The following is a 57,671-nucleotide window of genomic DNA, read 5'->3' as shown; positions in this document are numbered from 1 at the left end:
CATTCGCCGTTTTATGTACTACTACCAAATTCGTGGAGCGGGAAACGAGACTCGAACTCGCGACCTATACCTTGGCAAGGTATCGCTCTACCAGCTGAGCTATTCCCGCGTCGTTAAGACAGGCGCCATTATAGCGACTTTCAGAATGTCGTCAAGACCAATCGACACTCAATTTGCTACTTTATTAAAATTTTATTTCCCTTTTAATTTTGGCCATGCAGCCTTTAGATAATAAGCCATTGAAAGCAATGTTAAAAATGCCGCCAGCACAATTAAAGCATGTCCAAACAGTTGAGTTGGAAAAATACCTAAGCTGCCCAAGTCAATTTCATCCCAATATAATAAGAACAGAATCGCGAGCATTTGTGCGGCAGTTTTTACTTTTCCTATCATCGCAACGCCTACGCTACTGCGTTGCCCCTCGCCTGCCATCCATTCACGAAGTGCGCTAACCGCTATTTCACGGCCGATAATAATCAAGGAAACAATTGCACCGACCCGACCAAATTCAACTAGCACAATCAACGCAGCGGCCACCATGAGCTTATCGGCAACAGGATCTAAAAAAGCACCAAACGATGAGGTTTGATTCCAGCGTCGTGCCAAGTATCCATCGAGCCAATCGGTAAATGAAGCAATCGCGAATATCACGGTAATAAAGATATTGACCGAATGTGAAGGCATTTCACTTAGTTTGTGGAGATTTTCTGGCCAATAGAATGCCCCTACAAACACAGGGATCAGCAAAATACGTAACCATGTCAGCATGGTAGGAATATTAAATTGCATTTAGCATTCCCTTTTTGGGTACTGCATACCAATAAGATTACCGTACATTAGTGCAACTCTCCGTAAATTTTTTCTGCCAAGCTCTGGCTAATGCCTTCAACTTGGGCGATTTCGTCAATACTAGCACCCTTTACACCATCTAATCCACCAAAGCGCGTGAGTAGCGCCTTACGACGTTTTGCGCCTATGCCTTCAATATCCTCCAAGCTGGAATGTAGCCGCGCCTTGGCACGTTTGGCTCTATGCCCCGTAATGGCGAATCTATGCGCCTCATCGCGTATTTGCTGGAGCAAATGTAAGCCTTTGTTGTCTTTTTCTAAGTTAAGCATCTCGCCTGTGTCTGAAAAAATCATGGTTTCTAACCCAGGCCTACGCTCTTCACCTTTAGCGATACCGACCAGTAAAATATCTTCCAGCCCCACCTCTGCCATAACTTCAACAGCAACGCCCAATTGCCCTTTACCGCCATCAATAAAGATTAAGTCAGGGCGCACGCCCTCACCTGCCGCTACTTTTTTATAGCGACGCGTTAACACATCTCGCATTGCTGCATAATCATCCCCGGGGGTGATGCCTGTGACGTTGTATCGCCGATATTCGCTATTTTGCATATCTCCACGGTCAAACACCACGCAACTACCTACGGTAGCCTCACCCATCGTGTGGCTAATATCAAAACATTCAATGCGCTCGGTATTATCGGGTAAATGTAGCGCTTCACGTAAAGCCAGCAATTTAGCGGTTTGGTTCGCTGAAGTCGCAGCACGCTGACCCAGCGCCAGTTCGGCATTGGTTTGCGCCATCTTCAGCCAAACGCGTTTGTCACCAATTGGATTGGTATTGATTTTTACTTTGCGTCCAGCTTGTTCACTCAACACTTCCTCGAGTAAACTCGTTTCAATTTTCACGCCTACCACAATCAGCGGCGGCGTATTTTGCGCGACATAATGCTGCGCAAGAAACGCCTCCATACTCGTTTCCAATGTTTCGCCGTCCGTGTTCTTAGGCATATAGCTTCTATCGCCCAAATGCCGACCGCCTCGAATCATCACTAAGTTAATGCAATGCTGGCCTTGCAATTCGGCGCAAGCAATCACATCTGCGTCTGAAACATTAAAGTCACTGACAAATTGCTTGGCTTGCACTTGCCGCAGGGCTTGCATGCGATCGCGAAACACTACAGCCATTTCATATTGCTGATTGGCTGCGGCTGTGTTCATCCTCGCGCCAAGCGCATCAATCACCTCATTGGTCTTGCCCTGCAAAAACATTGCGGCTTGATGCACGTCATTATTGTAATCTTCGGTAGAAATCAAACCCACGCAAGGTGCGGTACAACGCTCGATTTGGTGCTGTAAACAGGGTCGACTACGGTTAGCAAACACTGTGTTTTCACAAGTACGCAGCTTAAATACCTTTTGCAAAAGTTGAATACTTTCGCGCACCGCTACCGAGTTAGGAAAAGGGCCAAAGTATTGATTGCCTTTACGCTGAGCACCTCGATGAAACGCCAAACGGGCTACGTCATCGCCAGTCAATACTATATAAGGATAAGATTTATCGTCGCGAAACACGACGTTGTAACGCGGCATTAACCCTTTAATCAGATTATTTTCCAGCAACAAAGCCTCAGCTTCATTGTGAGTGACCGTTGTTTCAATTTTAACAATATGACTCACCATCATGCGCGTGCGCGGACTAGCTAAGTTTTTATTGAAATACGACGAAACCCGCTTTTTGAGGTCTTTGGCTTTACCCACGTAAATTACTTCATCCATGCTGTTTATCATGCGATAAACACCTGGTAGATTAGGAAGGTTCTTTAATATGGGTTTAGGGTCGAACATGGGCTTATATAGCTAGAGCTTGTTATTCCAACTTAGCTTCAGCGATGCGCAACAACCTAGCCTCTTCGGCTTTCTTTGTGTCTTCGATTTCACGCATCACACTTTTTAAATCAACCGCTTTAGTGCTTTGCCTGAAGCGCCCTGTGAGTGGCGTTTCCAGCGTTAAATCACCATGTGCATAAAGCGCCCAAATCTCTTTGCCGTATTGCGTAGTCAAGAGTTCAGGTGCAAAACGGCCAAAGTAATCACTTAAGTTTCTAACATCGCGCTCTAGCATTTCACTTGCGTTATTGTTACCTACGGCATCCACCGCCTGCGGTAAATCAATAATCACGGGGCCATCTGCACTCATTAAAATATTAAACTCTGACAAATCGCCATGCACGATTCCCGCACAAAGCATGCGCACCACTTCTTTAATTAAAGCAGCGTGGTGAATACGAGCGTCTTCTGCAGTAAAAGTTACATCGTTTAAACGTGGCGCGGCGTTACCATTGGCATCGGTCACCAACTCCATTAACAACACACCTTCGTAGAAGTTATACGGCTCTGGCACTCGTACGCCTGCGTTAGCAAGCCGATACAATGCATCCACCTCTGCACTTTGCCAAGCGGCCTCTTGTGATTCGCGACCGAACTTTGAACCTTTAGCCATCGCACGACTTTGGCGGCTATTTTTAGTTTTACGGCCTTCGGTATAGTCTACGCTCTGACGAAAGCTACGCTTATTCGCCTCTTTATATACCTTAGCGCAGCGCACATCATCGCCACAACGCACAACATATACCGTTGCTTCTTTACCGCTCATGAGTTGACGGACAACATCATCAATCAAGCCATCTTCTAGGAGAGGCTCTAGTCTTTGGGGAGTTTTCATAGGAATGTTCTCATGGCGCTATTCTAACACTTCGCACTTATTCGCATGGCTGTTACTCACTAAGCAACTTCCCGCCTATCGCCCAATCCTCATAAGCGACTTCTTCAAAAGTGATATAGGTATATGACTTTGGCTTGTGCGCAACACGCTCTAGAGTTTCGGTAAACTCTTTTGCGATTTGCGCTTTTTGTTCTTTAGTCACAGAACCAGCTAATTTGATATTCACGTATGGCATTTTGAATCTCCTTTAGTATGGGTAATGATAGGCTTGCTTAATGGTCATGCTGACCTAGGCTTGGTGCAACTTGACCTGGTTTTAAATGCAGTGTTTTCCAAATGTCGCGGATTAGATTCAGCGTAAAGACAAATAATAATACAGAGATTAGTAAAGATAAAATCGGGTCAATCGGCATCCAACCGGTTAAGTAAATCACCAGACCCGCCGCAACTGCAGCCAAGGAACCTAATAAATCCCCGATTACATGCAAGAATGCCGCCCGATTATTTAAGGTTTCTGCATGATGGGCTACTTGGTGATGTAATTGTTTAGCCACCACAATATTTACAATTAAACCTAAAGTAGCAATGATAGTGAGCCCTAATCCTTGCACATGATGCGGCTCCTTAAAGCGCGCAATCGCTTCTACCACCACAAATATAATCACAACTAATAAAGAAATAGCATTAAAAATTGAAACGCCTAGTTCTACATAAGTCACCCCTGAATGGTGACGCGCAATATTGGGCTTTTTAGACATGGTTCCAGCCATCCAAGCCAGCCCAAGCGCTGCAACATCGGTGAACATATGCCCAGCATCACTTAATAAAGCGAGTGATCCTGTGTACCAGCTACCAATGGCTTCCACAATTGCGAAAGTGAAAATCAATAAAAATGGAATCAAATAATGGTCATGATCCTCATGATCATCGTGATGATGGTCAGAATCATTAAGGGGGAATTGAGGTGGATTTGTCATAGTTGAAATGCTAACCGAAAAGTCGTTTTATTTAGCATTTTTATGGCTAAAAATTTATTGCTAGGTTTGAGAAAGCTATAATGTGGTTATTCCATATTTTTAGTTAGACTTTATGCTGAGTTACCGACACGCCTTTCATGCAGGCAACCATGCCGATGTGCTTAAACACTATGTGCTAGGTTTAGTGCTTGATTATATGAATCAAAAAGATAAGCCCTATTATTACATCGATACCCACGCTGGAGCTGGCTTGTATAGCCTAAGTGATGGTTATGCAACGCAGAATGCAGAGTTCGAGCAAGGGATTGCTAAACTGATATCAGCGGACAATCTACCCAAACCACTAGCCGATTTTGTTGCACAGATTAAGCGTTTTAATACAAATTCTCTTGAGTTTTACCCTGGCTCACCTATGGTGGCACAAGACTATTTGCGTGCAGATGACAAAATGCGTCTGTTTGAGCTACATCCTAGCGACTACAAACTACTTATCGAAAACTTTAGTGGCCAAGGCAAGCAAGTTAAAATTGAAATGCTAAATGGCTTTGCTGGCATCAAAGCCTGCTTACCTCCGCCATCACGCCGCGCTGTGGCGTTAATAGATCCGCCTTATGAAGACAAGCAAGATTACCTGCACGTGGTAAACATGATTAAAGATAGCGTGACGCGTTTTGCGACTGGCACTTATATAATTTGGTACCCCATTTTGCAACGCCCAGAACCTGTTGAAATGATCGAGGATTTAATAGATTTAGGTTTACCTAATTGGCTAAATGTTGAAATGACTATTCATGAGCCTTCGGCAGAAGGATTTGGTATGCATGGCAGCGGTTTGTTTATTGTGAATCCGCCTTGGACATTACCGAAAATATTAGATGAAACTATGCCGGCTTTAACCGAACTATTAGCTCTGGATAGAACCGCAAGTTACGCCATAGATAGTCAAATAGTCTAAATAAAGTTAGCGCTTCAACCTGTTACAATAACAATCTGCACTCAAAATTAAAGGCTTTACACACATGCAAGAGCACAAAACCCCTTCATCTATCGAATATAAACAAAAAAATTTAATGACCAACATTTTATTTGGTAGTCGCTGGTTGCAACTCCCACTTTACTTAGGCTTGATTGTTGCACAGGCCGTTTATGTTTACTTTTTCGGACTTGAACTAGTCCATTTAGTCGGTAAGGCCGCTCACCTTATTGAAGCAGACATCATGTTGATTGTATTGGGTTTAATTGATGTGGTGATGATTTCCAACTTACTAATCATGGTGATTGTTGGTGGCTACGAAACATTTGTTTCACGACTTAATCTAGCCGGCCACCCCGATGAGCCAGATTGGTTATCTCATGTAAATGCCAATTTACTTAAAGTTAAATTAGCCACGGCTATCATTGGCATTTCATCGATTCATCTGCTAAAAACATTTATCAATGCAGAAAATTTAAGCAACAAAGTTTTAATAGCGCAAACTGTCATTCACATGACGTTTGTATTTTCTGCCATTGCGATTGCTTATATTGATAAATTAATGCGTGTAGAAAATAAGCATTAATAAATTTACTTCTAATAAACTTGTACGTACGGCGTTGAAGTTGATGATTCAGCTTTAACGCTAAATTCTTGCACAGCTACAGTTTTATCGTTTTCTGTTACTACGTTAACTCTCCACTCACCTGCTTGCAAATCGGTTTTATAAGTATAGCCACGATAGCCATTGTAACGGCCACCAGATAAGTTAAATCCAACACGTGATGTCGTTAGCCAACCTTTTTTCTTATCATGGAATTGCCACACATGATACAAGCGCGTTTTCAATCCATTGGGTGCAAAAATAGAAGAGAAACAATACACCCGCTGGCTAGGTGCAACATATAAATCATTACTAGCATTGCGCCAAAATACCCACCAGCTGGCTGGTTGCTGGCTTAATTGATAATTACCATCGACCTTATGAATGGAATAACCGACCGCAATATCGCGCTTCACTAGCGGCACAGGCGGAATCATATCAAACGCATAAGCGAGCATTAATAAAGCTGCAATTACCCCTACTGGCCAAATGCTACCATCATGAGTAGGCGTTTTTTTGTAGAGTAAATAAGCTGCACCTGCACCTAACAATGTACTTGAATAAAACCACACCGCATGAATGCTCCCCATTAAATAGGGCAAAGCAAAATTAAATAACAACATGGAGCAAAACCCAAACAGCGCCCAACTAAGCGTGAATCGTTTATATTTGTCTTCTAGATATTCGTTAGCTACCAACATAATGCCTAAAATTATAGACATTGCCCAAGCCAGCCAGTGATTTGAACTTTTGAAGTACAAAATGAATAAAGAGCTCAATAAATTGCCAAATAAAAATTGCAATAAAAAGTAAGGTAAATTCTCCCAATACAAACGCTTATGAATTTTTGCAGCCCATGGAGACAATTTAGAAGCATCCGCCAAGATGTATCTTGGACTGCCTATAGTAAACAGAATGGCGGCAGCAATACCTAAATATATAAAAAAAGTAATTAAATCTGAGTAGGCAACATTGCGACCTATGGTGAGCTCATCCCATAAGAATCCGCCAAAAAAGAAGATTACAGGAAAGAAATCACCTAGCTTTAATACATGGTGATACAAGCGTGTTTGTTTAATTTTTGCGAATATCATCTTGCTAACTTTTAGAAAAACAACATTAAGTTTGGGAGTATCTTCTGATCAATCGTATCGTTATTCAATAAGACTACATAGAATATAGCCAATCACAATGCCAATGATTAGCGCAATGGTCACTGCGCGATAGGTTAATACATCTTTGGAATAACCTCGCTTAATGGCAACATAGGAAACTAAATAGCCGATGGCGTTCAACAGCCAAATGACACCAATCGATAATACTTTTACAATGATTGGACCAATAATGGGTATCAGCCCAATTAAGCCGACAACCCAAGCAAACACGTGAGAAATAGTCGCAAACATCACCACACCCGTGGTCACTGCTTCAGCGTGCCAGCCGAAATGCCATGCAGCAAAAACCACAATGGAAAGTACTATGGATAACGGTAGCATCCACTTCCAAGCGCCGCGCTTTGCTGGCTGCGTGATTTCTTTAGGATCAAATATATGAAGATTATCTGGTTTTTGTTTTGATTTCATAAATAGATAATATCAGTAAAATTTAACTTCTAGCGCTTTTGTGCCTATTCGATTGAGTCGTGCTGATGCTTCAAGTTCATAAAAAAACCTCATTACCGCGCAAACGGCAATGAGGTTAAATAAGCACTTATGCGCTATTGTTAATTGGTTAACTAAACCACTTCAGCAATTGATATCACCTTTTTACCAGAACTTAAGGTATCTAAAGCAGCTTTATACTCAGTCATTTGGTCGAAATTTAGATATTTATAAATTTCAGCCGTATTAGCAAGTTTGTTACCCACTGTTTCCAAGTACTCAGCATGCGTTGGCATGCGGCCAAGTTTAGCGCAAACTGCCGCTAATTCAGCTGAACCTAAGTAAACACGCGCATCTTTACCCATACGGTTATCAAAGTTACGTGTGCTGGTTGAGAACACTGTCGCTTTATCTGCCACGCGTGCTTGGTTACCCATGCACAATGAACAACCTGGAATCTCAGTACGCGCACCCACTACACCAAAAGTTGAATAAACGCCTTCATCACGCAATTGTGCTTCGTCCATACGGGTTGGCGGCGCAATCCAAAGCCTTGTTGGAATACCGCCCGAGCCTTCTAATACTTTAGCCGCAGCACGATAATGGCCAATATTGGTCATACAGCTACCAATAAAAACTTCGTCAATTTTGTCACCCTCTACAGCTGACAATGTCTTGATGTCATCAGGGTCGTTAGGGCAAGCCACGAGTGGCTCTTTAATGGTGTTTAAATCAATTTCAATCACATGCGCATATTCCGCATCCGTATCTGGTTTGAGTAACTCTGGTTTTGCTAACCACGCTTGCATGCTCTCAATGCGGCGTTGTAATGTGCGTGCATCTTCGTAGCCATTTTCAATCATGTTTTGCATCAACACGATGTTTGATCTTAAAAACTCAATCACAGGTGCTTCATTTAAAAGCACAGTACAACCATTGGCCGAACGTTCAGCTGAGGCATCAGCAAGTTCAAACGCTTGCTCCACTTTTAAATCTGGCAAGCCTTCAATTTCTAACACACGGCCGTTAAACACGTTCTTTTTGCCTGATTTACCAACGGTTAAAGTACCTTCTTGAATTGCTGCATAAGGAATCGCATTGACTAAGTCGCGCAGGGTAATACCAGGTTGCATGGTGCCTTTAAAGCGCACCAGTACTGATTCAGGCATATCCAATGGCATTGCGCCTGTTGCCGCGGCAAAAGCGACTAAACCAGAGCCCGCGGGGAATGAAATACCGATTGGAAAACGCGTATGAGAGTCTCCGCCTGTACCAACGGTATCAGGCAACACTAAGCGGTTTAACCATGAGTGAATCACGCCATCGCCCGGGCGTAATGAAACGCCGCCACGGCTAGACATAAACTCAGGCAAGCTGTGTTGTAATTTAATATCGACTGGTTTTGGGTAAGCGGCTGTGTGGCAGAAACTTTGCATAACTAAATCGGCACTGAAACCCAAACATGCCAACTCTTTTAATTCATCGCGTGTCATACCGCCAGTAGTATCTTGCGAACCAACCGTTGTGGCTTTTGGCTCACAATAAGTATTCGGGCGAACCCCTGTGCCTTCTGGCAAACCACAAGCACGACCGACCATTTTTTGTGCAAGCGTAAAGCCTTTGGTTGAGGCAACCGCTGGAGTCGCTTTAATAAACGCCGTTGTATCTGGCAAGCCTAATGACTTACGTGCATTTGAGGTTAAACCGCGACCAATAATCAACGGAATACGGCCACCAGCGCGCACTTCGTCTGGCATAGTGACTGGGTTGAGTTCAAAAGTAGAAAGCACCTCGCCCGCTTCATTTAGCACTTTGCCTTCATAAGGCTTAATCACAATCACATCGCCCATATTCAGTTTTGATACATCACATTGAATTGGTAGTGCGCCTGAATCTTCCGCTGTGTTAAAGAAAATCGGTGCAATTTTAGCGCCCAAAATCACGCCGCCAGTGCGTTTGTTTGGGATGTTAGGAATATCATTACCCATAAACCATTGCACTGAGTTAATGGCAGATTTACGTGATGAACCTGTACCCACCACATCGCCAACATAAGCGAGCGGCAAACCTTTTTGTTTTAAGGTATCGATTAGTTTAAGGCCATCAGGCATTTTATTTATAAGCATGGCTTTGGCATGCAAAGGAATATCTGGGCGACTCCACGCATCTTGCGCTGGGCTTAAGTCATCGGTGTTGGTTTCGCCATCCACTTTGAAAACGACCATTTTGATTTCATTTGCAAGGACTGACGCATTGGTAAACCATTCGGCATTCGCCCAGCTTTCTATCAACTTTTTAGCATGCGCGTTACCAGCTTTCATTAATACATCTACATCGTGAAATGCGTCGAACATCAAAATTGTACTGCTTAATGCAGTTACTGCATTTGCCGCCATCGGAGTTTCAAGCAAGCTCACTAAGGCTTGCACGTTATAACCGCCAAGCATGGTGCCAAGTAATTCCACCGCTTTTTCAGGTGAAATTACGGGTGACTTAGCGATGCCTTTAGCAACATCTGCTAAAAAAGCTGCTTTAACATAAGCCGCTTGGTCAACCCCTGCTGGCGTACGATTAGCTATTAAATCAAGTAATGTTTCAGCGTCACCAGCTGGTGGGGCTTTAAGTAGCTCAACCACTTGCGCAACTTGCTCAGCTGACAACGGTAATGGTGGAAGTTGAATAGCGCTGCGTTCAGCAACATGGGCTTGATAGGCTTTTAACATAGTGGCTCTTTTAATAAATAGTGACTGTTTAAAAATGCTTTTTTGAAACTGTTGTCGTTGAGCTTGTTATTTCTCAACCAAGATTAAATTATAAACTAAGCTAAATTATGAAAAATTTCACATTTGTAAATTTTTAGATTTAAGTCAATTTCTTTTAGTTAAATAGTTTGTCGTCTGGCGGCAGCGTGCAACTTTTACCTTGGCTACGTAATTGCCATCTATCCAGAATCTCTTTTTCATATTCAGATCCGTTTTTAAGTGCTAAAAACGCGCGTACTTCAGTGACATCGGCAAAGCCGTTTTTATCAGTATCCATCGCAACTACATTGTCTTCTACTGTTGGGCCAGCATATCGACCATCACTATCGGTTAAATAGCCCAGTACATCATCTGCATTGGCGATGGCTACATTCAAAAACAAGCCTAGCAAAACAGTACTTCGTAACAAAAGTTTTAGCATTTTATCTGCGCTCTCTGAGTATATATCGTCAATTTTGACAGAGTTTAACGCAAATAGTGCTTTACACATGTGACTTAAGGCACAGAGTGAATTTCTATCGTTTTATGCTGCGCAATCTTTTCTTTCCATTCAGCAGGGCCAGTGGTGTGTACTGAATTACCTTGGCTATCCACGGCCACGGTCACAGGCATATCTTGCACCGTGAACTCATAAATCGCTTCCATACCCAAATCTTCAAACGCCAACACTTCAGCTTTTTTAATGGCTTTACTCACTAAATAAGCCGCGCCGCCTACAGCAGTTAAATAAACTGATTTGTGTTTTGCAATCGACGCTATCGTTTCATCACCACGCTCAGCTTTACCAACCATGCCCAGCAAACCAACGTCACTTAACATCATTTCTGTAAAGCTATCCATACGTGTTGCTGTAGTGGGGCCTGCAGGACCCACCGCTTCATCTCGTACTGCATCAACTGGGCCGACGTAATAAATAAAACGGTTTTTAAAATCTACTGGCAATTTCTCACCTTTTGCCAACATGGTTGCAATACGCTTATGAGCGGCATCGCGACCTGTGAGCAATTTTCCGTTTAATAATAAAGTTTGGCCTGGTTTCCAAGTCTGAATATTGGCTTGCGTAATCTCGTCTAAATTCACTCTTAATGACGCTTCACTTGGTGCCCAATGTACATTCGGCCAATCACTTAAGTTAGGCGCTTCTAGCTCTGCCGCACCACTACCATCCAGCTCAAAATGCACATGGCGTGTAGCCGCGCAGTTGGGAATAATCGCTACTGGCAAACTGGCCGCATGCGTTGGGTAATCTAAAATCTTCACATCCAACACTGTTGCCAAGCCACCTAAACCTTGCGCACCTATGCCTAAGTTATTCACTTTTTCAAAAATCTCTAAGCGCAATTCTTCAATTCTATTTTTAGCACCACTAGCTTTAAGTTCGTGCATATCAATCGGCGCCATCAAAGACTCTTTTGCCAACAACATGGCTTTTTCTGCACTACCACCGATACCGATGCCTAACATGCCCGGCGGACACCAACCCGCACCCATTTGGGGCACGACTTCCAAAATCCAATCAACGATACTGTCGTTCGGGTTAAGCATTGCCAACTTAGCTTTGTTCTCAGAACCTCCGCCTTTTGCTGCAATTTGCACATCAACTTTATCACCAGCAACCAATGAAACATGCACCACAGCTGGCGTATTATCCTTAGTATTAGGGCGCTTTCCAGCAGGTTCACTCACAATAGAAGCGCGCAATTTATTCTCTGGAAGCAAGTAAGCACGGCGCACGCCTTCATTCACCATTTGCTCAACATCAAGCACGGCATCCCATTGCACATTCATGCCTACTTTAACGAAAGCAACAACAATGCCAGTATCTTGGCAAAGCGGACGCTTACCTTCTGCACACATACGCGAGTTAGTTAAAATCTGCGCAATAGCATCTTTAGCGGCAGGTGATTGCTCTGCCTCATAAGCACGACCTAATGCCTGAATATAATCAACAGGATGGTAGTAAGAAATATATTGCAGGGCATCGGCGATGCTTTGAATAAAGTCTTCTTGGCGTATCGTTGTCATTTTGTCTACTATCACTATCTAGCTGATTTTGCGTAAGCAATTTTGTTGTTAATATCTTTACGCAAAATTTTACCATTTTTAGTACGTGGAAAATCCTTGGTTAAGTAAACCGTTTTTGGTGCTTTATATGCGGCTAAATGCTGTTTACCAAAAGCCATTAACTCATCCGCAGTAACTTCTGAATTTGGTTGCAAAATCACATAAGTTACGACTAATAGTTTGTCTTTCTCAAGCTCTTCACCCACTGCTGCACAATCTGCCACGGCAGGGTGTGATTTATACACGCGCTCAATTTCATAGGGTGACACACGGTAGCCAAAGCTCTTAATAATGTCGTCTTTACGGCCTAAGAACCAGATATAGCCATCTTCATCATAACGGGCATAGTCACCTGAGAAGAACCAACCGTCGTGCTTATATTTTGCTGTTTCTTCGTCTAGATTCCAATAACGCAAGAATAAACCTGGGTCGCTATCTGGCACGCTAATCATGCCCTCTTCGCCTTGCGGAACCTCTTCTAAGGTTTCAGGATTAAGCAACTTAATGGCATGACCAGGTTGCGGAAAACCTGCAGAACCAGCACGTATCGGACGGAATATACTTTGGCTTAAATAGTACGAAAACTCACTCATGCCAACCGCTTCATAAATATCTGCACCAAAACGCTCGCGCCATTGTTGCAATACTTCATCTGACAGATGCTCACCCGCGCTCATGCAGTGGCGCAAGCTTGGCACATCAGTTTGCTTAGCTGTAGATTTTTGGATGATTTGGCGATAAATCGTTGGCACGCCCACAAAAATCGTCGCTGAATGTTTTGCAATTAAGCGTGTCCATAAATCAGCGTCATTTTTGCCTTCATGCACAATGACGGTTTTGCCTAAATAGAGCGGATCCATCAAGCCTGAACCTAAGACATAAGTCCAATTAAACTTGCCTGAGTGCATGATTCGATCTTGCGAATTTGCATCGAAATTGAACCAATACTTAGAGGCTGGTTCACGACCAATCAAGGCACGGTGTGCATGTAGCACGCCTTTAGGGTAGCCTGTCGTGCCTGAGGTATAAACCAAATAAGCAGGGTCATCTGCGGCCGTTAAATGCGCTGGCTCAGAGGTTTGAATTGCAGAAAGTTGTGCGTCTAAATCGCAAACATTTAGGCTTGCATGCGTTATTATTTCGCCAATGCCTGATAACAATACGTGTTTTAAATTAGGCAACCCTGTTAAATGGTCTTGCAATGATGGCCACGCCGCTTTATCTGTCACCAGCACCGTAGCTGTTGAATCTTTTGCTAAATAAGCGACCTCTTCAGCAGTTAGCAAGGTTGAGGTTGGCACTGAAATCGCACCACGCTTCATCGCGCCTAAAAATGCAGTCGGATAATCCAAGCTATTCGGTAAGCGTATCAGCACGCGCTCACCCGCCTCCACTTTCAAATTTCTAAGTAACTGAGCAAATTGATCGGTGCGTTTGGCTAATTGCTCAAAGGTGATTTGTGAAGTACCTTGAGCGTCATCCTCTACAATCATCGCAATCAATGAGGCCGCTGGCGTATTCAAGTGCTTATCAGTACATGCCGCGCCAATATTGAAGTGTGTTGGAACGCTCCATTTCCATTCTGCAGATGGTTCAAATTTGGTAAATTGTTCTAGTTTTTGCATTATTCGACTCTCTTTAAATTCGATATGTATAATTAATCTAGTGCAATGGAACTAAAATTTACAGCAACACACCATACGGCCAGTTTTGACGTATCACTTGAGCAGGCAACAACTCAAGCACTTGCAGCGCAAAATCCATATCACCTGGGTTAAGCGCCCGCAAGGCATGCGCTCTGAGCAATGTCTGCAATGCTTTACCAAACATTGGCGGATCTAACATTTCACCTTCAAACTTAATTGCTCCGCCATGTAAAGCATCTGCCTCAATTGCCGCTTTTAAGATGCGCACTTTTTGATTCACTTCAGTGGGTGAGGGCGTATAAGCCGTTTTACATAAATGAATGTGGCCTGGGTGAATCACCTGTTTACCAGTTAAACCCATAGCAGCCTCTTGGCAAGCGTGTTTATAAACAATGCGTGACTCATAATCGCCATGTAAATCCAACCAGCGGCGCACATCATGCGGCTCGACGAATTTTTCAGGCATGATATTCGCACCAATGAGTGTTTCAACACCACCAATCACGCCCTTACCCGCGATACGAGCCTCAAACATAAGTTGATTCATATAGAACTGCAATTCTTCAATCCAGTGTTCTGGTGTGATGTGTATACCCATCGCTTTTGAAAAATCATGAATACCAAATACCACATGTTTCACTGTGCTGTATTGCATTAACTCTGGGGCGATTTTCAACGACTTTGGATGCTCGATAATTGGCTGAATCGTAATATTCGGATTTAACTCGAGTAACAAGCTAGATAAGTCGCGCACTTCGGCAGCACCATAGGCTTCGCCGGCTTTGGCAAGCATTACCACGTCAATGCAATCAGACATGTCGCTAACGAGTTGCATGTCTAACTCATATTCATCGGTTCGGAATGAGTTTGATCGAATGGCAATAGTGACACTTGGGTTAACTTTGCGTAGCTCAGGCAACTCTTGGCGCAGTAAATCGCGACTCATTTCTTTTTGACGACAGCCATCTTCCAAATCAAAAATCAAAGTATGTGCATTAGTGTGATGCGCATGTTTTTTCATACGCGCTGCAGCTTGCGTGACATCTTCGTAAATGCCCTGCGCTGGCGAATACTTAACAGGTGGATAGTAAAGCTGTATGCCAGGCCAATTCTCACCCAGCATATTGCTGTTGGTATAACACTTGATTTTTCCAGGACTATTCATGTTAAGTCTTCCAATAATTTCAATTATTTTTAAATAGTATTTTTAAACAGTACTTTTACTCTATGCTCTTAATGAGCACTCAGTTTATTGATAACGGATTGCATCGCTTCTGCATCGATTTGCTTAGCCTTAAACGCTACAACCTCTGCAATCTTAATTCTTGAGGTCACCACATCTAAAAACTCGTTATCAGGTAAATCTAGCAAACTATCAAACGCCAATAATTCGGCCTCAGTGAGCATTGCAAGATGCTTCTCAGAAAAACGCTGCAATACAATATCTAGCTCCAGCAAGCCTCGACGACAACGCCAGCTTAGGCGACGGACTTCTTCATCAGTCATATTTCGCTTACCTATTTGTTTATCAGTCTGAAGCTCATCTAAAAACATCGCCATATCCCCTTAATTAGCTAAACGGACTTAATTTCAATGTGTTTTTTTGCTTTGTTTTTATGCTCACGAGCCTGCTCAAACTTCAGATCTTTGATTTTCGCAATGGCAGCATTTGGGTTAAGTTTCTTAGGGCAAACTTCCACACAGTTCATAATGTTGTGGCAACGGTACAAACGCTCAGGCTCTTCTAAGTTTTCTAAACGCTCATCTAACGCCTGATCGCGGCTATCTACCATAAAGCGATAGGCTTGCATTAAACCTGCTGGGCCGACAAATTCATCTGGGTTCCACCAAAAAGAGGGGCAAGAAGTAGTGCATGCGCCACACAAAATACATTCATACAAACCATCAAGCTTGGCGCGGTCTTCAGGCGACTGTAAACGCTCAGTTTCAGGAACAGGGTCGTTGTTTACCAAATAAGGCTTAACCGAATTATAGTTCTCGAAAAACTGCGTCATATCTACAACTAAGTCGCGAATCACAGGCAAACCCGGCATGGGGCGAAGCACCACAGGCTCTTCTAAATCAGACAGTTTAGTAATACAAGCCAAGCCATTTTTACCGTTGATATTCATGCTGTCAGAACCACAAACACCTTCGCGGCATGATTTACGCAGGCTCAAACTATCGTCCAAATCTTTGATGCGTAACAATGCATCCAACAACATTTGGTCGCTGTCTTCCAGCACTACATCGTAATCTTGCATGTAAGGTTTTTTGTCTACGTCAGGGTTGAATCTATAAATTGAGAATTTCATGTTGTCGTCTCTAATTTGTAATTAATTCTGTGATGCGTTTAATAAACACGCGCTTTAGGCTCAAAGCTTTCTACTGTTTGCGGTTTTAGGCGCACTGGTTTGTATGCCAAGCGATTGCCTTCACGATAGTAGAGTGAGTGAGTGAGCCAATTTTTATCATCGCGCTCGCTAAAATCTTCCCGTGCATGTGCACCGCGGCTCTCCGTTCTTGCTTCAGCAGCATGCATGGTGGCTAAAGCGACTTCCACCAAGTTATCCAGTTCTAATGCCTCAACTCTTGCGGTGTTAAATACTTGGCTTTTGTCTTTAATCACAGTGTTTTTAGCGCGTTCAGCGATTTGGTCGATTTGCCCTACACCCTCTTGCAACAAATCAGGGAAACGGAACACGCCACAATGCGTTTGCATGGTTTCACGCAATGCCGCACCCACATCTTTTACGCTTTCACCTTGTGTTTGAGTGTCTAAGCGATTTAATCTGGCTAAAGTCTTATCGAAGGCATCTGCTGGTAATGGTTTGTGACCAGAATGTATTAAGTTATCTTTTCGGACTTCCTCAACCATTTTGTCGCCTGCGGCACGACCAAATACGACCAAATCTAACAGCGAGTTTGAACCTAAACGATTCGCGCCATGTACTGAAACACAAGCACACTCGCCTACTGCATATAAGCCATTCACTACCGATTGACCACCGTTGCCATCTGGCACCACTACTTGACCTTGTAGATTGGTAGGAATGCCGCCCATCATATAGTGCGCTGTTGGCACGATAGGAATTGGGTCATAAACTGGGTCAACATTGGCAAAAGTTTTAGCAATTTCGCGGATACCTGGCAATTTGTCATTAATTAACGCTTCACCTAAATGATCTAATTTTAGGAACACAGCATCTTTATTTTTTCCTACGCCGCGGCCTTCTTTAATTTCAGTAGCCGTTGCTCGCGAAACCACATCGCGGCTTGCTAAGTCTTTTGCATGCGGTGCATAGCGCTCCATAAAACGCTCGCCCTCACTATTCACCAAATAGCCACCTTCACCACGTACACCTTCGGTAATCAGCACACCTGCATTTAACACGCCCGTCGGGTGAAACTGCCAAAATTCCATATCTTGCAGGGGAATATTGGCGCGTGCTGCCATACCTAAGCCATCACCAGTATTAATGAATGCATTGGTACTGGCTTTAAATATGCGGCCTGCGCCGCCCGTTGCCAGCATAGTGGCTTTAGCGCGTAGACAATGCACCTCTCCAGTTTCAATATCTAGCGCTAAAACACCCAATACATCACCATCTGCATCTTTTAATAAATCGAGTGCTAACCACTCCACAAAAAACTGGGTATTCGATTGAATATTGCGTTGGTAAAGCGTGTGTAACATGGCGTGGCCAGTTCTATCAGCCACCGCGCAGGTGCGTGAAATGGCACTTTCGCCAAAGTTTTGCGTCATGCCGCCAAAAGGGCGCTGGAATATTTTGCCATTTTCTAAACGGTCAAACGGCATGCCAAAATGCTCTAGCTCGTAAATCGCCGCAGCGGCGTTTTTACACATAAACTCAATCGCATCTTGGTCGCCCAAATAGTCTGACCCTTTAATGGTGTCATACATATGCCATAACCATTTGTCATCCGCCACGTTACCTAGCGCCGCAGCAATGCCGCCCTGCGCCGCTACTGTATGCGAACGCGTTGGAAACACTTTAGACAATACAGCTACTTTTAAGCCAGACTGTGCTAATTGCAGTGAAGCGCGCAAACCTGCTCCGCCACCACCTACGACTAACGCATCAAATATTTGAGTTTGTAACGCCATAACCAATTAACCTTCAATAAATTTTAAATAATGACTATTCCATTGGCTGAGTTAATTAACACAAGGTCAATTAACCCAGTAGCAACCAAGTTGCCCAAACCAAATAAACCCATAATGACACCACTAAAAGTTTATCTAACACGTCGCGTACACTTGGGTTTGGTACGTAATCTTTAAATACATCACGAATGCCTAGCCATGCATGAATACACAAGCTAATCCAAAATAATAAAGTAGCGATACGCCACCACAGTGGCTGAAAAAAATCGACCCAAGCCTCATAACTATTTGGCTGCACGATCAAAAATCTAGCCACCGCAAAAACACTGTAAACCGCCATCACTAGCGCACTGAGTCTTTGAGTTAACCAAGCACGCATGCCTGGATATCGTTTAGTTAAAAGTTCAATGAGCATAAATTGTTACATCCATATTTTTACAGCTAATACTAGGGTAGCAAGCACCCCTAGCACGAGTACAACCTTACTGGTATAACGCGCTTTCATCAGCGTAGTCATCCAATGCACATCCATTGCAAGGTGGCGAATTCCCGCAAAAAAGTGATGAAAAAATGCCCATGCCAAGCCAAGAAGCATTAATTTGATAAAGGGCGAATGCAAAATCGCAATCACCGTTTCATAGTGCTGAGCAGAACTAAGCGAAAACTGTAACAACAACAAAATAACAGGCAAAATTAAAAACAATACGCAACCTGTTGCTCTATGCAATATCGACACCAATGCATTGATTGGTAGGCGAATCGTGAATAAATTCAGGTTTTTTGGTCGGCTCAATTGACCAGGCCTTAACTTTGTTTTTTGACTATCTTTTTGCATTATCAAATACCTTATTTAGCCAATCGTGCTAATTTATCTTGTTGTAAGCGAGCAGCATCAGCCACTGCACCAGATACTCTTGATAGCAAGCGTTTATCGAATGGTTTCGGAATGATGTAATCTTTACCAAAACTTAAGCTCTTCAAGTTATAAGCCGCCAATACATCTTCTGGTACGGGCTCTCTCGCTAACGCGGCTAAAGCATGCGCAGCAGCGATTTGCATTTCATCGGTAATTTGCTTAGCTTTGGCATCTAATGCGCCGCGGAATAAATACGGAAAGCACAAGGCGTTATTCACTTGATTTGGAAAGTCTGAACGGCCAGTTGCCATTAAAATGTCATCACGAACTGCGTGCGCTAAGCTTGGTAAAATTTCAGGATCCGGATTTGCCAAGGCAAACACCACTGGTTTTGGCGCCATTAGTTTAAGTAGTTCTGGTGATAAAGCATTCGCCGCTGAAACGCCAATAAAAACATCCGCATTTGGCATCACATCAGCCAATGTTTTTGCATCACTTGGCGCAACTGCTAAATGACGATTATTGTCATGTAAATCTGAGCGTGAAGTATCCAAAACGCCTGATTTATCCACCATCGTAATATTGGTTGCACCCATTAATTTAAGTAAGCGCGCACAAGAACAACCTGCAGCACCTGCACCTAAAAACACAATTTTTGCCGTTGGTAATGTTTTGCCTTGTAGCTCCAATGCATTCGACAATGCTGCAGCCACAATCACCGCCGTACCATGTTGGTCATCATGAAAAACCGGAATATCTAAACGTGCGCGCAGTTCCTTTTCTATGCGAAAGCAGTGCGGCGCTGCAATGTCCTCTAAATTAATACCACCAAAAGTTGGGGCGATATTCACTACCGTTTCGATAAATGCCTCGATAGTTGGCGCGTTGACCTCAATGTCGAAGACGTCAATACCAGCAAAGTGTTTAAATAAAACGGCTTTACCCTCCATCACGGGCTTACTTGCCAATGGCCCCATATTCCCCAAACCCAATACCGCAGTGCCGTCAGTAATCACCGCAACCAAGTTACCCTTATTGGTGTATTTATAAGCTAATGCAGGATCACGGTTGATTTCGCGCACAGGCACAGCCACACCTGGCGTGTAAGTCAAAGATAAATCATCTTGTGTAACACAGGGTTTAGATGACACCACAGAAAGTTTGCCTGGCTTAGGAAACTCGTGATAATCAAGTGCGCGTTTTTTTAGATCGTCCATTTTTCTCAATACCTTTTCAGGGTTTAGTTTTTAGTATGCAATTATTTTCTTAACACTACACTCTCTGTACTCGCGTGCTTTTCAAAATTGATTTTGGCAAGGCGGACGAGCGAAGACAGTGCTAATGTACGGCGAGCGAAGTTCAACACAGCGAAAATCAATTTTGAAAAGCACAAAAGCATTATTCGAGCTCATTCATGTAGTGATGATTATCTGTGACGCAAAGTCCCAAACGCCATTCCATAGGCTTATCGCCGTAAGTAAATGAAACGCGTTCTATACTTAAGATTGGTTCACCTTCTTTTAAACCCAATGCCTTAGCCACCTCGCCTCTAGCGCCCACTGCTTTCAGGCGTTCCTCAGCTCGCACCATACGCACGCCAAATTCTGACTCGTACATGCTATACATCGAGCCGTTATTTTCTTCTACGCGCGTTCCATTCAAACCTTTAAATGGCGCGGCTGGCACTACGATATGATCAAATATCAACGGCCTGCCCGAAAAGGTAAGTAAGCGCTTTATTTCTATAGTTGATGCGCCTGCCTTTAGGTCTAGCACTTGCCCCATGCGCACATCCGCCTTGCCTTTGGTACATGAAATAAATTCATTTTGCAGCAACTCTTTTTGCCCATCTTGCGAAGTTAGCCTTAAAAAACGTAACTTCATGCCTTCTGCACTATGCGTAGCTACAAACGTGCCCTTACCTTGACGGCGAATGAGAATATTTTCGGTAGCAAGTGCGTCTATAGCTTTTCTTACCGTGCCTTGGCTCACCTTATAACGACCAGCCAATTCAATCTCACTTGGAATCATGTCGCCTGGGCGCCACTCACCACCGATTAAGCTTTGCGTCAGCAATACTTTAATCTGATCATATAAAGGCTTATAGCTTGGCGAATTGTATTGTTTATCTATCATGGTCTTGGCATCTCACTTTTGAATCTCACTAACAGCTGAACAAGAGGTTGAGCTGACTATATTTATGAATGCTTTATTTAGTCGCTTTTTAACGTTGAATTCCATTAACGATATTTATAGCACGAGTATTTACAATAGTCTAGCATTTTATATCTTATATAAGACATAAGATATATATTGACATTTTTTATTTTCTCTCTATATAATCAGCCTAGGTTTAAAACAATTAAAACTAAAGGTAACAAAATGGCTCAATATTTTCGCCCTAGGCGCTCTATGCTTTATGTACCAGGTTGCAATACGCACTATCTTGAGCGTGCGCGCACGTTACATGCCGACTCCGTCATACTAGATTTGGGCGACCCGATATTAGTTGAGTGCAAAGTAGAGTCGCGTGAAAATGTGGTGCGTTATGTGAATGAAGGTGGCTATGGCTCACGTGAAGTTGTTGTGCGGGTTAACGACCTCACTTCTGAATGGGGTCCTGACGATATTAAAGCCATTGCAAAAACCAAAATTGATGCCGTTTTATTTCCAAACATTGAATCTCGCGAGGATGTACTCACCGCGCTTTCTTTACTTGATGCTGCTGGCGGCAGTCACTTACCGATTATGGTGATGATAGAAAGCCCCATTGCGGTTTTGAACGCAAAAGAAATTGCTGCGGCTTCTGACCGCATCGTATGTATTGTGATGGCAACTTCTGATTTAATTTCCCAATTACACGCACGCGTTACCCATGAGCGCTCTGCAATTTTAACTTCGCTTTCTTTGGTCATTTTAGCTGCGCGCGCTTATGGTCACGCAGTGGTAGACGGCATTACAAGTGATTTCAAAAATATGCACTCTTTTGAATACGCATGCCGCTTGGGGCGTGATATGGGTTTTGATGGCAAATCATTAGTACACCCTGCGCAATTAGCCTACAGCAATGATGCTTACACGCCGCAATCCTCAGAAGTGACGCATGCGCGTGAGATCATCGCCGCGTTAAAACAAGCAAACGAGCAAGGTAAAGGCACGGTTGTGGTTAACGACAAGCTTGTTGAACGTCATCACGTGAGAGCGGCTGAGCGATTATTAAAACTCAGCGAAATGATTAAGACTTTGGAAGAAAGCTATGTCTAAAACCGAAACTACCATCAAAACAGGCAAAATCAATGCAGGTAACTTCTTTGAGGACTTTCACCTCAATCAAGTAATTCATCACGCCACGCCACGCACTATTGCAGAAGGCGAAATGGCTTTATACATTGCGTTAACAGGCGCACGCCAAGTGTTGCACTCGGCAGATACCGTTGCTCAATCATTAGGCTATAACGCCAGACCTGTAGATGACTTACTAGCTTTTCATATCGCGTTTGGTAAAACCGTGCCTGATATTTCCGTCAATGCAATCGCAAACTTAGGCTATGCAGACGTGCGCTTTTTGCAGCCTGTGCATATCGGCGACACATTGAGCACCAGCTCAACAGTGATTGGCTTAAAACAAAATTCCAACGGCAAATCTGGCGTGGTTTATGTACGTTCGGTTTCTATCAACCAATTACAGCAACCCGTACTTTCATGGGTGCGCTGGGTGATGGTACACAAAAACAATCTGGATGCGCCAGCACCAGAAACCGTAGTTCCAGATTTACCCAACCACGTGCCAGCAGATGAATTAAGCGTGCCAAACTTTCTAGATGCTAGAAAATTCAATACAGCGGTCACTGGCGGACAATATTTATGGGATGACTATGCCGTAGGTGAGCGCATTAACCACCCAGCGGGCATGACCATTAGCGACACCGATCACACGCTGGCCACAAAGCTTTATCAAAATAATGCCCGCTTGCATTTTGATGATGTGATGATGAAAAAAACTGCATTTGGCAGACGATTAATGTACGGCGGCCACATCATTTCCCTTTGCCGCGCATTATCAAATGATGGCTTAGAAAATGCGCTTTGCATCGTAGCGATTAACGGCGGCACACATTGCAACCCCTCGTTTGGTGACGACACCATCTACACATGGACTGAAGTGCTAGATAAATGGGATGTGCCAAATCGCAGCGATGTAGGCGCATTAAGATTACGCATGATAGGCATAAAAAATATGCCTGCGGATGCGCTAGAAAGCACCCATATCAGTAAAGATGGCAAACAGAACTACCACCCGAACGTAGTATTAGATTTAGATTACACCGTGCTGATGCCACGCAAATCAAATTAACAAAACGTAGAACATTTTCAAAGACTTAGGAAAAGACAATGGCGACCACACAACAACTAGTTCACCCTAAAGACGCATTATTTGGCGGCGAAAAATCATTTCCAATCATTCCGTCTTGCGAGCATTTTGCTGGAAGCGAAAAGTTAATTCTTAAAGCATTATCGATGCAAGACACGATTGGCCCTGTTTTCGATATTACTTGCGATTGCGAAGATGGCGCACAGGCAGGTCAAGAACGTGAACATGCAGAAATGATTGTGCGCGTTTTAACAAGCGAAGCCAATCAACACAAAATGGCTGGCGCACGTATTCACGATTACACCAATAGCTACTGGAAGCAAGATGTAGATATTTTGGTCGCTGGTGCTGGCAAAGTTTTAAGCTATATCACCATTCCAAAATGTACAACTTACGCACAGGCCAGCGAAATGATCGCCTACATTCAGAAAATCGCCACATTTAATGGCATTGAACGTGTGATTCCAGTGCATATTCTAATAGAAACACATGGCGCGTTAAAAGCCGTGCATGAAATCGCGACATTGCCATGGGTTCAAGTGTTGGACTTTGGCTTAATGGATTTTGTAAGTGGTCACCATGGCGCAATTCCAGCATCAGCCATGCGCAGCCCAGGTCAGTTTGATCATCGATTACTTGCACGTGCAAAAGCAGAGTTAGTTGCAGCAGCACTTGCCAATGGCGTAGTGCCAGCTCACAACGTGACTTTAGATCTTAAAAATGTAGAAACCACTCGTTCAGATGCATCACGTGCGCGCAACGAATTTGGATTTTTACGTATGTGGAGCATTTACCCAACGCAAATCGAAGCGATTGTGGATGCCATGAAGCCGAATTTCGACGAAGTGCAAGATGGCGCAAATATTCTACTTGCTGCTCAAAAAGCTGATTGGGGCCCAATTCAGTATGATGGCGAGCTCCATGATAGAGCGACTTATCGTTATTTCTGGGAGATTTTGCAAAAAGCAAAATTAACCAAAGTTGCAATTCCTGCTGAGGCAACTGAAGCCTTTTTCAGTTAATTTTTAAATTTAAAATACTCTTTTAAATAAACACATTTAGGTAATTAATATGACACAAGCAGCCACAGCAGGGGCACGATTTCGTGCCGCCCTAAGCGCAGAAAAACCATTACAAATCATTGGTGCGATCAATGCTTATCACGCCATGCTCGCCACCCAAAGCGGCTTTAAAGCCATTTACTTATCAGGTGGCGGCGTTGCTGCAGGTTCACTTGGTTTGCCAGATTTAGGTATTTCTACTTTAGAGGACGTGCTGATTGACGTGCGCCGTATTACTGATGCCGTCGATACGCCGTTATTGGTAGATATTGACACAGGCTGGGGTGGCGCTTTTAACATTGCTCGCAGTGTAAAAAGTATTGCTAAAGCTGGTGCAGCGGCAGTGCATATTGAAGACCAAGTATCAGCAAAACGCTGCGGACATCGCCCAAACAAAGCCATTGTTAGCTTAGAAGAAATGGTTGACCGCGTAAAAGCGGCCGTTGATGCAAAACCATACGATGATTTTGTCATCATGGCACGTACCGATGCGCTCGCCGTTGAAGGCTTGCAATCCGCCATAGACCGCGCTTGCGCCTGTGCTGAGGCTGGTGCAGACATGATTTTCCCTGAAGCGATTACTGAACTTGCCATGTATAAACAATTTGCAGCTGCTGTCAAAGTGCCAGTGTTAGCCAATATCACCGAATTTGGTAGCACGCCATTGTTTACTGTGGATGAGTTACGCACAGCGGATGTGAGCATGGTGCTCTACCCCCTTTCAGCCTTCCGTGCCATGAATCAAGCGGCACTTAATGTTTACCAAGCAGTAAAAAATGATGGTACGCAAAAAAATGTAATCGGCATCATGCAAACACGCATGGACCTTTATGACCACTTGGGTTACCACACTTTTGAGCAAAAGTTAGACGCTCTATTCAATCAAAATAAAGCTTAAGGGAGAAAAGTAACATGAACGCAACTATTCAAGTCACAAGTCAAACCACCACCCAAGCTAGCGGTGCAGAACCTCCTAAAAAGAAAAAAGGCGTAGCGTTGGCTGGCATTTCTGCCGGTACCACTGCAGTTTGTACGGTTGGTCATACTGGCAATGATTTACATTATCGCGGTTACGATATTACTGAACTGGCTAAACAAGCGACTTTTGAAGAAGTTGCATATTTACTGATTCATGGCGAACTGCCGAATAAAGCGCAATTAGCAACCTATCACGCCAAACTTAAAAATTTACGCGACATCCCTGCTGCGCTCAAAACCGTGCTGGAACAAATTCCAAAAAATACTCACCCCATGGATGTAATGCGTACAGGTTGTGCGATGTTAGGCACATTGCAACCAGAAGCTGCTGATCGTAATACCAAGGCTGCACAAGATTTAGGTGACCGGCTGATTTCATGCTTTGGCTCCATTTTGTTGTATTGGTATCACTATAGCCACAATGGCAAACGTGTGAATTTAGAAACTGACGATAACAGCATTGCCGCACACTTTTTACATGTATTGCACGGCAAAGCACCAAGTCAATTACACATTGATGCAATGAACACTTCGCTAGTGTTATATGCAGAGCATGAGTTCAACGCCTCAACTTTCACCGCACGGGTAATCGCTGGCACCTTGTCTGACATGTATTCATGTATCACTGGTGCAATTGGCGCCTTACGTGGCGCTAAACACGGCGGTGCGAATGAAGCTGCCATGGAAATTATCGAGCGCTACAAAAATGCTGACGAAGCAGAAGCAGATATTTTAGAGCGCATGGCGCGTAAAGAAATCATCATCGGTTTTGGTCATCCTGTTTACACAATTGCAGATCCACGAAACGAGTCAATCAAGGCAGTTGGCCGCAAGTTATGCGAAGATGCAGGCAATATGACGCTTTTTGAAATTTCAGCCCGTATTGAAGAAGTAATGTGGCGCGAGAAAAAAATGTTCCCTAATTTGGACTGGTACAGCGCATCTAGTTACCACATGATGGGCATTCCAACTGGCATGTTCACCCCTATTTTTGTGATCTCACGTACCACTGGCTGGGTGGCGCATGTGATTGAACAGCGTATTGATAACAAAATCATTCGTCCAAATGCTGAATATAACGGGCCAGATAATAGAGCCTTTGTCAGTTTGAAAGATCGATAAACCCAACTCACCACAGAGACACTGCGTTTAGAAGAAATTTGCTCGTCATTCCGTGCTTGAAACGGAATCCAGCGGCTTTTTTAAGTCGCTAGATTCCGACTTCCGCTGGAAACACTCAGAGCGAAAAAATCTCAGCTAACGCCATGCCGCCGCAGTTAAAATTTTTTACTATAATTAAGGAAAAAAATGTCAGCCCATATCTCTAACGTACGCCCCGCTCCAGACCAAGTGATTGTCGATATCGCCAATTATGTGGCTGATTACGAAATCAAATCCGACGAAGCATTCGACACCGCACGCAATTGTTTGATGGATACATTAGGTTGCGGCTTTGAAGCTTTAGATTACCCAGCTTGTACTAAATTACTAGGCCCAGTCATCGCTGGTACGGTTGTGCCAAACGGTGCAAAAGTACCTGGCACTTCTTTTCAGCTAGACCCAATTTTAGCCGCCTTCAATATCGGCGCAATGATACGTTGGTTAGACTTTAACGACACATGGTTAGCCGCAGAATGGGGTCATCCATCAGATAACTTAGGCGGCATTTTAGCAACGGCTGATTACATTTCACGTAAGAATGTAGCCGAAGGCAAAGCTGCACTGACCATTAAAGACGTGCTGACAGCGATGATTAAGGCACATGAAATTCAAGGCGTATTAGCGCTAGAAAACAGCTTTAACCGTGTGGGTTTAGACCACGTGATTTTAGTAAAAATCGCTTCAACTGCGGTGGTAACAAAATTACTAGGCGGCAATAAAGAAGACATCATCAACGCAGTTTCTAACGCATTTGTCGATGGTCAAAGCTTACGCACTTATCGTCATTCACCAAACACTGGTTCACGTAAATCATGGGCAGCGGGTGATGCAACCTCTCGTGCGGTGAGGCTTGCATGGATGACTATGCAAGGTGAAATGGGCTATCCATCGGCACTTACAGCCAAAACTTGGGGCTTCTATGACGTACTATTTAAAGGCAATGCCTTTAAATTCCAACGTGGTTACGGCTCGTATGTGATGGAACAAGTATTGTTCAAAATCTCATTCCCAGCTGAATTCCATGCGCAAACCGCTGTGGAGTGTGCAATTCAATTACACGCACAAGTAGGCAGAGAAATTCAATCATTAGAACAAATCGCACAAATTGATAAAATCGTGATTACAACGCACGAATCAGCCATTCGTATTATCGATAAAACAGGCCCGTTAGATAACCCAGCAGATCGCGACCACTGCATTCAATATATGTCTGCCATTGGATTGTTAAAAGGCAACTTAACCGCACAGGATTACGAAAATGCCGCCGCAGCAGACCCTCGCATCGACGCACTTCGCGCAAAAATGGTATGCGTAGAAAAAGCAGAATATACGGCTGACTACCTAAATCCAGAAAAACGCTCAATCGCCAACGCGATTCAAGTGTTCTTTAAAGACCACACAAGCTCAGACAACATCGCAGTGGAATACCCGATCGGCCATCGCCGCCGTCGCGGTCAAGGCATCCCAGAACTCGTGAAAAAATTCCAAGTGAACTTAGCACGCCGTTTTGACGCTAAAAAACAAGCGGATATTTTAGCGTTATGTTTAGATCAAACTAAGCTAGAAAACACGCCAGTGAATGTGTTTGTGGATATGTTAGTGGCTTAAATTCGTAAAACAAAGCATTTACGTAGCATATTTACTTTCTAAAGAACGGCCTGTTAACCTTATCATTTTGGGGTTGCAGGTCGTTTTCTTATATTGACAACTCACGAATGAAGGCTTTATTAATAAACCAAGGGTATGGTTAAAAATAAAAACTTTTGGCTCACCTTCGACTAAGGTAAAATATCACTTTATTCAATTGCTGTTTCTGAAAGCTCGAACGATGTCACTTACTACGCTGAATGCACTCTCTCCTCTTGATGGTCGCTATCAAACTAAATTAGATGCTTTACGTCCTTACTTTAGCGAATATGCGCTAATTAAACACCGTGCTTGGGTAGAAGTAGAATGGCTAAAAGCGTTATCTTCGGCTAAAGATTTACTAGAGATTGCACCATTTAGTGCAGAAGCTATTAAAGAGTTAGATGATGCGATTGCTAATTTTAGCGAAGTCGATGCATCACAAGTTAAGGCGATTGAAGCGCGTACCAACCATGACGTGAAAGCGCTGGAGTATTGGCTAAAAGAGAAATTTGACGGCAATCTTGAAATTAAAAAAGCCAGCGAGTTTATTCACTTTGCTTGTACATCAGAAGACATCAATAACTTATCCCACGGTTTAATGTTAAAAAGCGCACGCGATGCTGTGATGTTGCCATTTTTGGCGAGCTTAATAGCCAGACTCAGTGAGTTATCACATCAATTGGCAGACCAACCAATGCTTTCACGCACGCATGGTCAAACGGCATCTCCGACCACTATGGGCAAAGAATTGGCTAACGTGGTGTATCGCTTGCAACGTCAGCAAAAACAGCTTGAGACGAATGAAATTTTAGGCAAAATCAATGGCGCTGTAGGTAACTTCAATGCGCATCTTTCTGCCTACCCAAATTTTGATTGGGAAAGTTTTGCGAAGAACTTTGTAGAGAGTTTAGGCTTAACTTATAACCCAATGACCATTCAGATTGAGCCACATGACTATATGGCTGAATTGTACGATTGCCTTAGCCGCATCAACACGATTTTGATTGATATTAACCGCGATATTTGGGGTTATATTTCAGTTGGCTACTTTAAACAAAAGGTAAAAGCGGGCGAAATCGGTTCATCAACCATGCCACATAAAGTGAACCCAATTGACTTTGAGAACTCAGAAGGTAACTTAGGTTTAGCTAACGCCGTGTTACGTCATTTAGCGGAAAAATTGCCTATCTCACGCTGGCAGCGCGACCTAACGGATTCAACCGTGTTGCGTAATATGGGCGTGGCATTTGGTTATACACTGTTAGGCTATGACTCTTGCTTGCGTGGTTTAAACAAACTGGAAATCAACCCTGAGAAACTAGCTTTAGATTTGGATAACAGTTGGGAAGTACTAGCAGAACCCATTCAAACGGTAATGCGCCGTTTTGGCATTGAAAATCCGTACGAGCAACTTAAAGAGCTTACGCGCGGCAAAGGCGGCATCAATAAAGCTTCGTTACATATATTTATTAGCGGTTTAAACATTCCAGCAGATGCAAAACAGGCACTGTTAGAAATGACGCCAGCAAGCTACACGGGTAAGGCAACGGAGCTTGCACGTACTGTTTAACTGTGATTCTCCGTCGGTAGGCATCCCCAAGTCGGGCAATTAAATAAGGTGGCCTAACACTTGAGAAAAATACTTTTAATCTGCATTTTGTGGCTACTTTGGGCTCTGCCTGCGCAGGCAGAGCCCGCACAATATCAGGTTGAGATTACCGCACCCGTCCCACTTAAAGACTTGCTGAAAAAACACCTAGACATGGTGAAATGGCGTGATAACCCACGCATGAGCCCCGCAGAATGGAAGCGTTTATTCTCACTAGCGCAGCAAAACATCAAAGATTTAATCGCCACTGAAGGTTATTTCGCCGCCAAAATCTATCAAACTCTTGAAAGCCAAAATGGCACTTATATCGCTAAATTTGTGGTTGAAGCTGGTGCGCCTGTTTTAGTAAGCGATGTGGCATTGAGCTTTACAGGTGACATTAGCACGCAAGCAGCAGATGCCAAACCTAATGCAGAAAAGCTACGTGAATCATGGTTTTTACAAAAAGGCGCACCCTTTCGTCAGGAAAGTTGGAATCAAGCTAAACGCAAGTTGTTGACTGAATTTTTAGTCGAGCGTTATCCCAATGCCAGCATCAGCAATAGTAAAGCTGAAGTTAACCTAGAAACACAGACCATCACATTAACTGTTGAGGTGAATAGCGGCAATGCAATTAGGTTTGGCGATACAACGATCATTGGCTTAGAGCGCTACAGATCAAAAGTGGTTGAAAATCTTAACCCCATTAAGCCAGGTGACATTTATAACCAGTCAGACTTGGTGACCTTTCAAACACGTTTACAAGAAAGTGGATACTTTCAAACCGTAGAAGTGACCGCTGACACACTCAATTCAACTAACAGTGCTGAACCCAACATCGCTCCGATCAAAGTCAAAGTTATCGAAAATCGCAGTATTAAAATGGGCATAGGTGCAGGCTATAGTACAAATACTGGGCCGCGTTTACAATTATCTGTAGAGCACTTAAATTTGTTTAACAAGGGTTGGAAATTAAGTAGCAATCTTAAACTAGAAAATAACGCGCAAGTGCTTACCAGTGAAATTCATTTGCCAACTACTAAATCTGGCTACCGAGATAGCATAAATGCAAATGCATCTCATACGCTGGTTGAAGGCTTAGACTTAACCGTCGCTCGAGCGGGCGTTAAACGAGCATGGGGCGATAGGAAACGAGAACAATATGTGAGTGCAAACTTACTCACGGAAAGTTCAGAGGTTGAGGGTGCGAGCTCTGATGATAGCACTTACGCCGCCACACTTGGCTATGGCATTATACTTAGACGCACAGATAACGACCTCAGTCCAACGCGTGGTTATTTACTGAATGTGCAGTTTACCGGCGCACCATTCACCTCTACGGACAATGGCAGTTTTTTGCAAAGTCATGTTAAAACTCAAGCCTATTACCCAATCACCTCAAGCACGCAGCTCATCGCGCGAGCCGAAGTTGGCATGGTGAACGGCAAAAACAGCGCCCCAGAATTATATTTATTTCGTGCTGGCGGTGACCAATCAGTGCGCGGTTACGCCTATCAAAGCTTAGGAGTCACAGAAGGCGATGCAATCGTGGGTGGGCGTTACATTGCAACGGGTAGCGTTGAAGTCGTACAGTGGCTCACCAGTCAATGGGGTGCGGCAGTGTTTGTAGATGCAGGGAATGCTGGAAACTCCCTACAAGATTTATCACCAGTGTATGGCTATGGCTTAGGCGCACGCTGGAAAAGCCCTTTAGGACCTATTGGTGCTGATATTGCTTATGGCGAGAGTACTGGCGAATATCGATTCCACTTTAATATAGGAGTAGCTTTCTGATGTTACAACGCTACTTCTCTACGCGTTACTTAATGTTAATGCTGATTGGTCTTACTTTGCTGGTAAGTTCAGCACACAGTGCAATGTCGATTAACTCCCAAACCAGCCTTGATACTTTCAGTTACGATCTTGATAACATTCACCTGAAACTTGAAAAGCTAGACGCTAATTGGCAGTTTTCGCCATTTGGTGACGGAAAATTGTTAGTAGATAAAGTGCGTGCAAAACGGCTAATTATTACCGTAGGCGACGGCACCGCTAAAACCAAAGACGCAGGCTTACCTGAGAAGATTAAACCGCCATTTCCCATTCAGATTAAACAGGCTGAAATTGCCGAAGTGTTAGTGATTAAGAATGGCGAAACACAAACGTTTAGCCACTTAAAACTCAACCTCGAGGCCGATGCCAAAACTATAAAAATCAATAGCTTAACTGCTGGCACACCTTGGGGTGAAGTTGAAACAACATTAGAGATGAGTACCACAAAACCTTTTCTGCTCAATGGCTTAGCTAGCCTTAAAAAAACTGACGCTGGTACGCCTTACGATGTGGCAATAGAACTCGCTGGCGATCTGGAAACCTTACATTTTGATAGTAATTTAGTACTCGCAAACCTTAACAATCAATTAGCCATTCTGCAAACGCAACAGGCGAATGCTCCGTTGGTCGCCCTAGTGAATATCAAAGGTCAACTTGGTTTAACGAATGATTATCCACTCTCAGCGAATATCGCTATTAATGAGCTCAGGTCTGAAAATTTTGGCAGCTATCCTGCGGCAAAGCTTAATTTTGATATAGCCGTACAAGGTAAGCTTTTACCCACCTTCGCGACCAACATCCAATTTGCCGCCAGAGATAGCCAATGGCAAGATCAAGCCTTTATTAGCAGCGGCAAAATTATTATTGATGACAAACAAATCCGCAATATTGACCTACAAGCGAGCATTGCCAACAACATCATTAAAGCCAATGGCAGCCTGGGGCAAGCCGATAGTAAACTTGATTGGCAAGCCGATTTGGCAGAATTGAGAAAGTTTGGTGCAGGCTATTCGGGTCAGGCAAATGTGAGCGGTACTGTAACCGGTACTTTTGAAAATTTAGCGCTGCAACTCAAGTTGCTCGCAAATAACATAAGCCTGCCAAGCGGATTAAAAGTAGAAAAACTAGCAGGTCAGGCATCGATAATGGCTGATGAAAATGGACAGGTTAACGGGGAGTTTACAGCCAGCAACCTCCAATACAATAAGCATCCTGTAATGGATGGCAAACTGACCTTACAAGGCACTCGTACGAAACATCAGTTAAATCTAACCGCCCAAAGCAAAGACAAAGAGTTTAAATTTGAAAGCACACTTCAAGGCGGCTTAATCACTGCAACAAACCGCTGGCAAGGATTATTGCAGAACTTAACTTTAGAAGGAACTTCTCCAATCAAACTCACCGCGCCAGCACCATTATCATTCGATACAAAAGGCGCCACACTTGAACAAGCGCATATCAAATTAAATAAAGGTAATGTGTTTGTTGACCTTATGAAATTTGATTCTAATGGATTTGCAAGCACTGGTCATGCAGATCAATTAGCGCTAGAAGATTTACCCGCAGAGTTTTTCATACTGCCCTCGACATTACAAGGCAGCCCTGTTTTTTCAGCTAAATGGGACATAAAAGCAACGGATAGCTTAAATGGCAATTTCAATATATGGCACGATGCTGGCGATTTCACCTTAACCACACCAGATGGCACAAAAAAACCACTTGGTTTGCAAGAAGCAAAATTCGACGCGAAGTTTGTGAATAATCAGGCCGAGATTAGCACTAGCCTTAAAGGACAAAATATTGGCTTATTAGAGGCTAATTTAAGCACTACTTTTACCAAAGTAAATGCTGGCTTCGCCCTACTCGCCAACGCACCGCTAACATTAAACGGCAAGGCTCAATTACAAACACTGGCATGGCTGCCAATGCCCCCTTCACTAATGGATGCCAACTTTGATGGCCATTTGAATATTAACGTAAGCGCGAACGGTACACTGGCAGAGCCAAATTTAAACGGTAGTGTGGATGGTAAAGATCTACAATTTTCGCTACCAACAGAAGGTGTTAACTTTAGTAATGGTGAACTACAAGCAAGTTTTGAGCATAACAAACTACTTATTACTAAAGCCACATGGCAAGGCGGCGATGGCCATTTGCAAACAACAGGGTTTTTACTGCTAAACACAGCTAGTTTAGACAAATCAAAGCCACAAATTGACCTAGATTGGTCCGCGCAAAACTTCACAGCACTTTCACGTACGGATCGCCTTCTAACCTTGAATGGCACAGGAAAAACTACACTGACCAATGGCTTGCTCATGATTACAGGCAATTTCAATGTAGCGAAAGGTCTCGTTGAATTATCAAACGAAGATACGCCAGTACTGGGAGACGACGTTGTCATTATTGGGCAAACTGACAGCACGCCTGAACCTGCACTAAAAATTTTACTTAACGGTTTGCGAATAGACTTAGGAAACGACTTCACCTTGCGTGGCCGTGGACTAGATGCAAAACTCTCTGGGGCACTAACCTTAACGGGTTTAACACAGTATCAGCCGCACACCGAAGGTATCATCGAAGTGAAAGAAGGTTCATTTTCCGCTTATGGTCAAAAATTAATCATAGAACGCGGCATTATTAACTTTAACGGTACCGTAGGCAATCCAGGTATAAACATCCGAGCTATGCGCAATAGCACACCAGTGAACGCGGGTATCGAAGTAACAGGCACTGCGCTTATTCCCATCACAAAATTAGTTTCTGATCCCAACGTAACTGATAGCGAGAAATTATCTTGGCTAGTATTAGGGCACGGCATGGACCAAACTCCCAAAAGTGACTATGGCTTATTGTCTTTGGCAGCTGGCGTATTACTCTCACAAGGGGATTCCGTGCCACTGCAAACAAAGCTGGCGCGCGCAGCGGGCTTAGACGAGTTTGGTTTTTCTGGGGGAGATGCAGACAGCGCCGCCGTGGTATTTGGCAAACGACTTTCATCGAGGCTATACCTCAGTTACCAGAAAAGTATCAGCGGACTTTTAGATGTCGCAAGACTCACCTATAACATGACTTCACGCTGGTCATTGCGCGGAGAAGCAGGCACAGAAAGCGCTGTGGATGTGCTGTATACTTTTAGCTTCAAATAATATTTGGATTCAATAAAAATGAGTGATGATAAAAGCAACCCGAGGCTTGCTGTTCTAATTGATGCGGATAACACGTTTAACGTCATTCCAATTATTGATGAATTATTTGAAGAAATTTCTAAATTTGGAGACGCCAGTGTTAGGCGTATTTACGGCGACTGGACACAAAACCAACTAAGTCGCTGGAAAGAAATATTACCTAAGCTTGGTATTCAACCAATGCAACAGTATGCCAATACCAAAGGTAAAAATGCAACTGATAGCGCACTTATTATTGACGCAATGGACTTGCTTTATACAGCACCTCTAGATGGTTTCTGTATTGTTTCTAGCGATAGTGATTTCACGCGGTTAGCTATTCGATTTCGCGAATCAGGTAAGCTTGTTTATGGCTTTGGTGAACAAAAAACACCTGAATCTTTAAGAGCAGCTTGTAATAAGTTTATTTATATCGAAATATTGTCACAAAGCAAAATACCTGAAGATATTTCAGCAGATATTAAAATATCTGACGCAACTAAAGACAAACCAAAACCTTCAAATCAGGATATAAAACTACCAACTAATCGCATTGACGACGCTGTAACATTAACACCAGTTATTAAAAAAACATCTCAACAACTAGCCAGTGATACAAAACTAGTAGCCCTAATTCGCTCTGCAATCCAATCTATATCAGAATCCACAGAAGATGGTTTTGCTAATTTAAGCGAAGTAAAAAAACATATCGTGAAAAACTACTCAGCGTTTGATTCGCGAAATTATGGTTATCCAAAATTTAGTGACTTAATCAATACAATCGGCTTGTTCGAATTAGATGCTAAAAAACAAAGAATCAAGGATAAAAGAAAGAAATGAGCGAAATCCTAGTTTTATATTACTCTCAAGGCGGAGCCGTTCGTGAAATGGCGCAACTGATTGCACGGGGCGTTGAGAGCGTAACTGGCAGCAAAGCCCGCATTCGCACTGTGCCAAAAGTTTCAGCCAATTGTGAAGCCACAGAACCAGAGATTCCTCACACTGGCGATCCTTATGTGGAGCTAATGGATTTGGAGGAATGTATCGGCTTAGCCATGGGTAGCCCTACTCGCTTTGGCAATATGGCAGCGCCTATGAAATATTTTATAGATGGTACGGCTGGCTTATGGCTAAAAGGGTCATTGATTGGCAAACCAGCCGCGGTATTTACCAGCTCAGGTTCAATGCATGGTGGCAACGAAAGTACACTTCTCACTATGATGTTGCCACTGATGCACCACGGCATGCTGATGGTAGGCTTGCCTTATTCAGAGCCTGAGTTATCAAGCACGCAAACTGGTGGTACGCCTTATGGTGCCAGCCATATAGGCGGCACGATGGACGATAAAGCGATTAGTGCAGATGAACGAAAGCTATGCTTAGCATTAGGCAAACGTTTGGCTGAAACCGCGTTAAAGCTATCGGCTTGAGCCTTAATATCTCCTACTCTATTTCATAAAAAATCGCACGTCATTCCCGCGCAGGTGGAATGACGAACTAAAGTAATTAATTGAGAATATAAAAATGACCTTAGCAAAAGAAGCCTTACAGTTCTTACGCTCTACCCGCAGCGGCATTCTTTCTACGCTGTCTGCCAAGTTTTCAGGCTATCCATTTGGCTCAGTTGCACCATTTGTATTGGATCATAGCGGCCAGCCGATTATCCTGATCAGCACAATTGCTGAACACACGCATAACATTATTGCTAATCCAAAAGTATCATTACTCGTATTTGCTGGCGATGAAGATATGCAAGCCAGCGGACGCCTCACGCTCATGGGTGAAGCAAAAAAAATAGATAAGGAAGATGCTGATTTACGCGCACGTTATTTGCGCTACCTACCGCAAGCCGCTAGTTATTTTGAAATGCATGACTTCAGTTTTTACCGTATAGAAATCGCTCAAGCACGCTATATTGCAGGGTTTGGTAAAATGGGCTGGATTTCAGGAGACGCCATGCAGTCTGCAGAACTTACAGAAAACTCCCCACTTGCCGCACAAGAAACCTCCATCATCGAACATATGAACGCAGACCATGTACATAGCCTAATTGCTTACAGCAAACACTTTCATAATATAAACGCTACCCAAGCGGAAATGCTAGGCATAGATGCTGATGGTTTTGATGCGAAAGTGAATATTGCCGATGGCAAAACACAGACTCTACGATTCAATTTTGAACAACCTATTCACGATGCACAATCTGCCAGAATGGCGTTAGTCAATATGTCGAAAGCGGCAAACGTATGATGCAAAAACCTAGCATACAGCAACTTCAACTAGGCGCTAGCGTGAGCTTAATCGCACTCATCCTACTTTGTTTAGCATGGGAAACAGTGCTTGCTCCGTTTAAGCCAGGCGGCTCATTACTTATGCTAAAAACGGTACCATTATTACTGCCTTTATTCGGCATTCTGCACGGCAAACGTTATACCTATAAATGGGCAAGTATGTTTATTTTGCTATATTTTACCGAGGGTGTTGTGCGTGCTTGGTCAGACGTTGGGCTTTCAGCAAAATTAGCGCTGATTGAAGTTTTACTCACGGTAATATTTTTTGGCTGCGCTGTTTATTATGCAAAGTTTACCCGCGCAAAATAGACAAGAACCAACTATTTTGGAAACAACTTACCCGGATTTAAAATATTATTCGGGTCAAACGTTAACTTAACGGCTTTCATTAAATTAATGGTTGTTTCATCAATCTCGCGCGAAATAAATGGGCGTTTCGCCATGCCTACACCATGTTCGCCAGATAATGTTCCCTGTAGAGAAAGCACCAAGCTGAAGACCTCATCCAAACATTCATAAGCACGTTTCATTTCATCGGCATTATCTGGGTTCACTAGTAGATTCACATGTATATTGCCATTGCCTGCGTGACCAAAATTCACGTTAGAAATCTTGTATTGCGCCGCCAACTTTTCTAAACCTGTTAACAATTCAGGTAGATGCGACACTGGCACGGCGATATCTTCATTGATTTTTTTAGGCGCAATATCTTTAAGTAATGGCGATAAAGCCTTACGTGCAGCCCATAAAGCCTTGGTGTCTTCTGCAGGTTTTGCTTCAATCAGACCATCCACTTGGCAAGCTTGCAAAATGGCCTGTGTGGCTTCAACAATCTCTTGCTGCGCGCCATCGACTTCTATCATCAAATAAGCACGGGCATTTTCAGGCAACAAGTTTTTATGACGACCGCGAATTAAATTCAGGGCACCATTATCTAAAAACTCCAAAGCACTTGGCGTGTAAGGTTGCGCCATAATCGCTGCAATCGCGCGCGCGCAGCTTGCCGTGTCGGCAAACTCTGCGGTGATGCCGCCTGTATGTTTTGGCAAAGGGGTGAGTTTAAGCGTTGCTTCTACAATCACAGCCAGCGTGCCTTCTGAGCCAACTAATAATCGAGTTAAATCGTAACCAACTACGCCTTTACTTGTATAACAGCCCGTTTTAATAATGTCGCCATTACCTGTCACTGCTTTTAAGCCAAGTACATGGTCACGCGCCACGCCGTACTTCACGGCATGCGGACCTGCGGCACAAGTGGCGAGATTTCCACCAATACTGCAATAAGCCGCACTAGATGGATCTGGCGGCCAAAAGAAACCAACGCCTTTAATCGCATCTTGTAGCTCTTGATTGAGCACGCCAGGCTCAATAATCGCCATGCGGTTATCGGGGTCTACACTGATAATTTTATTCATGCGCTCTAAAGATAGTGCCACACCACCAGCTTCTGGCACACTGCCGCCCGCAGTGCCAGTACCTCGACCACGTGGCACCACTGGTACTTTATGCACATTACAAAGCTTAATCACCGCTTGCACTTCTTCAACATTGAGTGGAAATACCACGGCAATTGGTGCATGAAAGATACGTGAGTTATCGTAAGCGTAAGCATAGCAATCCACAGGGTCGGTATAGACCTGCGCTGTAGGCAGAAGCTGCACTAGCTTAGATAAAAAATTAGCAGATGACATGTAGGTTCTTTAGTATAAAAATCTAGCGTTTTTTGATATAGAGGTCAGTAATCGTGCCCTCTTTCATCTCGGCTGCAAAACAGATAGTTTCAGATAACGTTGGGTGTGCATGAATGGTTAAACCTAAGTCATGGGCATCTGCGCCCATTTCAATAGCTAACACGGCTTCAGCCAATAACTCACCTGCGTTTACGCCCACAATACCAGCACCAATTACGCGATGCGTATTTTTATCAAAGATCAACTTGGTCGTACCCTCTGTACGTGCGATTGATAGTGCGCGACCACTAGCCGCCCAAGGGAATGAGGCTTTTTCAATCTCAAGGCCTTTGGCTTTAGCTTCTATTTCTGTCACGCCAACCCAAGCCACTTCTGGATCTGTGTATGCCACTGACGGAATCACTGAGGCAACGAATTCTACTTTTTCACCAGCAATAACTTCTGCGGCTACTTTAGCTTCATGCGTGGCTTTATGCGCCAGCATTGGTTGACCGACAATGTCGCCAATCGCAAAAATATGTGGCACATTGGTGCGCATTTGTTTATCTACCGAGATAAAACCATAATCATCTACAGCCACACCTGCGTTCTCAGCACCGATATTTTTACCGTTTGGACGGCGACCGATAGACACCAAGACGCGGTCATACACTTCAACGCCTTTCGGTGCGTCTGCATTACCGTTAACGCCTTCAAACGAGACATGAATACCGTCTTTTTTAGGTTCCATGCTAGCCACTTTGGTATTAAGCATAATGCTTTCAAAACGTTTTTCCATGCGTTTTTGTAGTGGGCGTACCAAGTCACGGTCACAACCTTGAATTAGGCCATCAGTAAACTCTACCACGCTTACTTTAGAGCCTAACGCGTCATAAACCGTACCCATTTCTAAACCAATAATACCGCCACCAATCACCAACATGCGTTTTGGTACATCAGCCAATGCTAACGCGCCAGTAGAGTCCATAATGCGCTCATCGGCAGCTACACCTGGGAATTTAGTAGCTTGTGAACCAGCAGCAATAATTGCATTATCAAATGAAATGGTGGTCACAGTGCCATCTGCTGTGGTTACGGCCATTTGATTAGGGCTAGTAAACTTACCCACGCCTTGCACGGTAGTGACGTTGCGCTGTTTAGCCATCGCCGCTAAACCACCTGTTAGCTTACCAACTACGTCATTCGCTTTCCAGTTACGCAACTGTTCTAAATCAACTTGTGGTGCGCCAAAAGTCACGCCGTGATGCGCAGTTTCTTCAGCTTCAGTAATAACTTTTGCTGTATGCAACAAAGCTTTTGAAGGAATACAGCCTACATTCAGGCAAACTCCACCAAGCGTTGAGTAGCGTTCAATCAGAACAACTTTTTTGCCTAAATCTGCAGCGCGGAAAGCTGCGGTATAGCCGCCTGGGCCTGAACCCAAAACAACAACTTCCGCATGTAAATCTGCATCACCTAAGTTAACAGCCGCTGCAACTGGCGTTGCGACTGATTTAACCACAACGGCGGCAGTCTCTACAGCCACTTCCTTTTTAGCTGGCGCTTCAGCATTTGCGGCAGCCTCAACCAGTAAAATCAAGCTACCTTTAGCCACTTTATCGCCAACTTTGACCTTTAACTCTTTTACGGTACCGGCAACTGAAGACGGAATGTCCATGGATGCTTTATCAGATTCAACTGTCATCAGCGAGTCTTCTTTAGCAATAATATCACCTGCTTTTACAAGGACTTCAATCACATCCACACTATCAAAGTTACCAATATCTGGAACCAAAACTTCTAATAAATTACTCATGCCAGCCCTTTGTTAAATCTTCAGTTATTTATCGTGATTTTATCATCAAAAAGACCTTAAAGGCCTTCAAAATATATGAGTCAGTAGTATGATTTACACACTAAAAATTTAAGCCTGTTTAAGGTAGGGTTTTACCAAAAAGGGCTTTTCAAAAAAAGGGTTTTCATGTCATTCATCCGTGCTGGCTTAAGTTTCACTCAAATAATTTTCGCTAAATTATGGCTGATAGTCAGCACCTTACTAAGTTTTTTCTTTGGCTCATTCAATTATCAAGCACCTGCGTGGATTAAGTGGTGCGGCGACAAGCTTAATCACCTACGCTTAGCCTTCATTCAAAAACCACTCAAAGGTTTAGGCATTATTGCTTTAATTGCAGCCCTTGGTACAGGCGGCTGGTATGGCTGGGAGTGGTATAAATCTAGACCTCAACCAGTGACCGTAAAAGTGACTGTGACAGTACCGACCAGAACGCAAATCGAAGATAATTTACCGCCAAACCCACTCAAAATAAGCTTTGATAGCTCAGTTGCGCCTCTTGAACAAGTTGGAAAAGTGATTTCTAATGGCGTGAATATCATGCCTAAAATAGAAGGTGCGTGGAAATGGGAGTCTGAAAATGAGTTGTCATTTCAACCAAAAGCTGACTGGCCAGTGGGCACTGACTACAAAGTAAGTTTGAATGCCCAAGCATTGACACCTAAAACATTGCTAGACAAATGGGACATAGAGTTCACTTCGCCATTGTTTATCGCAAGCATTAGCAATAGCGAGTTCTATCAAGACCCTATCAATGCCGCCATGAAAAAAGTGGTGGTTAACCTTAACTTTACGCACCCAGTAGATACGGTAAAACTAGAAAAAAGTATTACGCTAAAAATACGTAGTAATAAAAACAGCTTATTAAACTTTGGTTCTGACAAGATTCCATTCGTCGTAAGCTATGATAAGTTAAAACTCAATGCCTATATCCACTCAGCACCACTTGCCATTCCTAAAGATGATAGCGTGCTAGAAGTGACTGTTGATGAAGGTTTAAAAGCCGTAACCGGAGGCAAACCCTTTGAAACGGCTTTAACGCAAAGCGTGAATGTGCCAGGTTTATATAGCCTGCTAATTAACGAGCTTAGCCCAATTGTGGTTTCCAATGACCAGAACGAGCCTGAGCAAATTCTATTGCTTAATGCCTCTGCTGCGGTGAATGAAAAAGACATGGCGAGCCATATTAAGGCATGGGTATTACCACGCAACAAATTGGTCAGCACGCCAGAGGAGTTAAAGTATCCGCATGCGTGGTCTTACACCAAAGAAATTACCGAGGCTGTACTTGCTGCTGGCAAACCGCTTGCCTTAGAAGCCATTCCTGCCGAGCGCGAGAATATTGAAGTCCATTCGTTTAAGTATAAGGCAGATGTTGGCAGCTATATTTATGTGCAAATCGACAAAGGCTTAAAATCATTTGGCGGCTACCAATTAGGTGCAACACAGCGGCACATAATGCAAGTACCAGTCTTTCCAGCAGAGGTGAAAATTCTCAGCCAAGGCTCATTACTAGCTTTAAGTGGTGAACGAAAAGTAGCGGTATTAGCACGCGACTTACCTGGCATTAAGATGGAAATTGGTCGTATTCTGCCAGGTCAATTGCAACATCTCATTACACAATCTAGTGGCAACTTCAGCGATCCATCGTTCAATTACTATCTTGATGGTGATAACTTGAGTGAGCGTTTTGAGAAAAACATTCCCTTACATTTAGAAGCTGGCAAAGCGCATTACGAAGCACTAGATTTGAGTGACTATCTAAGCAAGGGTGAAGGCTTAGATTCTAATCACAATAAACGTGGTGTATTTTTACTCACTGTTCGTGGGTACAAACCTAAAAAAGAAGCAAATGCTGAAGAGAGTGAACAAGCAAGCGAACAAGCTGATGATCGTAGTGATTACAACCCATCAGAGAATCAAAACCCCGAAGCATTTGTTGATAAACGCCTGATTCTTGTCACTGACTTAGGCTTAATCGCCAAGAAAGAACTCGATGGTAGCCAAGTAGTTTACGTTCAGTCTATTCATACAGGTTTGCCAGTGGCTGGCGCCACGGTAGAGGTCATTGCAAAAAATGGTCAGGCTATATTCAGCCAAACCACTGATACAAACGGCCGCGTTAACTTTACTAAGCTAGATGGCTTACAGCGTGAGCGCTCACCTATTTTGTACATCGTGAAAAAAGCAGGCGACTTAAGCTTCCTACCGATTAATCACTATGACAGAAATCTAGACTACTCACGTTTTGATGTAGGCGGCATTGCGAATGCCGCCAGTTCAGATAGCTTAAATGCTTACCTATTCTCAGACCGTGGTATTTACCGTCCTGGTGACACCATGCATATCGGCATGATCGTCAAAACGGCCACTTGGGCTAAAGCATTAGATGGCTTGCCATTGCAGGCCGAAGTCTTAGATGCGCGCGGTTTAGTGGTGAAAACCCAAATGGTTAAGCTTGGTGCAGGCGGCTTTAACGAGCTGGAATATAAAACCCTAGAAACCTCGCCCACAGGTACTTACAATATTAATCTTTACTCGGTTAAAGATGGCAATGCTTATCAGCAATTAGGCTCTGTCAGCGTAAAAGTGCAGGAATTCCAACCTGATCGCATGAAGGTAAAAGCCTTATTTGCGAAAGATGCAACGTTATACCCTGAAAATACTGAAGGCTGGCTGAATCCTAAAGATTTAAAAGCTAACATTAATGTGCAGAACTTATTTGGTACGCCTGCTGAAAACAGACGTGTGACTGCCACAATGACGCTTAGCCCAGCTTACCCTGCCTTTAGCCAATATGCGGACTTTGCATTCTACGACCCATTACGCGCTAAAGAAGGTTATAGCGAGAAGTTAAGCGATGCCACAAGTAACGCGCAAGGTGTGGCTGAATTTCCCCTAGGTTTAGAGAAGTACACCAAAGCGACTTACAGACTCAATATCGTCGCGCAAGCCTATGAAGCTGGCGGTGGACGCAGCGTTTCTGCGGAAGTCGCCACGCTGATTTCAGAACAACCTTATTTGATAGGCTTTAAAGCCGACGGTGATTTGAACTACGTTAGCAAAGCTAGCAAACGTGGCGTTAATTTGATTGCAGTTAACTCAACCTTGCAAAAAGTGGCTGCCGAAGGCTTAAGCTTGAATCTCATTGAGCGCAAATACGTTTCAGTGTTAACCAAGCAAGGCAGCGGTACATTCAAGTATGAATCACGCAAAAAAGAGGTACTAATCAAAGAGTCACCTTATAGCATCAAAGCTGCAGGTAACAGCCTAGCACTTGCCACCGAAACACCCGGCGATTTCGCTTACGTACTTAAAAACAAAGACGGCTTGGAGCTTAATCGCGTGGAATATAGCGTGGCAGGTCTAGGCAATGTCAGCCGCTCATTAGAGCGTAATGCTGAGCTACAACTGGTGCTAGATAAAAAAGACTATGCGCCAGGCCAAGAGATTAGCGTCAGCATTCGCGCGCCTTATGTGGGTGCTGGTTTGATTACCATTGAACGTGACAAAGTGTATGCTCAACAATGGTTTAAAGCTGACTCCCAATCTTCGGTACAAAAAATCAAGTTGCCCGCAGACTTTGAAGGCAACGGTTATGTGAGCGTGCAGTTTGTGCGCGATCCTAGTTCGGATGAAATTTTCACCAGCCCGCTTTCTTATGGGGTTGTGCCATTTGTAACAAGTCTAGCACAGCGCACCAATACGCTTAAACTCAGTAGTCAGCCACTCATCAAACCTGGCCAAGTACTGAAAATGAAACTAGATGCAGCTAAACCTGGCCGTGCTGTGGTGTTTGCGGTAGATGAAGGCATATTGCAAGTCGCAAGATATAAAAATCCCGATGCGCTTGGTTTCTTTTTCCAAAAAAGACAATTGGAAGTTTCAACTTCGCAGATTTTGGATTTAATCTTACCTGAATTCAAAAAAATCATGGCTGCAACCGCACCGGGCGGCGATGCCGATGGCGCTTTAGGCAAACATTTGAATCCGTTCAAACGTAAAACTGACAAGCCCGCAGTCTATTGGTCTGGCATTGTCGATGTGTCTGGTAGCAAAGAGTTTAGCTACACGGTGCCAGAAACCTTCAATGGCAAAATGCGCATCATCGCAGTGATGGTTAACGATGCCAGCATTGGCATTACCACCAGTGACGCCTTAGTACGTGGCGACTTTGTATTGTCACCAAACGCACCGCTCACCGTCACGCCAGGTGATACATTTGATGTGAGTGTTGGCGTGGCGAATAATGTCAAAGGTTCAGGCAAAGATGCCGCAGTCACACTGAATCTTGTCGCTTCGCCTGCCTTTGAGTTGGTTGGTACAGCGAAACAAGTACTAAAAATCAGTGAAATGCATGAGAGTACTGGTCTTTATAAACTGAAAGTCAAAGAAGGCGCAGCCGCTAAGTTAAGCTCAGCAAGAATTGAATTCACGGCAAACATCGGTAATAAGTTTGCAAAATTGGGCACTGAAATTAGTGTGCGTCCATCGACGCCGCACATGACCCTTATGCAAACTGGCAGCTTTAAAGGTGATACACAAGTCAACGTGAAGCGCAGCATGTTTGCAGAATATCGCAAACAACAGGCCAGCGTTTCACCGTTGCCATTAGTGGCTTCTGGCGGCTTACTTGAATACTTAGCCAACTATGAGCATAGCTGTACCGAGCAATTGGTCAGCCAAGTCATGCCTATCATCGTGCTTAGAAAACGCCCAGAACTATTGGCAAGTGTCAGCACTAAAAAAGGTAATTTCGAAAATGCCTTGAACGTACTTCGCACACGCCAAAATGCTGAAGGTGGCTTTGGTTTGTGGGATGCCAGCGTAGGTGCAGACGAGTTCGCCAGCGTTTATGCAGTACACATGATGCTGGAAGCTCGCGACCATGCAAATGTTGGCGAAGAAGTACCTGCCGACATGCTGAAAAAAGGCTTGGAGTATTTACAAACCTTAGCCGCCAGCCCAGCAGAAAACTTGGATGCGGTGCGTGTACGCGCCTACGCAACTTATCTGCTGACTCGCGAGGGCACAGTCAGCACTCCATTGTTAGCAAGCTTGCGCAGTACCTTAGATGCTAAATCTTTAACTGACAACAGCTTCAAAGAGTGGCGCTCAGACTTAACTGCGGCCTACCTTGCAGCTTGCTATCAGCTATTGCAACAGCATGCCGTAGCCAGTGACTTAATAGCTAAACCCGTTAAATTGTTAAATGTCAGCAGCCAAAAACCTATCTACGGGCATTATTACGATGACGTGGTGCGAAATGCACAAACGCTTTACTTAGTGTCACGCCACTTTCCAGAAAAGGTTAAAGATATATCAAGCGGCGCGTTAAACAACATCATGCAGCCTATATCTGAGGGGCGCGTTAACACCTTGTCATCGTCTTATGCACTGCTTGGTTTTGACGCTTATGCGAACGTTGCTGGCACAAAGGTCGCAGGGCAAATGGGCATTAGCGCAATAGACAAGCAAGGTAAAGTCACCGCGCTTAAACTGCCAGAGAATAGCATTGCTCCACTTGTAAATTTCTCGCCAAATACCGCGCGCTTGAAGTTACAAGGACCAAGTGGCTTGCCGTTATTTTATGCAGTAACAGAGTCTGGTTTTGATATGAAACCGCCAAACACTGCCTTAAAACAAGGCATGGAAATCATCCGTGAATATACCGATGATAAAGGCGCTGCATTAAAATCAATCACCATGGGCGACGAAATCACTGTGCACATCAAAATTCGCTCAATTGACGGTAATGTAGATGACGTAGCGATTGTAGATTTGTTACCAGGCGGCTTCGAGCCAGTGCTACAAGCTGCGGTAAGCGAAACGGACAGTTCGATTAGCCAAGGTGGCGAATACAACGAAGAAGGTTATGCACCAGAAACGTCAAGCTGGACAAGCCCGCTGGGCATTGGCGGTGGCTGGCAACCAAGCTATGCAGACATTCGTGAAGACCGAGTCGTGTTTTACGGCGCAGTGACCAACACGATTACGGAGTTCACTTACAAAATCAAAGCAACAAATAGCGGCCAATTTGTAGTGCCGCCTGCTTATGCTGAGTCTATGTATAACCGCTTACTGCAGGCACGCTCATTGCCTGCTAACCTAACTGTAGGACGTGCTGGAAAATAAATTAAGCGCACTACTATCAATTAATTTAATGGTGTAATTTTTATCAACTTCTCTTAAGCTCGTCATTCCCGCGCAGGCGGGAATCCAGTTAGGGTTCAATATCAGTGATAGTCATTAAATACTTTAGTGGTGCTTTCTGTCTGAATTCCCGCCTACGCGGGAATGACGGTTTAGCGGATGTTTGCTGCTCTTTACTTACAAAGTTTGAACTGATAAAACCACACTTAATAGTAGGCATCAATTGAATGAAATTAAACAACGACGACTCGTAAGGTTTTGGTTAGCATTTAAGCAAACTATTCGCTTAATCAAAAAGCCGCTAATCGTCGCGGCAGTCTTAGGTTTAGTGCTTGCTGGACTCCGTCTGAGTCCTAAACCTTCGCTTTCAAGCTTAATCCCTCACTCCACCGCCATTTATGCAGCCGATGGTACCTTGCTACGACTCACCTTAGCCTCAGATGAGCAATACCAGCTTTGGATGCCGTTAAAAGATATTCACGCTAACGCAGCTGAAGCAGTTAAATTATATGAAGACCGTTATTTTGACTGGCATTTTGGCGTTAATCCTATCGCGTTGTTACGTGGCATGGCGCGTACTTATTCTGGCAGCTCTCGCCAAGGGGCTTCAACCATCACCATGCAGTTGGCTCGCGGCTTATACGGCATTGACTCTCGCACAGTAGGCGGCAAGCTAAAGCAAATACTGGCGGCAATTTGGTTAGAGTCACGTTACTCCAAGCACGACATTCTCGAAGCTTATGTGAATATTGCGCCCTATGGTGGCAACATTAAAGGCATCGCTACCGCTAGCCTGTTTTACTTCAACAAACCCGCAAGCCGATTAAACTTGCCCGAAATGATGACGCTGGCAGTAATTCCACAAAATCCTAACAAACGCCTAAGCATTAGTAACAAAAACGCACAATTAAATGAAGCTAGAAGCCACTTATGGCAAGACTGGTTAGCTCAACATCCAGAAGATGCTAAATATACGGCTGACATGCGCTTGCCAGCGCAATCATTGAAAGAAGCCAAACGTTTAAGCAACCAAAACTTACCTTTTCTAGCCCCGCACTTTACTGACGCATTGCTTGCCGAGCACCGCAATCAAGTAACCATACACACGGGCTTAAACATTCACGCTCAAGCCACACTCGAACGCATGATTGCTAGTTACATTGAGAATAATAAAAACGTAGGAATCAGCAATGTGAGTGCTGTTTTGTACGATGCAAAAAACATGCAAGTCAAAGCATTAGTCGGCTCGGCTGATTATTTTAGCGCGGTGATAGACGGGCAGGTAAATGGAACATCCGCCAAACGCTCGCCAGGCTCTACCTTAAAACCATTTATATATGGCTTGGCAATGGATCAAAGTTTAATTCATCCTGCCAGCATTTTAAAAGATGCGCCGACTAGTTTTGGCCCATACAGCCCAGAAAATTTCGATGGTCGTTTTATCGGCCCAATTACCGCGAGTGATGCGCTGATACGCTCACGCAATGTACCTGCGGTGAGTTTAGCCTCTAAACTCACTCAGCCTAGTTTGTACGACTTTTTGAAGAATGTAGGCGTAAGCAATTTAAAAAGTGAATCTCATTATGGGCTAGCCCTCGCATTAGGTGGTGGCGAGCTAACGATGGAAGAACTCGTCAGCTTATACGCCATGTTAGCCAACAATGGTCGCTTCGACCCTTATCGCTTAACAAAACAAGATTCAGCCACTTTTCCATTGTTAAGTGAAGAGTCGGCGTATATCACTTTAAACATGTTACGGCAAAACCCTCGACCAGACACTGGCGAACCTGACCCATACAAAACCGCTTGGAAAACTGGCACCTCTTGGGGCTTCCATGATGCATGGACGGTAGGCGTAAGCGGTAACAATGTATTAGCGGTGTGGGTGGGTAATTTCGACGGCAAACCTAATCCAGCATTTATCGGCATCAAAACTGCAGCGCCTTTATTTTTTCAGATTTTAGATAGTCTCCGCCATCAGCGTTTATTAAACCCCAAAACTGAAGTCGAAGCGATGCCACCGCATACTTTAACCAAGGTAAAGGTGTGCACTGCAAGCGGAGACTTGCCCAATCAATACTGTAAAAATCTCAGTGAAACTTGGTTTATTCCAGGCAAATCACCCATAAAAATTAGCACCCTGCATAGACCTGTGTATTTTGATAACACGACCAACCAAGTTGCCTGTGGTGCGGGTGCAAATACGCGAGAAGAAATTATTGAGTTTTGGAGCTCGGATATGTTGCGGCTATTCCGTGAAGCGGGTATGCCCCGCCGCGTACCGCCAACGCTGCCAGCGGAATGTAACAACAATATTAGCCAAGCAACTGACGATAAACCGCAAATTACATCGCCACTTAGGGGTGTAACTTACACCATACGTTTAAGCAAGCCAGAAACTATCGCTCTTAAAGCTAGTCGTGGCGGTCAAGGGGCCATTTACTGGTTTGCTAACAATTCTTTTATTGCTAAAAGTGAGGCTGGTGCGGGCATCGCATGGTCACCCCAAAAAGCGGGGCATTATTTGTTACGTGCGGTAGATAATGCGGGACAATCCGATAGCCGTGAAGTCGTTGTAGAATTTGTGCCTTAGGCTATTATTAAGCCTAAGGCACAACGTATTGAGTCGCAGTTAATGACTTAACTATTCAATTCTCGTCTATGCCCATTGCCACCTTTAACTCACCAGCAGTCGTTTGATCCAAATTATCTAGCATGGCAACCAAGTTTAATGCCTCCATGTGCTTACCAGTATTCTCCGCGATTAAGCCCAAATAATAAATCGCGCTACTGTTATTGCCATTCCTTGCGACCACTTGATTGAAATATTGCTCAGCCCTAGCTTCATTTTTCAAACTAAACTCAGCAACAGCGCGATAAAACAAGGCTTCTGAAGTGTTCGGCTCTTTCTCGTACCATGCTGAGGCAATCTTATTCAGTATCTCCCAATTTTCAGTTTTAAATGGCTGAACAATTCGCATAAAGAAAGGCCATTTGTCCTCAGATTCTGCCCAAAAAGGTAACTCGCTTACACCAACAATGCTTTGCTCAGGTTGATTAAGTAATTCCTTTACCCATTCAACAGACATGTTGTAATAAAAGGCATTATGGCCTGGGCTTTTAACTGTAATGATAGCCACTAAATTACCAGACTCATCAAAGACCCCTCCGCCACTATCGCCAAGCCTAAAAGTGTTGCTGGCTCTTACAACCACACTATCATCCATAGGATATAAGCCTTTGACAAAGCCTGATGTCGCATTAGCGCGTGGTGAGAAACCTGCAAATCCGACAGAATAAACAGGTTGTTCGTATTTAAGATTTTGACTTGAGCCGATATTAGCGATGGGCAGATTTAGGCCTTCAACCTTAAGAATACATAAATCATGATGCCAATCTGGCTTAAGGGCGCTAGCGCTATAATTTTCGCCCTTTGCATTAATCGTCACAGAAGTTGCGTTTGCCACAACATGACAATTTGTGACTACCTGGTCTTTGGCAATTACTACGCCAGAGCCTAAGCCATAGCCGCCATTAGCTAACCCAACTTGAACTTTCACGACATGTTCACTAATGTTTTGCACTAACTCATCCGTTGGCATTGCCCAACTATTAGTTGCACCACACATATAAAGTAAAGCAAACATTAATCTAGTCATGATGAACTCCAATATCGAATTGAATGTTACATAATTTAGTAAAAAACCTTATATGAATTATTAACAACAAGCAGACCTAAGAGCCTGCATTACTTGGTTTAACACAAGCAATTAACATACCAAGTGACTGATTCCAATATGAAATAATGTGAAATTTAAGAAATGAAATGCTTATTTAACCGTCGAATAAAGCGTATTTTTCAATGAAAACTCGAGGCTCTAAAGCCATCTATAATTTCTTTATTGCGCCAGAGATGCTGTGGAATAAGGATGGCGACTATAAAATCAAATTTACTTAACTAGATAACTCTTAAACTTAGTTCGGCTTTAATGATTTTAAAAAAATCTTTTGAAATGCACTTTCGAAATGTCTAAATAATTTATTTGTAATTACTTAAGGAAATATTTGCACAATATTGGTGCAAAACGCGCCTTAATAACCGCCAAATTTAAGAATTTGCTCTAACAGGCCAGGAAAACGGCTATTGATATCGTCTATACGCAAAATGTTGCGATTTTCCACCCCAACTTTAGCAGTATTGATAATGCCCGCTTCTCGCAAGATGCGAAAGTGATGGGATAGCGTAGATTTTGCCATATTTGGACAAGGCGCCGCTTCAGAACACGACATACAGCCATCTCTCTGAAGCATGCTACTGACAATACGCAGACGCATTGGATCCGCAAGCGCGCCAAGCAAGCCTGCCAAGGTAATATCTTCAGTGGACGGATGAACAAATTGAACCATAAAATAATTATACAGTAAGAGTTGACACGGTTCAATAGTTCATTAATAATGAACTATTGAACCGATATTTTTATTTGATAAAAAACTAGTTTCAACAATATAAGCAATTACACATTCAAACTTTAAATACACATTAAAATGGAGATTATTATGTCTAAAAGACTAGCAGGTAAAGTTGCACTAGTTACTGGTGCTTCTAAAGGGATTGGCGCTGCAACAGCGCTACGATTGGCAGATGAAGGTGCATTAGTTGCCGTAAACTATAATAGCAGCAAAGAAGGTGCTGACCGTGTAGTGACTGAGATTGTTAGCAGGGGCGGTAAAGCAATTGCTGTATATGGCAATCTTTCAAAACCTGAAGAAATTAAAAGCGTTATCGATGAAACAACAATCTCATTAGGTGCGATTGATATTCTAGTTAATAACGCGGGGGTTTATGAATTTAGCCCACTTGATGCTATTACACCAGAACACTTCCACAAACAATTCAACCTAAATGTATTAGGTTTGTTGCTAGTGACACAAGAAGCAGTACGTGCGTTTAATGAAAAAGGCGGTAGCATTGTGAACATAAGTTCTGTGGTTTCGACCAGCACGCCACCAGGTGGCTCAGTGTATAGCGCGACTAAGGCGGCTGTAGACTCAATCACCATGGTGTTAGCAAAGGAACTTGCTGAGCGCAATATTCGAGTTAATGCAGTGAATCCAGGTATGATTGAAACGGAAGGTGTTGTTGCGTCCGGTTTCAACGAAGGGGAAATGCGCAATTGGATTGAATCAATTACACCAATGAAACGAATTGGTACCGTTGATGAGATTGCATCTGTAGTAGCATTTCTGGCGTCGAGTGATGCTGCATATGTGACCGGTGAAACTTTACTTATTTCAGGCGGCTTACGCTAAGTCTTGAGAATTGGTAAGAAAGTATCAGCTATAAAATTAAAGGGCGCAGATTGCGCCCTTTAATTTGTTTTTTTATCTTTACAGCAACAACCTACGTACATCGCTCAACATCATGCGCATATGACTAGTAAAGCGTGCCCCATCAGCACCATCAACCACGCGATGGTCATAAGACAATGACATAGGCAACATCAAGCGTGGCTCGAAAGCTTTAGTTTTAGGATCATACACAGGCTGCATACTTGAGCGTGAAACGCCTAAAATAGCCACCTCTGGGCAGTTTATAATAGGCGTAAACATCGTACCGCCGATACCGCCTAAGCTAGAAATGGTAAAGCAACCACCTTGCATCTCTTCAACTTTAAGCTTACGCTCACGCGCCTTGGTTGAAAGCTCACCTAAATCACGAGCAATATCTAGTACGTCTTTTTGTTGCACATCTTTAACTACTGGCACTACCAAACCATCTGGCGTGTCGCAAGCGAAGCCGATGTTGTAATAGTTTTTTAAGATTAAGCTATCGCCATCTGGTGAAAGTGATGAGTTAAAGTTTGGATACGCTTTAAGTGCGTTCACAGAAGCTTTAATCAAAAATGCTAACATAGTCAGCTTAACGCCGCGCTTTTCAGCGTCTGCCTGCATAGACTTACGGAAATCTTCCAAATCGGTAATATCCGCTTCATCAAACTGAGTCACGTGAGGAGCAGTCACCCAGTTACGATGCAAATTTGCACCTGATAGTTTTTTAATGCGTGATAGTGGTTTATTTTCAATCGCACCAAACTGGCTGAAATCAATGACAGGCATTGGTAACGTAGAGAAACCGCTGACACCTGCACCCATGTTTTCTGTACGCGGTTTAGCCAGCTCACCTTTTACAAACGCCTGCACATCAGCTTGAACAATACGATTTTTAGGCGCACTGCCTTTAACAAAAGCTAAATTAACCCCTAACTCACGTGCAAATTTACGTACTGATGGGCTAGCATGCGATAACTTGCCAGCATCAATAACTGCACTTGCAGCCACTGGCACAGGCTGTTGAACTGGTGCAATTGTTTTTGGTGGTTCTGGCGCTGGGCGGCTAGGTTCAGGAATCGCCAATGCAGCAGCCACTGGTTTTTCTGCAGCTGGTTGCGGTGCGGCAGCTTTCACCGCTTCTACTGGCGCAGAAGCAGAGTCAGTCACATCCATCGTTAAAATTAAACCACCTTGAGCGGCTTTATCGCCGACTTTCATTTTCAACTCTTTTACCACACCTGCAAAAGGTGATGGAATATCCATCGAAGCTTTGTCAGACTCAACTGTCATGAGTGAGTCTTCTTTAGCAACGGTGTCGCCCACTTTTACTAATATTTCAATAACGTCAACACTGTCAAAATTGCCGATATCGGGGACAAGTATGTCTTGAATTGCCATGTCTGCGTGTCCTTAAACTGTCGTTGGGTTAGGCTTATTAGCATCTAACTTGTATTTTTTAATCGCTTCTGATGCTTTGCTTGCTGGCAATTTACCATCGTCTGCCAAAGCTTTAAGTGCTGCTAATACCACGTAGTATCTATCCACTTCAAAGAAGCTACGTAATGCTTCGCGACTATCTGAGCGGCCGTAGCCATCAGTACCCAAGGCAACAAAACGTTGTGGTACAAAGTTTTGAATTTGGTCGGCAAATGAGCGCATGTAATCTGTTGATGCAATCACAGGACCTTCAGCCTTTTGTAAACACTGAGCCACATAGCTTAGTCTAGGTTTAGCTTCTGGATTCAACAAGTTTTGGCGTTCTGCATCAATACCTTCGCGGCGTAACTCGGTAAAGCTAGTTACACTCCAAACGTCAGCGGATACACCCCAGTCTTTTTCCAGCAACTCACCCGCAGCAATCACTTCGCGTAAGATTACGCCTGAACCCATCAATTGTACTTTAGGGCCTTTTGCTGCTGATTTGCTAAAGCTATACATGCCTTTCAAAATACCTTCAGCAGAATTTTTTGGCATTTCAGGATGCGTGTAGTTTTCATTCATTAAGGTGATGTAGTAATATACATCTTCCTGATTTTGCACCATGCGACGCAAACCTTCTTGAATAATTACAGCCAATTCATAAGCAAATGTTGGGTCATAAGACACGCAGTTAGGAATCGTTGCAGACATCAAGTGGCTATGACCATCTTCATGTTGTAAACCTTCACCATTCAATGTTGTACGACCTGCAGTAGCGCCGAGCAAGAAGCCACGTGCACGGCTATCTCCGGCAGCCCATGCAAAGTCACCAATACGTTGGAAACCAAACATTGAGTAGTAGATATAGAACGGAATCATTTGCGTGCCTGTGACGCTGTATGACGTAGCGGCAGCTAACCAACTCGCGAAGGAACCTGCTTCGTTAATACCCTCTTCTAAAATCTGACCAGTTTTTGATTCTTTGTAATACATCACTTGGTCAGAATCTTGTGGATCGTATAGCTGGCCGACTGAAGAGTAAATACCTAGTTGACGGAACATGCCTTCCATGCCGAACGTACGCGCTTCATCTGGCACAATAGGCACTACAAATTTACCAATTTCTTTGTCTCGTACCAAAGTTGAGAGAATACGAACAAATGCCATCGTCGTTGAAATTTCACGCTCGCCTGTCGCAACTAGCATATTCTCAAATGCTGAAAGTTCAGGTACTTTAAGCTCATTACCCTTCCGACGACGTTGCGGCACAAAACCACCCATCGCATTACGACGTTCAGCCAAGTATTTCATCTCCGGGCTATCATCTGCCGGTTTGTAGAATGATAAATTTTCCACCTGCTCATCAGTTAATGCCAAGTCAAATCGATCACGGAATTTTTTAAGTGACTCGATATCCATGCTTTTTTGTTGATGCGTGGTATTTTGACCTTCACCAGCGTCACCCATGCCGTAACCTTTAACAGTTTTGGCTAGAATAACAGTAGGCTGACCTTTATGGTTTACCGCTGAATGATAAGCTGCATACACTTTGTGAGGGTCATGTCCCCCACGGTTTAAGCGCCAAATATCCGCATCAGACATGGCGGCAACCATTTCTTTTAGCTCAGGATATTTGCCAAAGAAGTGTTCACGTGTATACGCACCTCCTTTTTGTTTAAAGTTTTGATATTCCCCATCCACGCACTCTTCCATGCGTTTTTTGAGCAAACCATCTTTATCCATAGCAAGCAATGGATCCCAATATGAGCCCCAAACCACTTTCAATGCATTCCAGCCCGCACCACGGAAGTTAGACTCAAGTTCTTGAATGATTTTGCCATTACCGCGCACAGGGCCGTCTAGGCGTTGTAAGTTACAGTTAATGACAAAAATTAGGTTATCTAAACCTTCACGCGCAGCCAATGAAATCGCGCCTTGTGATTCTGGTTCGTCCATTTCGCCATCGCCACAAAACACCCAAACTTTACGATCGCTGGTATCAGCAATGCCACGGTTATGCATGTACTTTAAAAAGCGCGCCTGATAAATACCTGCCAAAGGGCCTAAACCCATTGAGACTGTTGGGAACTGCCAAAAATCAGGCATCAACCAAGGATGCGGGTAGCTGGATAAACCATTACCGCCAGTTTCTTGGCGGAAATTATCCATTTGCTCTTCAGTAAAGCGACCTTCTAAGAAAGCACGAGCATAAACACCTGGTGACGAGTGACCTTGGAAATATACACAGTCTCCGCCAAAGTTTTCAGTTGGTGCGCGAAAGAAATGGTTGAAACCAATATCATACAATGTTGCTGCAGACTGGAAGCTGGCAATGTGACCACCAACACCAGGGGATTTTTCGTTTGCGCGCAATACAGTCATAATTGCGTTCCAGCGTACAAGTGCTCGCACTCGACGCTCCATCTCAGGCTCACCTGGTAATTTAGACTGCAAATGTGTTGGGATAGTATTGACGTAAGCAGTTGTTGCTTTGTATGGCAAATTGCTGCCCGAACGACGCGCTTTATCAATCATTGCTTCAAGCAAAAAGTGTGCGCGTTCCGTACCTTCATTTTCAATGACCGCCGTTAGAGCATCCAACCACTCCTGTGTTTCCAGCGGGTCAGTTTCAGTGAAGCTTTTGTCTTCAATACTAGCGTTTTGATTCGTTGCCATGCGTGAGATTTCTCCGTGTTATAGTTGCTGCGTGTATAGTTTTTTTAAAACAAAGTACAAAAAACACACCAACTAAACGTGATTAGATTGTTCTATTCGTTTAGGATATTCTAAAAGACGAACTTACTTTAAAAAAATTAATTTGGAGGCTATAGTGTGTCTTTTTTAGCCATTTTGGTCAAGTTAAACTGTATTCAATACCCCGAGAAATAACGGCATTTGCTACGATTGCATCACTTTACTTACATGATCTAAAAGAAAATGAATGTCGTTAATTTATTTCGAATCTCATGATTTGTTGTGAAAATTCACTATTATCCAAAAGCAGGCGATTTTTGTACTAACGTCAATACACTCCAAAGTCTTCTAATCATTATTCTCTAGAAACATTAACAGGTTCACATGTATTTCGAGTTTGTTGGGTTTAACGTTCATTAATATTTTATTCAATATTTATAAATACTGTGACAATATAATGGCTTAGCAAGTGTTAAACCAAAGCTTTCGACTTATGCTAAGTTTTATTGCCTTTACCACATTAACATGGCTTTTTAGAAAGACTCCCAATGCAAGGCACTTCTGACAACCTCTCTTGGTTAACATTATTTCCAGATCTTAATGACCTAGATCTGCCCGCCAAACAATTACTTGAAAAGTACGTGCGTATAGTTGAAGCCCCGATTGGGTCAATTGGATATCGTGAAGGTACACCGTGCGGAGCCTATGTGATGCGCCTAAAAGGAAAATCACGTGTATTTAAGATGTCAACTAGTGGTCGGGAAATATTACTTTATAGAGTTACTGCAGGTGAAACCTGTGTCATTACTACGACCTGTCTATTAGGCAATAGTGATTATCCTGCCTCCACTATAGTCGAAGAGCCTATTCGCGATGCCTTAATCCCAGCTACCGCATTCCACCAATTAATGCTCAATTCTGCAATTTTCAGAAAATTTGTCATGGCAAATTATGGCGCATTGATAAGCGATCTGATTGTGCTACTAGATGAAGTGGCATTTCACAGCCTTCAGGGTAGATTAGCAAAAGTGTTACTAGATGCCAACACGGCACAAATAACATGTACTCATCAACAGCTTGCTGATGAACTTGGTACAGCGCGCGAGGTCGTCAGCCGGCAATTGAAACGACTTGAACAAAAAGGAGCCTTATTATTAGGTAGGGGTCAAGTAGAGATAATTCAGCGTAGCACATTAGAAAAGTTAGCAAACTCTTAACTACCGCCCATTCACATCATCGCTAGCTATTATTCCCCTTGACTAGCCACATGCGGAACTCAGAACCTAACCCCGCCCTCACTACGAGGGCATTATTTTGCCCTAAATAGCATTAAACGTTAACAATTTA

The 57,671-nt window shown here is 43.6% G+C and carries 44 protein-coding genes and 1 tRNA gene; 19 read left to right on the top strand and 26 right to left on the bottom strand.

Annotated features, from left to right (window positions below):
• Positions 1-33: 33 nt before the first annotated feature.
• The 6 genes from PSV17_RS10875 to PSV17_RS10850 form a co-directional block, all read right to left on the bottom strand.
• Positions 34-109, bottom strand: a tRNA-Gly gene (locus PSV17_RS10875).
• An 83-nt stretch (positions 110-192) separates the two neighbouring features.
• Entirely contained in the window at positions 193-789 is a 597-nt protein-coding gene (gene pgsA, locus PSV17_RS10870) for a CDP-diacylglycerol--glycerol-3-phosphate 3-phosphatidyltransferase (protein ID WP_300482504.1), read from the bottom strand.
• A gap of 47 nt (positions 790-836) precedes the next feature.
• The gene (uvrC, locus tag PSV17_RS10865; RefSeq protein ID WP_300482502.1) at positions 837-2,636 is read right to left on the bottom strand and encodes an excinuclease ABC subunit UvrC; all 1,800 of its coding nucleotides are present in this window, start codon (positions 2,634-2,636) and stop codon (positions 837-839) included.
• Between the two features lie 22 nt (positions 2,637-2,658).
• Positions 2,659-3,513: a PA4780 family RIO1-like protein kinase gene (locus PSV17_RS10860; RefSeq protein WP_300482500.1), complete on the bottom strand. Its 855-nt coding sequence runs from the start codon at positions 3,511-3,513 to the stop codon at positions 2,659-2,661.
• A gap of 52 nt (positions 3,514-3,565) precedes the next feature.
• Entirely contained in the window at positions 3,566-3,748 is a 183-nt protein-coding gene (locus PSV17_RS10855; RefSeq protein ID WP_300482497.1) for a 4-oxalocrotonate tautomerase family protein, read from the bottom strand.
• A 37-nt stretch (positions 3,749-3,785) separates the two neighbouring features.
• The gene (locus PSV17_RS10850; protein WP_300482495.1) at positions 3,786-4,490 is read right to left on the bottom strand and encodes a cation diffusion facilitator family transporter; all 705 of its coding nucleotides are present in this window, start codon (positions 4,488-4,490) and stop codon (positions 3,786-3,788) included.
• 112 nt (positions 4,491-4,602) lie between these two features.
• Between PSV17_RS10850 and rlmJ the strand changes: the two genes are divergently transcribed.
• Together rlmJ and PSV17_RS10840 are read left to right on the top strand one after the other, a co-directional pair.
• On the top strand, positions 4,603-5,445 hold the full coding sequence (gene rlmJ, locus PSV17_RS10845; protein WP_300482494.1) for a 23S rRNA (adenine(2030)-N(6))-methyltransferase RlmJ: 843 nt from the start codon (positions 4,603-4,605) through the stop codon (positions 5,443-5,445).
• Positions 5,446-5,509: 64 nt separating this feature from the next.
• The gene (locus tag PSV17_RS10840) at positions 5,510-6,049 is read left to right on the top strand and encodes a TIGR00645 family protein (RefSeq protein WP_300482492.1); all 540 of its coding nucleotides are present in this window, start codon (positions 5,510-5,512) and stop codon (positions 6,047-6,049) included.
• Between the two features lie 11 nt (positions 6,050-6,060).
• On the opposite strand, the gene PSV17_RS10835 is transcribed toward PSV17_RS10840, so the two are convergent.
• The 14 genes from PSV17_RS10835 to PSV17_RS10770 all read right to left on the bottom strand — a co-directional run bounded on the left by PSV17_RS10835 (position 6,061) and on the right by PSV17_RS10770 (position 21,258).
• Positions 6,061-7,161, bottom strand: a complete 1,101-nt coding sequence (locus PSV17_RS10835) for a DUF2914 domain-containing protein (protein ID WP_300482490.1) — start codon at positions 7,159-7,161, stop codon at positions 6,061-6,063.
• Positions 7,162-7,221: 60 nt separating this feature from the next.
• Positions 7,222-7,650: a hypothetical protein gene (locus tag PSV17_RS10830; protein ID WP_300482489.1), complete on the bottom strand. Its 429-nt coding sequence runs from the start codon at positions 7,648-7,650 to the stop codon at positions 7,222-7,224.
• A gap of 152 nt (positions 7,651-7,802) precedes the next feature.
• Entirely contained in the window at positions 7,803-10,391 is a 2,589-nt protein-coding gene (acnB, locus tag PSV17_RS10825) for a bifunctional aconitate hydratase 2/2-methylisocitrate dehydratase (RefSeq protein WP_300482487.1), read from the bottom strand.
• Positions 10,392-10,545: 154 nt separating this feature from the next.
• Complete coding sequence (locus PSV17_RS10820; RefSeq protein ID WP_300482485.1) at positions 10,546-10,851, bottom strand: hypothetical protein; 306 nt, start codon at positions 10,849-10,851, stop codon at positions 10,546-10,548.
• A 74-nt stretch (positions 10,852-10,925) separates the two neighbouring features.
• Positions 10,926-12,455 (bottom strand): fumarate hydratase, encoded by a 1,530-nt coding sequence (locus tag PSV17_RS10815; RefSeq protein ID WP_300482482.1) that lies wholly within the window; start codon positions 12,453-12,455, stop codon positions 10,926-10,928.
• 14 nt (positions 12,456-12,469) lie between these two features.
• A complete protein-coding gene (locus tag PSV17_RS10810) occupies positions 12,470-14,119 on the bottom strand; it encodes an acyl-CoA synthetase (RefSeq protein ID WP_300482480.1) in 1,650 nt (549 codons plus the stop codon).
• A gap of 58 nt (positions 14,120-14,177) precedes the next feature.
• Positions 14,178-15,305, bottom strand: a complete 1,128-nt coding sequence (locus PSV17_RS10805; protein ID WP_300482478.1) for an aldolase/citrate lyase family protein — start codon at positions 15,303-15,305, stop codon at positions 14,178-14,180.
• A gap of 68 nt (positions 15,306-15,373) precedes the next feature.
• Complete coding sequence (locus PSV17_RS10800) at positions 15,374-15,700, bottom strand: succinate dehydrogenase assembly factor 2 (RefSeq protein ID WP_300482476.1); 327 nt, start codon at positions 15,698-15,700, stop codon at positions 15,374-15,376.
• A gap of 14 nt (positions 15,701-15,714) precedes the next feature.
• Positions 15,715-16,455 (bottom strand): succinate dehydrogenase iron-sulfur subunit, encoded by a 741-nt coding sequence (locus tag PSV17_RS10795; protein WP_300482474.1) that lies wholly within the window; start codon positions 16,453-16,455, stop codon positions 15,715-15,717.
• Positions 16,456-16,493: 38 nt separating this feature from the next.
• Positions 16,494-18,269: a succinate dehydrogenase flavoprotein subunit gene (gene sdhA, locus PSV17_RS10790; protein WP_300482472.1), complete on the bottom strand. Its 1,776-nt coding sequence runs from the start codon at positions 18,267-18,269 to the stop codon at positions 16,494-16,496.
• A gap of 70 nt (positions 18,270-18,339) precedes the next feature.
• Positions 18,340-18,684: a succinate dehydrogenase, hydrophobic membrane anchor protein gene (gene sdhD, locus PSV17_RS10785; protein WP_300482471.1), complete on the bottom strand. Its 345-nt coding sequence runs from the start codon at positions 18,682-18,684 to the stop codon at positions 18,340-18,342.
• A 6-nt stretch (positions 18,685-18,690) separates the two neighbouring features.
• Complete coding sequence (gene sdhC / locus PSV17_RS10780; protein WP_300482468.1) at positions 18,691-19,104, bottom strand: succinate dehydrogenase, cytochrome b556 subunit; 414 nt, start codon at positions 19,102-19,104, stop codon at positions 18,691-18,693.
• Positions 19,105-19,115: 11 nt separating this feature from the next.
• Positions 19,116-20,342 carry a malic enzyme-like NAD(P)-binding protein gene (locus PSV17_RS10775; RefSeq protein WP_300482466.1) on the bottom strand — a complete coding sequence of 409 codons (1,227 nt, stop codon included), beginning with the start codon at positions 20,340-20,342 and terminating at the stop codon, positions 19,116-19,118.
• Between the two features lie 181 nt (positions 20,343-20,523).
• Complete coding sequence (locus tag PSV17_RS10770; protein ID WP_300482645.1) at positions 20,524-21,258, bottom strand: GntR family transcriptional regulator; 735 nt, start codon at positions 21,256-21,258, stop codon at positions 20,524-20,526.
• Positions 21,259-21,507: 249 nt separating this feature from the next.
• Here PSV17_RS10770 and PSV17_RS10765 point away from each other — a divergent pair, with 249 nt between their 5' ends.
• The 13 genes from PSV17_RS10765 (at position 21,508) to PSV17_RS10705 (ending at position 37,514) form a co-directional block, all read left to right on the top strand.
• On the top strand, positions 21,508-22,389 hold the full coding sequence (locus tag PSV17_RS10765; RefSeq protein ID WP_300482464.1) for a CoA ester lyase: 882 nt from the start codon (positions 21,508-21,510) through the stop codon (positions 22,387-22,389).
• Entirely contained in the window at positions 22,382-23,479 is a 1,098-nt protein-coding gene (locus tag PSV17_RS10760; protein ID WP_300482462.1) for a MaoC family dehydratase, read from the top strand. Before PSV17_RS10765 ends, PSV17_RS10760 begins: the two co-directional genes overlap by 8 nt.
• Before the next feature lie 38 nt (positions 23,480-23,517).
• Positions 23,518-24,519 carry an aldolase/citrate lyase family protein gene (locus tag PSV17_RS10755; protein WP_300482459.1) on the top strand — a complete coding sequence of 334 codons (1,002 nt, stop codon included), beginning with the start codon at positions 23,518-23,520 and terminating at the stop codon, positions 24,517-24,519.
• A gap of 49 nt (positions 24,520-24,568) precedes the next feature.
• Positions 24,569-25,456 carry a methylisocitrate lyase gene (gene prpB, locus PSV17_RS10750; RefSeq protein WP_300482457.1) on the top strand — a complete coding sequence of 296 codons (888 nt, stop codon included), beginning with the start codon at positions 24,569-24,571 and terminating at the stop codon, positions 25,454-25,456.
• 14 nt (positions 25,457-25,470) lie between these two features.
• On the top strand, positions 25,471-26,658 hold the full coding sequence (gene prpC / locus PSV17_RS10745; protein ID WP_300482455.1) for a 2-methylcitrate synthase: 1,188 nt from the start codon (positions 25,471-25,473) through the stop codon (positions 26,656-26,658).
• Positions 26,659-26,844: 186 nt separating this feature from the next.
• Positions 26,845-28,305, top strand: coding sequence for a bifunctional 2-methylcitrate dehydratase/aconitate hydratase (locus PSV17_RS10740; RefSeq protein ID WP_300482452.1), 1,461 nt, complete (start codon positions 26,845-26,847; stop codon positions 28,303-28,305).
• A 220-nt stretch (positions 28,306-28,525) separates the two neighbouring features.
• Positions 28,526-29,896, top strand: coding sequence for an adenylosuccinate lyase (purB, locus tag PSV17_RS10735; protein WP_300482450.1), 1,371 nt, complete (start codon positions 28,526-28,528; stop codon positions 29,894-29,896).
• 60 nt (positions 29,897-29,956) lie between these two features.
• Positions 29,957-31,708: an autotransporter assembly complex family protein gene (locus PSV17_RS10730; protein WP_300482448.1), complete on the top strand. Its 1,752-nt coding sequence runs from the start codon at positions 29,957-29,959 to the stop codon at positions 31,706-31,708.
• Positions 31,708-34,896 carry a translocation/assembly module TamB domain-containing protein gene (locus tag PSV17_RS10725; protein ID WP_300482445.1) on the top strand — a complete coding sequence of 1,063 codons (3,189 nt, stop codon included), beginning with the start codon at positions 31,708-31,710 and terminating at the stop codon, positions 34,894-34,896. Before PSV17_RS10730 ends, PSV17_RS10725 begins: the two co-directional genes overlap by 1 nt.
• 18 nt (positions 34,897-34,914) lie before the next feature.
• On the top strand, positions 34,915-35,754 hold the full coding sequence (locus PSV17_RS10720; protein ID WP_300482443.1) for an NYN domain-containing protein: 840 nt from the start codon (positions 34,915-34,917) through the stop codon (positions 35,752-35,754).
• A complete protein-coding gene (gene wrbA, locus PSV17_RS10715; RefSeq protein WP_300482440.1) occupies positions 35,751-36,344 on the top strand; it encodes an NAD(P)H:quinone oxidoreductase in 594 nt (197 codons plus the stop codon). Before PSV17_RS10720 ends, wrbA begins: the two co-directional genes overlap by 4 nt.
• 94 nt (positions 36,345-36,438) lie before the next feature.
• A complete protein-coding gene (locus tag PSV17_RS10710; protein ID WP_300482438.1) occupies positions 36,439-37,164 on the top strand; it encodes a DUF2470 domain-containing protein in 726 nt (241 codons plus the stop codon).
• Positions 37,161-37,514 (top strand): DUF2069 domain-containing protein, encoded by a 354-nt coding sequence (locus PSV17_RS10705; protein WP_300482435.1) that lies wholly within the window; start codon positions 37,161-37,163, stop codon positions 37,512-37,514. Before PSV17_RS10710 ends, PSV17_RS10705 begins: the two co-directional genes overlap by 4 nt.
• Positions 37,515-37,525: 11 nt before the next feature.
• Here PSV17_RS10705 and PSV17_RS10700 read toward each other — a convergent pair whose 3' ends face one another.
• Together PSV17_RS10700 and lpdA are read right to left on the bottom strand one after the other, a co-directional pair.
• Positions 37,526-38,896, bottom strand: coding sequence for an FAD-linked oxidase C-terminal domain-containing protein (locus PSV17_RS10700; RefSeq protein WP_300482433.1), 1,371 nt, complete (start codon positions 38,894-38,896; stop codon positions 37,526-37,528).
• Positions 38,897-38,918: 22 nt separating this feature from the next.
• Positions 38,919-40,691, bottom strand: coding sequence for a dihydrolipoyl dehydrogenase (gene lpdA / locus PSV17_RS10695; protein ID WP_300482431.1), 1,773 nt, complete (start codon positions 40,689-40,691; stop codon positions 38,919-38,921).
• 165 nt (positions 40,692-40,856) lie between these two features.
• Between lpdA and PSV17_RS10690 the strand changes: the two genes are divergently transcribed.
• Both PSV17_RS10690 and pbpC read left to right on the top strand, forming a co-directional pair.
• Entirely contained in the window at positions 40,857-46,862 is a 6,006-nt protein-coding gene (locus PSV17_RS10690) for an alpha-2-macroglobulin (RefSeq protein ID WP_300482430.1), read from the top strand.
• 241 nt (positions 46,863-47,103) lie between these two features.
• Positions 47,104-49,473, top strand: coding sequence for a penicillin-binding protein 1C (gene pbpC, locus PSV17_RS10685; protein WP_300482428.1), 2,370 nt, complete (start codon positions 47,104-47,106; stop codon positions 49,471-49,473).
• A 55-nt stretch (positions 49,474-49,528) separates the two neighbouring features.
• Here pbpC and PSV17_RS10680 read toward each other — a convergent pair whose 3' ends face one another.
• Together PSV17_RS10680 and PSV17_RS10675 are read right to left on the bottom strand one after the other, a co-directional pair.
• Positions 49,529-50,539: a serine protease gene (locus PSV17_RS10680; RefSeq protein WP_300482427.1), complete on the bottom strand. Its 1,011-nt coding sequence runs from the start codon at positions 50,537-50,539 to the stop codon at positions 49,529-49,531.
• Between the two features lie 433 nt (positions 50,540-50,972).
• Positions 50,973-51,287 (bottom strand): helix-turn-helix domain-containing protein, encoded by a 315-nt coding sequence (locus PSV17_RS10675; protein WP_300482425.1) that lies wholly within the window; start codon positions 51,285-51,287, stop codon positions 50,973-50,975.
• 150 nt (positions 51,288-51,437) lie between these two features.
• Between PSV17_RS10675 and PSV17_RS10670 the strand changes: the two genes are divergently transcribed.
• Positions 51,438-52,190, top strand: coding sequence for a glucose 1-dehydrogenase (locus PSV17_RS10670; protein ID WP_300482424.1), 753 nt, complete (start codon positions 51,438-51,440; stop codon positions 52,188-52,190).
• 78 nt (positions 52,191-52,268) lie between these two features.
• Here PSV17_RS10670 and aceF read toward each other — a convergent pair whose 3' ends face one another.
• Both aceF and aceE read right to left on the bottom strand, forming a co-directional pair.
• Positions 52,269-53,609 carry a dihydrolipoyllysine-residue acetyltransferase gene (aceF, locus tag PSV17_RS10665; protein WP_300482422.1) on the bottom strand — a complete coding sequence of 447 codons (1,341 nt, stop codon included), beginning with the start codon at positions 53,607-53,609 and terminating at the stop codon, positions 52,269-52,271.
• Positions 53,610-53,621: 12 nt separating this feature from the next.
• Positions 53,622-56,306, bottom strand: a complete 2,685-nt coding sequence (aceE, locus tag PSV17_RS10660; protein ID WP_300482420.1) for a pyruvate dehydrogenase (acetyl-transferring), homodimeric type — start codon at positions 56,304-56,306, stop codon at positions 53,622-53,624.
• Positions 56,307-56,872: 566 nt separating this feature from the next.
• On the opposite strand from aceE, the gene PSV17_RS10655 reads away from it, so the two are divergent.
• Positions 56,873-57,541, top strand: a complete 669-nt coding sequence (locus PSV17_RS10655; RefSeq protein WP_300482419.1) for a Crp/Fnr family transcriptional regulator — start codon at positions 56,873-56,875, stop codon at positions 57,539-57,541.
• The last annotated feature ends 130 nt before the right edge of the window (positions 57,542-57,671 follow it).

Source organism: Methylotenera sp., assembly GCF_029946165.1.
GTDB lineage: Bacteria > Pseudomonadota > Gammaproteobacteria > Burkholderiales > Methylophilaceae > Methylotenera.
The sequence above is the reverse complement of the archived record's forward strand: the minus strand, read 5'-3'. Positions and strand labels throughout refer to the sequence as shown.

What these genes read in the sequence shown, in the direction of transcription:
- lpdA (WP_300482431.1), bottom strand. Translation starts at nt 40,691, where the DNA reads ATGAGTAATTTATTAGAAGTTTTGGTTCCAGATATTGGTAACTTTGAT.
- sdhD (WP_300482471.1), bottom strand. Translation starts at nt 18,684, where the DNA reads ATGCTCATTGAACTTTTAACTAAACGATATCCAGGCATGCGTGCTTGG.
- PSV17_RS10810 (WP_300482480.1), bottom strand. Translation starts at nt 14,119, where the DNA reads ATGCAAAAACTAGAACAATTTACCAAATTTGAACCATCTGCAGAATGG.
- aceF (WP_300482422.1), bottom strand. Translation starts at nt 53,609, where the DNA reads ATGGCAATTCAAGACATACTTGTCCCCGATATCGGCAATTTTGACAGT.
- PSV17_RS10775 (WP_300482466.1), bottom strand. Translation starts at nt 20,342, where the DNA reads ATGGACGATCTAAAAAAACGCGCACTTGATTATCACGAGTTTCCTAAG.
- pgsA (WP_300482504.1), bottom strand. Translation starts at nt 789, where the DNA reads ATGCAATTTAATATTCCTACCATGCTGACATGGTTACGTATTTTGCTG.
- PSV17_RS10720 (WP_300482443.1), top strand. Translation starts at nt 34,915, where the DNA reads ATGAGTGATGATAAAAGCAACCCGAGGCTTGCTGTTCTAATTGATGCG.
- prpC (WP_300482455.1), top strand. Translation starts at nt 25,471, where the DNA reads ATGAACGCAACTATTCAAGTCACAAGTCAAACCACCACCCAAGCTAGC.
- PSV17_RS10800 (WP_300482476.1), bottom strand. Translation starts at nt 15,700, where the DNA reads ATGGCGATGTTTTTAGATGAGCTTCAGACTGATAAACAAATAGGTAAG.
- sdhA (WP_300482472.1), bottom strand. Translation starts at nt 18,269, where the DNA reads ATGGCGTTACAAACTCAAATATTTGATGCGTTAGTCGTAGGTGGTGGC.
- PSV17_RS10795 (WP_300482474.1), bottom strand. Translation starts at nt 16,455, where the DNA reads ATGAAATTCTCAATTTATAGATTCAACCCTGACGTAGACAAAAAACCT.
- uvrC (WP_300482502.1), bottom strand. Translation starts at nt 2,636, where the DNA reads ATGTTCGACCCTAAACCCATATTAAAGAACCTTCCTAATCTACCAGGT.
- acnB (WP_300482487.1), bottom strand. Translation starts at nt 10,391, where the DNA reads ATGTTAAAAGCCTATCAAGCCCATGTTGCTGAACGCAGCGCTATTCAA.
- PSV17_RS10700 (WP_300482433.1), bottom strand. Translation starts at nt 38,896, where the DNA reads ATGTCATCTGCTAATTTTTTATCTAAGCTAGTGCAGCTTCTGCCTACA.
- PSV17_RS10860 (WP_300482500.1), bottom strand. Translation starts at nt 3,513, where the DNA reads ATGAAAACTCCCCAAAGACTAGAGCCTCTCCTAGAAGATGGCTTGATT.
- purB (WP_300482450.1), top strand. Translation starts at nt 28,526, where the DNA reads ATGTCACTTACTACGCTGAATGCACTCTCTCCTCTTGATGGTCGCTAT.
- PSV17_RS10710 (WP_300482438.1), top strand. Translation starts at nt 36,439, where the DNA reads ATGACCTTAGCAAAAGAAGCCTTACAGTTCTTACGCTCTACCCGCAGC.
- PSV17_RS10815 (WP_300482482.1), bottom strand. Translation starts at nt 12,455, where the DNA reads ATGACAACGATACGCCAAGAAGACTTTATTCAAAGCATCGCCGATGCC.
- wrbA (WP_300482440.1), top strand. Translation starts at nt 35,751, where the DNA reads ATGAGCGAAATCCTAGTTTTATATTACTCTCAAGGCGGAGCCGTTCGT.
- PSV17_RS10680 (WP_300482427.1), bottom strand. Translation starts at nt 50,539, where the DNA reads ATGACTAGATTAATGTTTGCTTTACTTTATATGTGTGGTGCAACTAAT.
- PSV17_RS10705 (WP_300482435.1), top strand. Translation starts at nt 37,161, where the DNA reads ATGATGCAAAAACCTAGCATACAGCAACTTCAACTAGGCGCTAGCGTG.
- PSV17_RS10820 (WP_300482485.1), bottom strand. Translation starts at nt 10,851, where the DNA reads ATGCTAAAACTTTTGTTACGAAGTACTGTTTTGCTAGGCTTGTTTTTG.
- PSV17_RS10690 (WP_300482430.1), top strand. Translation starts at nt 40,857, where the DNA reads ATGTCATTCATCCGTGCTGGCTTAAGTTTCACTCAAATAATTTTCGCT.
- PSV17_RS10675 (WP_300482425.1), bottom strand. Translation starts at nt 51,287, where the DNA reads ATGGTTCAATTTGTTCATCCGTCCACTGAAGATATTACCTTGGCAGGC.
- prpB (WP_300482457.1), top strand. Translation starts at nt 24,569, where the DNA reads ATGACACAAGCAGCCACAGCAGGGGCACGATTTCGTGCCGCCCTAAGC.
- PSV17_RS10725 (WP_300482445.1), top strand. Translation starts at nt 31,708, where the DNA reads ATGTTACAACGCTACTTCTCTACGCGTTACTTAATGTTAATGCTGATT.
- PSV17_RS10670 (WP_300482424.1), top strand. Translation starts at nt 51,438, where the DNA reads ATGTCTAAAAGACTAGCAGGTAAAGTTGCACTAGTTACTGGTGCTTCT.
- PSV17_RS10805 (WP_300482478.1), bottom strand. Translation starts at nt 15,305, where the DNA reads ATGAATAGTCCTGGAAAAATCAAGTGTTATACCAACAGCAATATGCTG.
- sdhC (WP_300482468.1), bottom strand. Translation starts at nt 19,104, where the DNA reads ATGCAAAAAGATAGTCAAAAAACAAAGTTAAGGCCTGGTCAATTGAGC.
- PSV17_RS10760 (WP_300482462.1), top strand. Translation starts at nt 22,382, where the DNA reads ATGTCTAAAACCGAAACTACCATCAAAACAGGCAAAATCAATGCAGGT.
- aceE (WP_300482420.1), bottom strand. Translation starts at nt 56,306, where the DNA reads ATGGCAACGAATCAAAACGCTAGTATTGAAGACAAAAGCTTCACTGAA.
- PSV17_RS10855 (WP_300482497.1), bottom strand. Translation starts at nt 3,748, where the DNA reads ATGCCATACGTGAATATCAAATTAGCTGGTTCTGTGACTAAAGAACAA.
- PSV17_RS10835 (WP_300482490.1), bottom strand. Translation starts at nt 7,161, where the DNA reads ATGATATTCGCAAAAATTAAACAAACACGCTTGTATCACCATGTATTA.
- PSV17_RS10740 (WP_300482452.1), top strand. Translation starts at nt 26,845, where the DNA reads ATGTCAGCCCATATCTCTAACGTACGCCCCGCTCCAGACCAAGTGATT.
- PSV17_RS10840 (WP_300482492.1), top strand. Translation starts at nt 5,510, where the DNA reads ATGCAAGAGCACAAAACCCCTTCATCTATCGAATATAAACAAAAAAAT.
- PSV17_RS10830 (WP_300482489.1), bottom strand. Translation starts at nt 7,650, where the DNA reads ATGAAATCAAAACAAAAACCAGATAATCTTCATATATTTGATCCTAAA.
- PSV17_RS10755 (WP_300482459.1), top strand. Translation starts at nt 23,518, where the DNA reads ATGGCGACCACACAACAACTAGTTCACCCTAAAGACGCATTATTTGGC.
- PSV17_RS10850 (WP_300482495.1), bottom strand. Translation starts at nt 4,490, where the DNA reads ATGACAAATCCACCTCAATTCCCCCTTAATGATTCTGACCATCATCAC.
- PSV17_RS10765 (WP_300482464.1), top strand. Translation starts at nt 21,508, where the DNA reads ATGGCTCAATATTTTCGCCCTAGGCGCTCTATGCTTTATGTACCAGGT.
- PSV17_RS10655 (WP_300482419.1), top strand. Translation starts at nt 56,873, where the DNA reads ATGCAAGGCACTTCTGACAACCTCTCTTGGTTAACATTATTTCCAGAT.
- rlmJ (WP_300482494.1), top strand. Translation starts at nt 4,603, where the DNA reads ATGCTGAGTTACCGACACGCCTTTCATGCAGGCAACCATGCCGATGTG.